The sequence below is a fragment of the Prochlorococcus marinus str. NATL2A genome (genome assembly GCF_000012465.1).
GTDB lineage: Bacteria > Cyanobacteriota > Cyanobacteriia > PCC-6307 > Cyanobiaceae > Prochlorococcus_B > Prochlorococcus_B marinus_B.
Window position 1 is genome coordinate 1 of sequence record NC_007335.2, and the last position, 57,671, is coordinate 57,671.

The following is a 57,671-nucleotide window of genomic DNA, read 5'->3' on the forward strand; positions in this document are numbered from 1 at the left end:
TAATAGATGGATACTATGTTTTTTGGATTACCCACAGAAACCACAGGTACTACTACTACTAATTCAATTTGATATAAGAAATAAAGAAGTTGAATAGAAGTAAAAAGTTTTGTTTTTTTTAACGGTATTGCTTTTTGGAAATAGCTATGAAATTCTTATATCAAAGGATTTTTATTTGAAATAACAGGATGAAATTAAGTTGTTCTCAGTCTGAATTAAATAATGCTCTTCAATTGGTTAGTAGAGCTGTTTCTAATCGACCGACTCACCCTGTATTGGCTAATGTTTTGCTCGCTGCTGATGAGGTCACTGGAAAACTTCGTCTGACTGGTTTTGATTTAAGTTTAGGAATACAAACTTCAATATCTGCTTCTATAGACAGCAGTGGTGCTATAACTTTGCCTGCTAAGTTGTTTGGTGAAATTGTTTCGAAATTATCTAACGACTCACCTTTAGTTCTGACGTCAGATGAAACTAGTCAACAAGTCGAGTTAACTAGTAAAAGTGGAACGTATCAAGTAAGAGGTATGCTGTCTGATGATTTTCCTGAGTTACCTTTAGTAGAAAATGGTACTTCATTTAAATTGAATCCATTATTATTATCTAATGCAATTAAATCAACTTTATTTGCAAGTAGTACAGATGATGCTAAGCAATTACTTACTGGTGTTAATCTTACCTTTGACGGATATGGTATTGAATCTGCAGCTACCGATGGACATAGATTAGCTGTCCTTAATTTAAATAATATTTTATCCGATTCAAAAGAGATAGATAGTTCTATTAAATTCGAAAAATTTTCTATTACATTACCTTCCAAATCTTTAAGAGAAGTAGAAAAATTTTTAAGCACTTGTGATATTAGTCATCCAATTAATTTTTTTATTGATAAAGGACAAGTAGTTTTTATATCTGTTGAAGATATTATAACTATAAGAGCTTTAGAAGGTTCTTATCCAAATTATTCGCAATTATTACCTGATACTTTTGAAAACGAATTAGAATTTGATCGGAAAGAATTTATATCTTCATTAGAAAGAATTGCTGTTTTAGCAGATCAGCATAATAATGTTATAAAGGTAACGACTGACGGCTCTGCTAATTTAATCAAAATAAGTACAGATGCCCAAGATATTGGAACAGGTTATGAGTCACTACCTGTTTCTTATAAAGGGGATTCTTTTCAAATAGCATTTAATGTTAGATATTTATTAGATGGGCTCAAAGTCATAGATTCAAACCTGATTAAATTAAGTTGTAATTCTCCTACTACACCTGCAATTTTCTCACCTATTAATAGTGACGTTAATTTCACTTATCTAGTAATGCCTATACAAATACGAAATTAATTTTGACTGTCCCTAAAAAATTATTACTTAGTGATTTATTAAAACATAATGTTCGTTGTGAAAATGGAATTGATCACGGTCCAGTTATTACTCCATGGATGCATCCACCTGTCCATAGAATATTAGGATTTATATCTCGTCCCTCTAACTTGAGACTTGAAAGAGAGGTATGGAGGTTAGATCAACTAAAAGGAATAAATCAACAAGAAGTTTACGTAAAAGGTGTTTGTTCAGTTTCTGATGAACAAACTTTAGATCGTTTCCCTACCTTAATGAATGCAAATGTTTTTAATAAAAGTGGTCAAAAAATAGGTTTAATAGCTGATTTTCTTTTTGAGCCAAAAAAAGGAAATATACAATATTATTTAGTTAGTAGATCTAATCCATTAATTCCAGGAACTAGTAGGTGGCTTTTATCCATTGATCAAATTATTGATAAACAGCCAGGTTCTATCTCTTGCGATATTGAAACATTTGAAGATCTACCAATACAGAAAGCTAGTTTAAAAGAAGAATTTCTTAGTAAGAGTAGAAAATGGAAAGCTCAATTTCAAGATTTAACTTACAATGCTTCCGATAAGCTTGAGGGGTGGATCGATGATCAAATTAGTGAAAGTGATAATGATTCTTATGAAATGCTGAATGACGATCCTTCATATGATGACTGGATAGACAATTTAGATATAGATAGTTCTGAGGAATTTAATAGAATGAATAAATCTAAGAAAAATACAAATTCTACTAATGAAAGAGATCTTGATCCTTGGATTTAATAAATGACAGTATCTTTTGAAAATAAAGATTTTAACCAGTTCATTAATTCATCAAAATTTCTTGTTGAATATGATGTTACGTCCGCTCTTGAGCAAGAAGGGTTAAAACAATCTGATTATGCAGAAATTTGTAGAAGACTTAATCGGGCTCCAAACAGAAATGAATTAGGAATGTTTGGTGTTATGTGGTCTGAACATTGTTGCTATCGAAACTCTCGTCCTTTACTTAAAAACTTTCCTACAACAGGTAGTCGAATCCTTGTAGGTCCTGGAGAAAATGCAGGCGTAGTTGATATTGGTTTTGGTCAAAGATTAGTGTTTAAAATTGAAAGTCATAACCATCCATCAGCTGTCGAGCCTTTTCAAGGAGCAGCAACTGGTGTAGGTGGAATTCTTAGAGATATTTTTACTATGGGAGCTAGGCCAATAGCCTTATTGAATGCTTTAAGGTTTGGTCCATTAGATGATGAAAAAAATATTAGTTTATTAGAAGGTGTAGTTGCAGGTATTTCTCACTATGGAAATTGTGTAGGAGTTCCTACTATTGGAGGAGAAGTGGGATTTGATAGTAGTTATTCAGGTAACCCTTTAGTTAATGCAATGGCGTTGGGTTTGATGGAAACAGAAGAAATAGTTTGTTCAGGTGCTAGTGGAATAGGTTTTCCAGTTCTTTACGTAGGAAATACAACTGGTAGAGATGGTATGGGAGGAGCAAGCTTTGCTAGTTCTGAACTTTCTAAAACGTCAATAGATGATCGACCAGCCGTTCAAGTTGGTGATCCTTTTCTTGAAAAAGGATTAATAGAAGCTTGTTTAGAGGCTTTTAAAACAGGATATGTAATTGCTGCACAGGATATGGGAGCGGCGGGGTTGACTTGTAGTTGTTCTGAAATGGCGTCAAAAGGTGAGGTAGGAATTGAATTGAATCTTGACCTTGTTCCAGCTAGGGAAAAGGGCATGACTGCATATGAGTTTTTGTTATCTGAATCGCAAGAACGAATGCTTTTTGTTGTGAAACCTGGTTCAGAAGAAGAATTGAGAGAATTATTTATAAGATGGGGATTATATGTTGAAGTTGTTGGAAAAGTTTTAAAAGAAAAAGTTGTTAGAGTGATTCATAAAGGTGAAGTTGTAGCAAATCTGCCCGCATCTGCGCTTGCTGATGATACGCCTATTGAAGAACATTTATTAATAAATTCAACACCTGAATATTTGCAAGAACATTGGAAATGGACTGAAGATTTATTACCTAAAACTTTAGATGATGGAATTATTAATATAAAAAATAATTTATTTATTAGTTGGAATAATGTTCTATTAGAGTTATTAAGTATACCTTCAATAGCTTCAAAAAATTGGATTTATAAACAATATGATTTTCAAGTACAATCTAATACAGTTGTTTCTCCTGGAGAAGCTGATGCTGCTGTTATTAGGATTCGATCTCAAAATGACTTTTCAACTAAGCCAAAGAAAGATAGAGGAATAGCTTCAGTCGTAGATTGTAATGATAGATGGGTTTATTTAGATCCTCAAAGAGGAAGTATGTCTGCTGTTGCAGAAGCCGCTAGGAATTTAAGTGCTGTGGGAGCTGAACCTATAGCAATTACAAATAATTTAAATTTTTCTTCTCCAGACAAAGCAGTTGGTTTTTGGCAATTATCAATGTCATGTGAAGGTATAACTAAAGCTTGTTTAGCATTGAATACTCCAGTTACAGGAGGAAATGTGTCATTATATAATGATACTAAATTGCCAAATAATACCGTTATACCTATACATCCAACGCCAGTAATTGGTATGGTTGGATTAATAGAGGATATTAATAAAATTTGTAAAAAATCTTGGGTTAAAGCTGAAGATCAAATATGGATGATTGGATTACCTTTGGAAAATAATATAAATCAAGATGAAAGAATTTCACTATCTGCTTCTTCTTTTTTAGAGTATATTCATGGATTGAAAACAGGTAGACCTCCAGAAATAGACTTAAATTTAGAAAAACAAGTTCATGCATTTTTAAGAGAAGTAATAAAACAAGGTATTGTTAACTCTGCTCATGATTTAGGTGATGGTGGTCTGACAGTTGCCATAGCTGACTGTTGTATCTCTTCTGGCTATGGAGCAAATATTATTCTCCCTCCTAGCCAATCAAGGTTAGATAGACTCTTATTTGCTGAAGGAGGTGCAAGAGTTTTAGTGAGCTGTTCAACTGATCAAAGCGTAGAATTAAAGAAATATTATAAAAATATTTCCTTACAAGGATCTATTCTTTTTTCAATATCTCATTTAGGTAATGTAAATAATCAAAAAAAACTATTAGTGTCTCAATCTAATAATACAATTATAGATGTTAATATTCTAGACTTGAAAGATACATATAAAGATGCCATCCATAAAAAAATAACTAAATAAAATCATTTATGATTTATAATTTTAAAACTACATTTATTTTACTTAACCTAGGAATATAATTATGTGTGGAATAGTAGGTGTTGTTTCAACTGATCAATGTAATCAACAAATTTACGATAGTTTGCTATTGCTTCAGCATAGAGGTCAAGATTCCACTGGTATAGCAACAATGGATGGCAGTGTTTTTCATATTAATAAATCTAAAGGTCAAGTTCGAGAAGCTTATAGAACTAGAGACATGAGAGCTTTGATCGGAAGATCAGGATTAGGACATGTACGTTATGCAACTAAAGGTGCTGCTCATAGAGAAGAAGAAGCACAACCTTTCTATGTCAATGCTCCTTACGGAATTATTCTTGTTCATAATGGAAACTTAACAAATACAAGAGAGCTAGAAAAAGAACTTTTTAAAGTTGATAAAAGACATACAAATACATCAAGCGATACTGAAATGTTATTAAATGTTTTGGCAACAGAATTAAATAGTGAAGTAAAAGGAAAAGATGTAGATCCAGATGATCTTTTTAATGCTGTTAAAAGACTTCACTCTAGAGTAGAAGGATCCTATGCTTCAATCGCTTTAATAGCAGGTCATGGTCTTTTAGCGTTTAGAGATCCTTTTGGAATTCGCCCTTTGGTTATTGGTAAAAGGGTAAAAGAAAATAACAAACCTGAGTGGGTAATCGCTAGTGAATCGCTAGTTATTGAAAATAATGATTATGTAATTGTTAGAGATGTTGAACCAGGTGAGGCGATATTTATAACTTCAAATGGTGAGTTTTTTTCTAAACAATGCTCAGATAATCCTCAATTATTCCCCTGTTCATTTGAATATGTTTATTTAGCAAGACCTGACTCAATAATGAATGGTATTTCTGTTTATGAGTCAAGGTTAAGAATGGGGGATTTATTAGCAGAAACTATAAAAAAACAAATATCTCTTGGTGATATAGATGTCGTAATGCCAATTCCTGATTCTTCTAGACCTGCTGCAATGCAGGTAGCAAGACAGTTAGGTATTGAATATAGGGAGGGTTTTTTCAAAAATCGTTATGTTGGTAGAACATTTATAATGCCTGGTCAATCTCTAAGAAAACGTTCAGTGCGTCAGAAATTAAACGCAATGAGTACTGAATTTAAAAATAAAAATGTATTGATAGTTGATGATTCAGTGGTTAGAGGAACGACATCTCAGCAAATAGTTCAAATGGCAAGAAGTGCAGGGGCTAATAAAGTTACTTTTACATCTGCTGCTCCACCAATAAGATATCCACATGTTTATGGAATTAATATGCCAAGTAGAAATGAATTGATTGCGTATAATAGAGATATAAATCAAATAGAAAATAATTTATTTATTGATAAAATGATTTATCAAGAGGTAAATGATCTTACTCAGGCTATTACGCAAAATTCTAAAATTAAGGAATTAGATTTATCATGCTTTACAGGGAAATATATTACAGGAACAGTCACTGATGAATATTTAACTTGGGTTGAAGAAACATCTTTGTCTTAATTTTTATCTGGTACTTTCATTGAAAAAGTAGATTTTAAAAACTCATCATTTTTTAAGTCTATATTTAATTTGTTCTCTTTTCTATATGAACTATTATCAATTTGATCGGTTTTTAATCTTTGATATCTATCCTTATCAGTTTTAACATAAACATGTTTATTATTTATAAAACAATCAATTACTCTTTCTTTAATTGTTTTATTATCTTTAAAATGTATTCCCATTGTTCCTAATGCTCCTTTTTTGGATATAGTTATTTCTTTTGTAGAATGTTTTACAAAAAAACCTTTGTTAGTAATTAAAATTAAATCTTTATTTTTCTTTTCTTGAAAACTTAAAGCTTCAACTATATTTTCATTAGGGAATAATTTTATTATATTTGTTCCTTGAGCTAATTTCCCCATAAAAGGGAAATCATTTTCTGTTATTTTAATTTTAATAATTCTGCCAATATCACTCACTATATACAAATAGCTATTCTCTTTACAAAGAATGCAAGATTTAAGCTTTACACTGTCTTTTAATTTTAAAATCGTTGTTGATCTATTAGAAATATCGCTAATCTCATTAATTGAAATTCTTTTAAACTTTCCATCAGTACTTATTAATCCTATACTTATATCTCTTATTTCTGTTAGTGGAATAAGATTAATTATTTTATCATTTTCTAATCCTGCTGGTAAAAATTGTTTTAAAGGGCCAGGTTTTTGTCCTGCAAATTCCCACTTAAGAAGACCTATCTTACCTTCTTGACTGACGGCTAATATCTTTGGTTCATTTTTAATTGGCCATATTAGCTTTGCAGGTAGAATATCTTTTCTTTCTTGATTAATTTCTTTCAGTTTTAATTTTTTTATTGTTAGTGAAGGAATTATCTTTATTTCATTATTTGATTGAATAATTATTTCAGAATCTTTTGATAATTCTTTTAATGCATTTATTCTCTGAAGTTCTTTATTTGGTCTTTGATTTGCCATTTTTTCAGCAATAAGAGCATCTCCACCTTCTATTAATTTTGTTCTTCTTTTACTACCAAATCTTTTTTTAAGATCTTTTAGTTCTTTAACCATAACTTTCATTAAATTTTCTTTGTCGTTAATTATTAATTCGAGTTCTGCTCTTTTAGTTTTTAAATCCTTTAGCTCATTCTTTAGAGAATCTTTTTCAAGACCTGTGATTTTCTTTAAAGGCATACCCAGAATCCCATCTGCTTGCCTTTCATTAATCTTTAAGCTAATAATTAAATTACTTTTAGCTTCAGGTGTATCTTTAGATTTTTCAATTAAATCAATTACTTTTTTAACATTATTTGTTGCTTGGATTAGAGCGTCAACTATCTCTTCTCTATTTTTAATATTTTTTAGTAAATAATTACTTCTTAGTAAAATAGTATTTTCTCTAAACTCTAAAAAATTATTTAATAATTTTTTTAACGTAAGTTGTACTGGTTGGCCATTAACTAATGCAAGTAAAATGGCACCAAAATTGCTTTGTAGAGAAGTTTTTTGATATAAAAAATCTAGAATTTTTTTTGGATCAGAATCTCTTTTAACTTCAACAAGAATTCGCATTCCATCTCGATCGCTTTCATCTCTAATATCAGCTATCCCCGAAATTTTTCCATTATTTACAAGGTCAGCTAATTTTTCAATCCAGCTAGCTTTGTTTAATTGATATGGTAGTTCTGAAATAATAATCCCACTTCTTTTGTGTTTACCTTTTCCAGGATTAATTTCTTCAATGCGAGCTATACCTCTCATGGTTATGCTTCCTCTCCCTTTTGTGTAAGTTTCTTTTATTCCGTTACTAACTAATATCTCTCCTCCCGTTGGAAAGTCTGGTCCAGGTATTATTTCTAATAATTTTTCTTCGTTTAGTGAAGGTTTTTTTATTATTGCAATTAAAGCCTCTACCACTTCGTTCAAATTGTGTGGAGGAATACTTGTAGCCATTCCAACGGCAATTCCTGTACTTCCATTTAAGATGAGGAAAGGTAATTGAGCTGGTAAAACATCTGGTTCTTGTTGTGATCCATCAAAATTTGGTGAAAAATCAACAGTTTCTTGATCTATTTCACTTAAAATTGCATCGTTAGATATTGGGGCTAGCCTAGTTTCTGTATATCTCATTGCAGCAGGAGGATCATCATCAATAGATCCAAAGTTTCCGTGACCATCAAGAATTGGGTATCTTGAATTAAACACTTGAACTTGTCTTACAAGTGCGTCGTAGACAGCTTGATCTCCATGTGGATGATATTTGCCAAGAACATCTCCTACAACACGAGCACATTTTCTGTAAGGCCTTTCGGGCGTAAGTCCTAATTCATGCATTGCAAAAAGAATTCTTCTTTGCACTGGCTTCAATCCATCTCTCGCGTCTGGCAATGCTCTCCCAACGATTACGCTCATTGCGTACTCGAGATAAGAACGCTGCATTTCCTGATGCAACGATATGGGTTTCAGGCGTTCCTTGGCCATCTTGGATTATGAAAGAGGCCTAAATTTCTTTGTTTAGGTTACTAACTAATTTGTTAAAAACCAGTTTTTTGTTAAACATTAAGTCATTCAGTTTTTTCTCTAGCTTCTCTAACTACTTTTTTCATTTCTTTCGTTTTAAAAAAAAGTTTTGCCGAGTGTTGTAATTTTCTTCCCCACAATTGTTCAGATTGATACTCAATATCAGCATATTTTGGATTATCTATTAAAGCATTTTTTGCTATGTTTAATGTTTCAATAGAGATACCTTTCATTGAATAGTTTGAAATTGCTAATGCAAGTCTAGGCTCAGCATTATTACTTAATTTTGCTGCTAATTTAAATTTTGAAACAGCTTCTTCTTTTTTGTTAATTTCATAAAGAATAAGACCTTTATTATTAATTACTTGCCAAAAATTAGGGTTTAATTTAGTGACTTTATTATAAGTAAGTAAGGCTTTTTTGTATTCTTTTAGCATAATATATGCATTTCCAAGCTGGAAGTAGCCTGTTTCATTTTTATTATCTAATAATAATCCTTGATTAAGCATTAAAATTGCATTTTCAAGATTTTTTGAATTCATATATATAGAACCTTTGGCAAAATATATTGAGGCATTTTTCGGATTTATTGCTAAAACTTTATCCAATGATAATAATGCATTATTACTATCTTTTAATTTAAATTGCGCGTCTGCAAGGGTTGTCCAAAGAGTTTCCTCTGTAGGATTTAGTTTTAATGCAAGCTTTAAAATTTTAATTGCTTCTTTATATTGACCAAATTGAATTAGCTGTATAGCTGTCTTTCCGATTTGCCTTGAAGTAGATTCAAATTCTTGTTGATTTGGTTCATTAATTCTTGGAAAAAATGCAATCGATGAATTAGGTACAAAAAAAGTTTTAATTAGACTTAGACCAAGGAAATATTTAAAAATTTTTGAAGTTTGCTTCATTATTTTTATGTTTTCTTTGATATTGAATCTATATTCCTACGCCACATCCATGGCTTAATTCGTTTTAGTGCTGAATTTTTTAAACTTTCTTTCCATTTTGCATCATCCCATGACAATAGATCTTGTTTAGTTGTATGTAATATCCATTCAGATGGCTGAAGATCTGGTTCAGTTGTGCTTGGAATATGTTTTTGGTTCCATGGACATACATCTTGGCAAATATCACAACCAGCAATCCAATTTCCCATTTTATTAATAATATTTTCTGGTAATTCTTGATCTCTATTTTCTAGGGTGTGATATGCCAAACACTTGTATGAGTTTACAATAAATGGTTCTTCTATTGCTTTAGTTGGGCATGCTTCAATACATTTTTCACATTCACCACATATTGGTTTGGAAGGTTTATCTGCTTCTAAAACTTCAGTAGATAAAAGATGACCTAAAAACATCCATGAACCAATTTCAGAGTTAATTACGTTACTGTGTTTTCCAATCCATCCAATACCAGCTTCTTCTGCCCATGCCTTATCCAAAAACGCACTTGTATCAACACATATTTTCCATTTAGCATTTGGCCTTTCTGTCTCTAAAAATTTAGCAACTTTTTTTAATTTTTCTTCAATAATTTTGTGATAATCCTTTCCCCATCCATATCTGGCAATTGATATGTCTTTAGATTCTCTTTCAGTATCTACATAATAATTCAGTCCAACAGCAAGAATACTTTTTACCCCTTGGAGCATGTTTTCTATATCTTTTCTTCTTGGGCTCTTCATCCATTCCATTGTTGCTTGATGGCCTGCTTGCAACCATCTTTCTAATGAAGCGGTCCGAAGTTTAATTCTTGAAGATCCTGGAACTTTTGCAATTCCTACTGCATCAAAGCCTTCCTCAAAGGCTTTTTCTTTGATTTTTTTTGTTAGATCAATAGAATTTCTCAAGATTGGAGCAAGCTTTTCATGAATAATGTAGTGCCTTTAATTAAAAGGTTTTTCAGTCAATTCCGACCTTATTAGGGGATCGAAATGCTTTCTTTTGATGTTTTATTTTTATTAATAGCTTAAATTATTCAATTTATGCACTTAATTTGGTTAGATTGAGTATATATATATTTTTCGGACTCTCTTTATTTGGTGCAGTCCTCTCCCAAAGAAGATCTTACTCTTAGCTCAAGGCTTCAGCAGGATCTTAAAAATGACCTAATAGCTGGTCTATTGGTGGTTATTCCCTTGGCTACCACTATTTGGTTGTCTACAATTGTCAGCCGCTTTGTTCTGGCAATATTAACTTCAATACCAAAACAATTAAATCCCTTCATTACTCTTAATCCTTTACTGCAAGACCTTATTAATCTCGCTTTGGGTTTAACTGTTCCACTACTAGGAATTTTGTTGATAGGTCTCATGGCTAGAAATTTTGTAGGAAGATGGTTGCTTGAGTTTGGCGAAGGAACTCTATCTCGAATACCACTTGCGGGATCAGTTTATAAAACTCTTAAACAACTTCTAGAAACTTTTTTGAGAGACAATTCAACTAGATTTCGCAGAGTTGTATTAGTTGAATATCCGAGAGAAGGTTTGTTCAGCGTTGGTTTTGTGACTGGTATCGTTGGCCCATCTCTACAAACGGAACCAAATCAACCTTTGTTGAGTGTTTTTATACCTACTGCACCAAATCCTACAACTGGTTGGTATACATTGGTTCCAGAAGACTCTGTTAAAGATTTAGATATATCTGTTGAAGACGCTTTTAGAACCATTATTTCTGCTGGAATTGTAAATCCTGATGATAGAAGTAACTCTTCAAATACATCTTTTTCTAGTTTATTTTCTCAGTTAAGAGCATCATCTTCGTAAAGCTTTTAGTCATAGTTATGCAATTAAAATCAATTTCCAGAGAGTTAGCTCTTTTACTTTTAGGACAAATTAAAAAAAAAGATATTAATAAATTAAATATTGAAAGTTTACTTAGTAAAGCAATTGAATCTTTAACTCAACATTGGCGAGAACAATTAGATTCATGTGCATCGCAATTAGAAAAAGCCAATCAGGAATTATTGGATAGTGAATTTCAAGTAGATGCGGGATTGTTAATAAAATCTCAAAATCATTTGAAAACTTGTTTGATTGACTCAGAAAATATACTTAATTGCTTGTCTGAAAGTATCGAATTACCAAGATTACTAGCGTTAGTTGATCAAAAAGAAATACGTGAGTTAGCTCTTAGGCGTGTTGATTTAGTTATTGAAAAGCAAGATGAGATTGATCATAAGCTTGATAGCGTTATGGAAGGTTGGCGTTTAAAAAGGTTACCTAGAATTGATAGCGATATTTTGAGATTGGCATGGGTTGATTTAATAGATTTTAATACTCCTATGGCTGTTACTTGTAATGAAGCTGTAAATTTGGCTAATCGTTATAGCGATGAACAAGGACGAAGAATGATTAATGGAGTTTTAAGGAAACTTCAAAATTCTGCTTTGATACTAAACTTGAAATGAAAGACGATTTTTCTCAGGACGAAAAGAATTTTTCTAAGATGAATCAAACCGAGAATTCCTCATTTGTTAACGATGACTCTTTAGATTGGGCAAAACAAGCTTATTTGCAACTCAAACAAAAGCAAAAAGAGGAAAAAGAGTTATGTCAAAAAGAAATTGAAGAAAAAGAGATATTGAAAACTAAAACAAATACAAACGAGGATTCTAAATCAAATATTACAGTCGAAAATAGTCTGCAAGTTAGTCAAGAGACAGAAGTAGAAGATCAGCCTGAATTAGGAGATTTTGATGATACTTTTACATGGTCAGCGGAAGTTTTAGCTGCCCAAGGTAAAAAAATTGACCAATTTTCATTAGATGATATTGATTGGCTCAGCAGACTCAAGCAAGGGTTAGAAAAAACTCGTAAAGGCTTTGTTACTGATTTATTAGAAAAATTAGGAGACGATCCACTTACTCCTGAAGTTCTTGATGATTTAGAGACTCTTTTACTTAGAGCAGATGCGGGAGTTTCTGCTACTGATCAAATTTTAGAATCTCTAAGAACCAAGTTAAATGAGGAAGTTGTTGAAGCTTCAGAGGGCTTGCGTTTTTTAAAAGAACAATTAGTCAATGTTTTAGAAAAACCAATAAAAGATAGTGGTGCTGATTTGCTTTCTCCACAAAAAGGTTGTTTAAATATTTGGATGCTAGTAGGTGTTAATGGAGTTGGAAAAACGACGACTCTGGGTAAATTGGCAAGTGTTGCAAAAAGAAGTGGTTTTTCAGCAATGATTGCCGCTGCAGACACTTTTAGAGCTGCAGCTGTTCAACAAGTAAAGGTATGGGGAGACAGAACAGGGGTTGAAGTTATCGCAAATGAATCTAAGAATGCCGATCCAGCATCGATAGTATTTGATGCTATTGGTGCAAGCAAATCAAAAAATATAGACTTACTATTGGTAGATACTGCAGGAAGATTACAAACGAAAAATAATTTAATGGAGGAATTGAAAAAAATTAGAAAAATTATCGATAAACTTGCTCCTAAGGCAAACGTTGAATCTTTATTAGTTCTTGATTCTAGTCAAGGTCAAAATGGCCTAAGGCAGGCTCTAGCATTTGCTGATTCAGCAGAATTAACAGGTGTAATACTTACAAAACTTGATGGATCTTCTAAAGGAGGTGTTGCTATGGCTGTTGCATCAGAAGCAAAACTTCCTGTCAGATTTATCGGAGCTGGTGAGAAAATTAGAGACTTGCGACCATTTAATAGCTTTGAATTTATTGAGGCACTTTTAACTGTTAGATGATTTTTAGATATTTTTTGTATATGTTGTTAAGTTTTAATTTCTTTATTGTTGGAGAATGATGAAAGAAAATTCTCCAATTTCAGAACAACAAAATCAACATCCTACTAATATCTTCTCAAGTGCTGCTTCCAAGTCTCTTAGCGATTTGGTTCATAGCCTTTCTCAAGAGCAAGTTGTTAATCAAGATTTATTACTTTCATTGAGCTTTGCTTTGCGAAGTTTTACTAATTTACAGCGTTTTCTTGAGCTTATTCCACTGCTTGTCACTCAATTAGTTGGCGTTAAAGGATCATTGTTAATTCCATTTCAAGATAATGGAAGCCTTTGGCGGGAACAGTTACAAATGGTCCCTATTGATGAAGATCAGGAACTCTTTAGAAAATTATTTCTTTTAGAGAAAGGGAAGAAAACGGGGTTTGGCATGGAGGGAAAAAATATTGAAATGTTAGATTGTTTAGTTCAAAGACATCTTGATTCTTCTAATGTAATTGCTACATCGATAGTTTCTCGAGGAAGGCAGCGAGGTCGATTATATGCGTTTGATAAAAAAGAGATTGTTTTTGGTAGTAATGTCCATCGAAAACATATTCAAATAGTTGCTGATCTTGCTGGAGTAGCGATAGAAAACGATGCAATTTTTCAGGTGATTCGTAATCATGAAAAAGTTGATAGACAAATAAGTATTGGTGCTGAAATCCAATCACAATTATTACCTGATCAATGTCCAGTAATTGAAGGAGTTGAATTGGCTGCTTGCTGTAGGCCCGCTTTTCAAGTAGGTGGCGATTATTACGATTTTATGCCCACTCGCTCAGATTTAAATGAAACAGCAAAAGCCAGTGGGCGTTGGGCTTTGGTGATTGGTGATGTTATGGGTAAAGGTGTTCCGGCTGGATTGTTGATGACTATGTTAAGAGGAATGCTTAGAGCGGAAGTTTTAACAGGACTACCCCCTGATTCCATTTTGCATGACCTGAATCAATTAGCTCTTGAAGATCTGACTCAATCACATAGGTTTGTAACTTTGTTTTATTCTGACTATGACGCTAAATCAAGAAAATTACGTTTTGCTAATGCAGCACATAATCCTCCTTTGCTTTGGAGCTCCAAGACAAAATCAATTAATAGATTAGATACCCCTGGTTTGTTAATAGGTCTTCAACCTGAAGCTGAATATGGATGTGGTGAGATATTTCTGCAGCCTGGTGATGTCCTTCTTTACTACACTGATGGAGTTACTGAGGCACCCGGGATATCAGGTGAACGTTTTGATGAAAATCGTTTAATAACTTTTTTAGATAAATTTGCTAAGGAAGGCTTGGGAGCCAAACAAATATTAAATAAACTTTTTGAAAGATTAGATGGTTTTGTAGGTGTTAGTGATCATCATCTTGAAGATGATGCGTCAATGGTGGTTTTAAAAGTCAAAGAATCAACGGTTCCTGAATTAACTTAGTAATCGCCTGACAATTGCTAAGACTCTTGCTTTATTTGTATTAGTCATATGGAAAAAGCATTGAGCAAAACTTGGAGTGAGAGATTTGATAAAGGACTTAATCCTTTTATAGAAAAATTTAATGCTTCTATCGAGTTTGATATTTGTTTATTAGAGGAAGATTTGGATGGATCAATTGCCCATGCACGTATGCTTGGAATTCAAGGGATTATTACCAAGGAAGAGGCGCTCAGATTAGAGAATGGTCTTCAACAGATTCGAAAAGAGGCTTCTGATGGTTTATTTCACCCTGTCATTTCAGATGAAGATGTGCATTTTGCAGTAGAAAAAAAATTAATAGATTTGATAGGCCCAGTAGGGAAAAAACTACATACTGGTCGTAGTCGTAATGATCAAGTTGGAACAGATCTGAGATTATGGCTAAGAAAGCGTATTGATGAAATTGATATGGATTTGGTACGTCTTCAGAAATCTCTTTTTTTATTAGCAGAGGAAAATTTGTATACGCTTATTCCTGGTTATACGCATTTACAAAGAGCCCAACCTTTGTCTCTGGCGCATCACTTGTTGGCATATATTGAGATGGCACAAAGAGATAGAAATAGATTAAAAGACGTAAGAAAACGAGTGAATATTTCTCCACTAGGAGCAGCTGCTTTAGCTGGCACATCGATTTCTATAAGTAGAAAGATTACTTCTTCAGAATTACACTTTCAAGGTATTTATTCTAATAGTTTAGATGCTGTAAGTGATAGAGACTTTGTTGTAGAATTTTTAGGAGCCTCGTCGTTAATTATGGCTCATTTAAGTAGATTATCTGAAGAAGTAATTTTGTGGGCATCTGAAGAATTTGCATTTATTCAATTAACCGACCGATGTGCTACTGGAAGTAGTCTTATGCCTCAAAAAAAGAATCCTGATGTACCAGAGCTTGTTCGAGGCAAGTCAGGAAGAGTATTTGGACATTTACAAGCTATGCTGACTATGATTAAAGGATTACCTTTAGCTTACAACAAAGATTTTCAAGAAGACAAAGAAGCTATCTTTGATAGCGTTAAAACAGTTAAGAATTCTTTGATTGCCATATCAATTTTGTTTGAAGAAGGTTTAATTTTTAGAAAAGAAAGACTTAATCAAGCTGTTTCCTCAGACTTTTCAAATGCCACTGATGTAGCTGATTATTTAGTGGCTAAGGACATACCTTTCCGAGAGGCTTATCAATTAGTTGGGCGAATTGTAAAAACTTCTTTGGAGGAGGGGATTTTATTAAAAGATATTCCTTTAGAAAGATGGAAAACATTTCATAAATTTTTTGAAAAAGATATTTATGAAAAGCTTTTGCCTTCGAGTGTGGTCGAGTCTCGTTTGAGTGCTGGTGGAACTGGATTTGAGAGAGTTCAAGAACAGCTTCTTTCTTGGCGAGAAAAATTATTTAATTAAAAAAAATTTTTTAGATCAATTTTAGGGCTTTCGGTATTAAAGTGTATGGTGATAACTCATTTTAGAGTTATTAATTTTGGCTATTTATAGCCTATTAGTTACATTTTATTTTAAGTCAATTTTCAAGTGAGTATTTTTGTCGGCAACTTGCCCTTCCGCGCTGAGCAGGAAGATGTCATGGAATTGTTTTCTCCCTTTGGGGAGGTGTCAAATTGTTCTTTACCTTTAGAACGAGATACAGGACGCAAAAGAGGTTTTGCTTTTGTTGAGATGGCTGATGAAGCAGTTGAAGCTTCAGCAATTGAATCTCTTCAAGGTGCTGAGCTCATGGGTCGTCCTTTAAGAATCAACAAAGCTGAACCTAGAGGGAGTGCTCCCAGAAGAGGCGGCGGCGGCTATGGCGGCGGCGGTCAAGGCGGCTACGGCGGTGGCGGTCAAGGCGGTTACGGTGGCGGCCAAGGCGGTTACGGCGGCGGCCAAGGCGGTTACGGCGGCGGCTATGGCGGCGGCGGTCAAGGCGGCTACGGCGGTGGCGGTCAAGGCGGCTATGGCGGTGGCGGTCAAGGCGGCTATGGCGGTGGCGGTCAAGGCGGCTACGGCGGTGGCGGTCAAGGCGGCTATGGCGGTGGCGGTCAAGGCGGCTACGGCGGTGGCGGTCAAGGCGGCTACGGTGGTGGCGGTCAAGGCGGCTACGGCGGTCAAGCTGATCAATCAGCTCAAGATAGACCTTCTGGAGCCAAAGGTTGGGAAGATCGTAGTCATGGCAATGCTTCTCAAGATGTAAATGACTTTGATCAAGGTCGTAGTAGAAGAAGAAGAGGTGCTTCGCCTGAAGGGGGAGCCGACTCTACTGCAGATTATGGCGGCGCAGAATCTTAAAGATTTCGCTTATTGTTTTTATTGCCCAGCATCTTCAAGTTGTTGGGCAATTTTTTTTAAAATAGAAATATCAGCTTTCTGAGTTTGACATTTTTCACTTAATTCTTGTCTCAATATTTTTGCATTAGGAATATTTTCTATCAGATTTAAAATATGTCTTGAAATTTGCCAAAGACGTCCACCATTTTCTAAATGCTTTTGAGCAAAAGGAATAAGCTTTTTAATTATTTTTGATCTTGATAAATATTTTTCTTTTTGTCCAAAAATTAATGAATCAATTTTTGTCCAAAGAAATGGATGAGAATATGCAGCTCTTCCTACCATTGCTCCATCAAATACTTTGAGAGCTTCAATAGAATCGTTAATTGTATTTATTCCACCGTTCAGCTCAATAATTAACTCAGGCCTATTATTTTTTAAGTTTTGAACTCTTTCATATTGAAGAGGTGGAATTGAACGATTTTCTTTTGGATTTAATCCATTAAGCCAAGCTTTTCTTGCATGAACGATGAATCTGTCTGCTCCTGCAAGTGAACAAGTATCAACAAATTTGAGAAGATAATCATCACTGTCGAGATTATCAATACCAAGTCTGTGTTTGACAGTTATTGGGATATTGCATGTTTTTTTCATTTTCTCTATGCAACTGGCTACTATATTTGGTTTTCCCATTAGACAAGCTCCAAAGTTGCCAGATTTTACTTTTGGACTAGGGCAGCCAATATTTAAATTAATTTCGTCATATCCCCAATCTTCAGCCATTTGAGCTGCTTCAGCTAAAAGTTTCGGGTTGTCTCCTCCTAGTTGTATGGAAATAGGATGCTCAATCTCATCAAAATCTAATAATTTATTCCTGTTTTTGCTGTAATGGAGCGCTTGGGCCACAATCATTTCAGTGTATAGAAGCGATTTTTTGGTGATCTGGCGCATAAGGACACGAAAATGCCTATCTGTGCAATCCATCATTGGAGCAATACTTAATCTGTAGTTAGCTATTTCATTTGTTTTTAAAGAATTGGAAATCATTTTTTATGAATTAATTTTTTCGCCTTTTAGGGAGGAAATTTTATTAAGATTCACTGAGTTGAGAAATTTCTTTGAAGCGTAGATTTTTTATGTTTGGACTCTTGAATACTCTTTTTGGTTTTACTATCAAACCAAAAAGCGCTTTTGCCTCCTCTAAATCTATGGAAAACTATAAAACTCTAACTGATACAGACTGGGAAAATCGTTTACCCAAAGATGCTTTTTACGTCTTACGAAAGGAAGGAACAGAGAGACCGTTTTCAAGTCCATTAAATGATGAAAAAAGGAAAGGAGTTTTTCGTTGTGCAGGATGCGGTCTTGCTTTATTTTCTTCAACAACAAAGTTTGACAGTGGAACAGGCTGGCCAAGTTTTTTTGATCATTTACCGGATGCAATAGAGACAAAAACAGACTTCAAATTAATTGTCCCTAGAACTGAATATCATTGTCGACGATGTGGTGGGCATCAAGGACATGTTTTTAATGATGGTCCAAGACCCACTGGTAAACGATATTGTAATAATGGCGTCGCTCTTGCATTCGAAGTTGATTCGTAAATGATTATCTTTTCTATTCAAATAGGTGTGGGCTTCCGTAGCTTGTACAAAAAACCCTTTGCAATCAACATGGTCTAAAAGCTGATTGAATTATATGAATTCAGACGTTTCCTCTTCCGAACATGAATTATCACAAGATGGTTCATCACAAAATAATCCCAGTGAAAATTCTGTAAGTTCTCCCAATAGTAATGAATCAGTTAATCAAGTTGAGCTTTCTGATAATCCCGAAGTAGAGCCTCAAGTGAAGAATGATTCAGTAGATACAGCAAACGAACAATCTTCAACTAGTTGTGAGTCAAATATTAAAGGTTCAGATACTGAAGCAAGATTACAGCAATTAGAAAAAGAGCATGAAACTTTAAACAGCCAATATATGAGAATAGCTGCTGACTTTGATAATTTCCGAAAGCGACAGACGCGTGATCAAGATGATCTAAAAATTCAACTTACTTGCACAACCCTTAGTGAAATACTTCCTATTGTTGATAATTTTGAAAGAGCAAGGCAGCAGTTGAATCCTGAGGGTGAAGAAGCTCAAGCATTACACCGAAGTTACCAAGGGCTTTACAAACAATTAGTTGAAGTTCTTAAGAATCTTGGCGTTGCTCCAATGCGAGTGGTTGATCAGGCTTTTGATCCGTCTTTGCATGAGGCAGTTATGAGAGAGCCCAGCGATGAAAAGGCTGAGGATATTGTGATTGAAGAATTACAACGGGGTTATCACCTTAACGGTCGTGTTTTAAGACATGCCTTGGTTAAAGTTTCTATGGGTCCAGGCCCGAAAGTCATTAATGAAGAGATTCCTGATCAGAGTGCTTCTAATCAAGAACTAAGTGAATCTGTAGATGGTTCAACTAAAGATGAGAATTAACTACATGATGATCGAAATGGAATTGAATTTGTTTAAATGTACTAATGGCTGATTTTTACGATCTATTGGGTGTCAGCAGAGATGCTGATGCTGACACTTTAAAAAGAGCTTATAGACAGCAAGCTCGGAAATATCACCCTGACGTCAACAAGGAAGCGGGTGCAGAGGATAAGTTCAAAGAAATAGGCAAAGCATATGAAGTTTTAAGCGACTCTCAAAAGCGAGCTCGTTACGACCAATTTGGAGAAGCTGGAATAGGTGGAGCTGCTGGCATGCCGGATATGGGAGACATGGGCGGCTTTGCAGATTTGTTTGATACCTTTTTTAATGGCTTTGGTGGTGCTAGTTCAGCTGGAGGTTCTCGCCCTCAAAGACGAGGACCACAACAAGGAGACGATTTACGTTACGACCTAACGATTGATTTTGATAAAGCTATTTTTGGACAAGAAAAAGAGATTACGGTCCCTCATTTAGAAACTTGTGATGTTTGCAGAGGCACTGGGGCTAAGAAAGGCACTGGTCCTGTTACTTGTTCTACATGTAGTGGTGCAGGTCAAGTAAGAAGAGCGACTCGTACACCTTTTGGAAGTTTTACTCAAGTAGCTGAATGTCCAACCTGTGGTGGTACTGGACAAGTGATTAAAGATCCTTGTAATGCTTGTGGAGGGAAAGGGGTTAAACAAGTAAGAAAAAAATTAAAAATTAATATTCCTGCTGGAGTTGATAGCGGAACACGATTAAGAGTCTCAGGAGAGGGTAATGCTGGATTAAAGGGTGGTCCATCGGGAGATCTATATGTTTTTTTAAAAGTTAAAAATCATCCTAATTTAAAGAGAGATGGATTGATAATTTTATCTGAAGTTAATATTAGTTACCTGCAGGCAATTTTAGGAGATACTATTGAAATAGAAACTGTAGATGGCCCTACTAAGTTGCAAATTCCAGCAGGAACCCAACCTAACTCTATTTTGAATTTAGAAAATAAAGGAGTGCCGAAACTAGGCAATCCAGTTGCTAGAGGTAATCATCAAGTCTCAGTAAAGATTAAATTACCTACAAAATTATCAGATTCTGAAAGAAATTTATTAGAAGAATTAGCTGGACATTACTCTGCACGTGGACCTCAACATCATTATCATAAAAGTGGCTTATTCAGTAAGTTATTTGGCAAATAATAGTGGAAAAAAATATCTTCATTGATCATTATTTAAATTTGAGTGGCCTTGCTTGCCCAGTAAATTTTGTTAAATGTTGTCTGGTTTTAGAAAACTTATCGTCAAATCAAGTTTTAAAAGTTGACCTTGACATAGGCGAAGCTGAAACTAGTGTTATTGATGGTTTACAAGAGAAGGGTTATAAAGTAAAAATATTGAATAAAGATTCTAAAATAGTGACTTTGATAGTATCGAGTGAATAAAAATAAATCTAATAAATTAAAAGGTATTGTTGTTGCACTTAAGGCAAATTTTTTAATCGTAGAGATTGACCATAAAAATTTTAAAGATCATTCATTTGATCAATTTTACGGGAAAATTAGACTTTTATGTATACGAAGAAGTAAATTAAATTATCAAGGTTTATTTATAGATGTAGGTGATATAGTTTGTGTCGAGTCTATAGATTATAAAAACAAACGAGCTGTAGTTTCTGATGTAGAGCCTAGACAAAGTTTCTTAAAGCGTCCAGCAGTGGCAAATGTTACATTAGTTTCTATTTGCATCTCAGCTGACGAGCCTTTATTTGATATGGAGCAAACAAGCCGTTTTTTATTAACAGCTGAATGTGCAAATATAGAGCCATTGATAATTTTAACCAAAATAGATTTAATTACAAAGAATGATTTGATTTTATATATAAATAAATTTAAATCTTGGGGGTATGATTGTATACCAGTATCTATACATAATTCTCAGGGTATTGATTCATTAATAGAACGATTGCGAAAAACAAAATTAACTGTTCTTGCTGGTCCTTCTGGAGTAGGAAAGACAAGTTTAATTAATCATTTAATCCCAACTGTTTCACTACCTACTTCATCTGTTTCAAAAAAATTAAAGAGAGGTACACATACGACTAGGCATGTGGAACTTTTTGCTATTGGAAATGGATCACTTCTTGCTGATACGCCGGGGTTTAATCGTCCGGAAATAGTATGTGAGCCATCTGATTTTGCTTTTTTGTTCCCAGAGTTTCGAACTCAGTTAAGCAATTCACAATGCAAGTTCCGAAATTGTTTGCATAGAGATGAACCTGGTTGTGTAATTGATAAGGATCTTGAAAGATATCCTTTTTATCGTCAGAACCTTGAAGAAATGATTAATTCTCCTCTCCCATACCAGGCAGGTTAAGTTTGAACCCGCCGGTCAAATCTTCCATTCGTTCTTTCATAGTCGAAGTTGAAACTTCGTGAGCAGATTTCATAGCATCTAGTATGGCTTCTTCGATTATTGCTTTTCCTTCAGAAAGAAGAGAAGGGTCAATTTCTACTCTTAAAGGCTTTTGATTCCCTGACATCCATATCTTTGCCCTATTGTCATCATTTGTTCCTTCTATCTCCATAACCTCAAGCTCTTCTTGAAGTTTTTGGGCATTTTGCTGAATTTGTTGTGCTTTTTTGAAAGCTTCAGTGAGTTGTCCAAAATTTGGTAGTCCGAATCCAGCCATGAGAATTTCCTATTGTTATTGAGTTTAGGGTTTAAATTTAAAAGCCACATTGTTTAACTTCTGTTTCTAACAAGATTCCATAAGAATCAAAAACTCTTTTTTTGACATATTTAATCAATTCTCTGACGTCATTAGAGGAAGCTTGGTTTGCGTTAATTATAAAATTTGAATGTATTTTAGATATTTCAGCTCCACCAAAACGAAATCCTTTTAAACCAAGTTCTTCAATTAATTTTGCAGCTTTCAAAGGTTCTGGATTACGAAAAACACTGCCGCAGGTTTGAGCTTGATAAGGTTGAGTTTTTAATCGATGATTTAAGTTTTCATTTGTAACCTGTCGAATTTCTTTTGCATGACCTGATGCCAGCTTGAGTCGAGCAGATACGACAATTAATTTTTCATTTTGAAGCAGACTTTGTCGGTATCCAAAGTTTAGATCTTTTCCTTTGATCCTTTGGTATTCACCTGTCAAAGATAGCGTTGTAATACTTTCGAGATAGCTAGATATGCAATGTTCTTGTGCTCCTGCATTCATAACTACTGCCCCACCAATTGTTCCTGGTATTCCTACAGCCCATTCGAAGCCATGAAGTCCACTTGCAGCAGCTTTTCTGGCCAAAGTAGGAAGCATTTCACCGCTAAGGACTTCGATAATTCCATTATTTTTATCAATTTCAATTCCTTTGAAATTACGCATACATAGACTTAAACCTTTAATTCCTTTGTCATTGATTAAAAGGTTTGATCCAGCACCAATAACACTGCAAGGAATTTTTTTCTTATTTGTCCAATTAATTACATATTTAAGTTCTTCAATATTTTTTGGTTGAGCAATCCATTCTGCAGGACCACCTATTCCCCAAGTAGTGAAATTTGATAAGGAAATATTTTTCTCTAATTTAATGGAATTCATTTATTAAGCGGCTATATCATTGCTGATTAATTTATTATTGATTAACTCTAAAAATAGATTTTCACTTATTAGATTAATATCTCCTGCGCCCATAATTAAAATCAAGTCGTTTTCAATTGTCTGTTCTTTTATTAGTTTTATCAAATTTTGATTGTTATCTGGAGTATATATTTCTAGGTTCGGATTGATTTTTTTTAACTCATGTCCAATACTCTTATTATTTATTCCTTCGATTTTATCTTCTCCAGCAGAGTAAATTGGAGTTATAAATACTAAATCAGATTTACTTAGACTTTTTGCAAATTCCTTTTGAAACTTTTTAGTTCTACTATATCGATGCGGCTGAAAGATCGTAACTATTCTTCTTGGTAATATTTTTGAGAGTTTATGTTTTGTCTCAATAATAGTAGATGCAATCGATATTGCAGCATCAATTTCGCTCGGATGATGAGCATAATCCTCAACTATTAATCTGTTTCTCCATAATCCTTTAAATTCAAATCTTCTTGAAGGTAGCTTCAATTTTTCAATTCCTTTTTTTATATCTTTGAAAAGAATGCCAGCAACTCTACATGCAGCTATAGCAGCTGCTGCATTGCTTAAATTGTGTATTCCAGGAACAGGTATTTTTATAACATCAATAAACTTTTCTTTTTCATAATACTCCGCAATAATTTCACATCCATTAGATTCTTTCGGGATCAGTGCAAAATCTATATTAATAATTTTTTGAATCGAAAACCATTTAGAACCATGTATATTATCTCTAAGATTATCACAGTCAAAATTGGTAATCAGGCATTCACACTTTTGAGCAAACTGTTTCATTGTTTCTATTAAATCTTCTAGATCTAGATAATGATCAACATGTTCAAGTTCTAAATTCGTGATTAATCCGATATTTGGATTAAACTTTACTAATGATCCATCTGATTCATCTGCTTCTGCGATTAAAAATTCACTATTACCACAACTGTAGTTGCTTTTGTAGAGAGGCACAATGCCGCCAATGATAGCCGTCGGACTCTTATTTGCATATGAAAATAATGTTGTAATGTAAGTACTTGTAGTTGTTTTACCATGAGATCCTGAGACGATTATTGATTTTTTTTGTTCAATTAAAAAGGCTAATATTTCAGAACGATGCTTGATTTTTAAATTATATTTTTTTGCTTTACATAATTCAAAATTATCTTGATGTATTGCTGAACTTTTAACAACTAATATGTTTTTCCCATGGACTTTAAGAATTTCATCAATATTCGATTCTACTTGGGTTGGAAAGATGTGGACTTTGTTTTCTTCTAATTTTTTTAAAGTTAGGTTTTTTTTCTGGTCAGAGCCAGATATTGAATATCCTTTTTGAGCGAGAATCATTGCTAGAGCAGACATACCAATACCTCCGATTCCTATAAAATGAATATGAGGTGGTAAGTCCTTTGTCTTCTTCAATTTCGCTTCAGTGTCGTTAGAAAGATAACTCTTCATTGATATAAAGGCACATTTTTTAAAGAATTAGAGAGTTTTTGTACTTTTTATTTCCTTAACGCTTCAATTATTTTTCAAAATGCACAGAAAATGATCATCGTTCTGTATGATCAGCGGCCAGTAGCTTGTGCGGTTTTACCGTTTTTGAAATGACTTTGCGTGTAGCGATTAATGGATTCGGAAGAATTGGACGCAATTTTATGCGTTGTTGGCTGAGTAGGGGTGCAAATACAAATATTGAAGTGGTCGGCATTAACGTCACTTCTGATCCAAAAACTTGTGCACATTTGCTCAAATATGACTCTATTCTAGGTGCTATTAAAGACGCCGAAATTTCACATACGGACGATACATTTCAAATTAATGGCAAAACTATAAAATGTTATTCAGATAGAAACCCTTTAAATCTTCCTTGGAAAGAGTGGGGAATTGATTTAGTAATTGAGTCAACAGGTGTATTCAATACAGATGTTGGTGCTAGTAAGCATCTACAAGTTGGGGCCAAGAAGGTAATTCTTACTGCACCTGGGAAGGGTGATGGTGTAGGTACTTATGTAGTTGGTGTTAACGCTGATTCATACTCTCATGAAGATTTTGATATCCTTAGCAATGCAAGTTGCACCACCAATTGTTTAGCGCCAATCGTAAAAGTTTTAGATCAAAAGTTGGGGATTAATAAAGGCTTAATGACCACGATTCATAGTTATACGGGAGATCAAAGAATTCTTGACAATGCTCATCGTGATTTACGTCGCGCAAGAGCAGCAGCAATGAATTTGGTCCCTACTTCAACTGGTGCGGCAAAGGCTGTTGCTCTTGTTTATCCACAAATGAAAGGGAAACTAACTGGTATTGCGATGCGAGTCCCTACACCTAATGTTTCTGCGGTTGATTTGGTTTTTGAATCAGGACGTAAAACTAGTGCTGAAGAGGTCAATTCATTACTTAAAACCGCTTCACAGGGAGAAATGAAAGGAATCATTAAATATGGTGATTTGCCTCTGGTTTCTACTGACTATGCGGGAACGAATGAATCAACCATTGTTGATGAAGCATTAACAATGTGCATCGATGACAATATGGTCAAAGTCTTAGCTTGGTATGACAATGAGTGGGGTTACAGTCAAAGGGTAGTTGACTTGGCTGAAATTGTTGCCCAAAAATGGAAGTAAAACTAAGTTCCAGCGTTAAAAATGTCGAAATAGACTTGATTGGCCAATTTTAGTTTTTTCTAAATTATCCCAGAAAATATTGGGTTTACCTTCTTTAATAAACCCAATAATTTTGGCAGATTTTAATTTATTTGATAATGATTTTGCCCATTCTTTAGGAAGACTTAGTATCAATTCATAGTCCTCACCCCCATTCAGGAGCCATTCATCCCAAATATCATCTTTTGGCCAGTCAGTATCTTTGAGAATAGAAGTTTTTGATAAAACTGCTTGACAATTACTGGCTTGGCAAATACCTCTAATTGATTCAATTAGTCCATCGCTGCTATCAGTTCCTGCGGCTCTCCAACTAATTGATTCAGGCTTACATGCTATTAAGGCTTTGAGTGCTTCTAAAGCAGGATATGGGCGTTTATGTGCGTTGATAGCCCTATTAATCAGCTCAGGACTTAATTGGGCTTCACTTGGTAGTTTCTGGGATGTTAAAAGGGCCAAGCCAAGCCTGCTTAATCCATGAAATCCAGTGCTAACAATGTAATCTCCAGGTAAAGCATTTCCTCTATGTAGTCTGGGGAGATTCATTTCTCCAATTGCTGTAATTGAAATCATTTTTGTTTCTCCGCTCGAGCAATCTCCACCGATTATTTCTCCTCCAAATTCTTGCATCGCTTCCAACATTCCTTCATATAGATTTTCAACCCATTTCCAATGTGTGTTTGGCGGCAAAACAAGTCCAACAGTAAAGGAAGTTATATTTTCTGAGCCGCTGCAAATAAGATCAGAAATATTTGTGGTAATACATTTCCAGCCAATATCTTTAGCATTAGATATTTCATCAGAAAAATGAATTTTTTCTACAAGTAAATCAGTATTAATTAATAAACTTTTATTTTTTGTATTTATTTCTGCGACATCATCATCTATTTGCCCACAGCTCATATATTTTTTTAAACGATTTAGTAATTCTATTTCACCTAAATCTTTAATAGTAGTTGTCACTTTATTTCGAATTTAAGCTTTAAGTTTTAGATTTTCTGAACCATTTAATACTGTAATCGATATGATTTTATCATCTACTCCAAGTTTATTTAATATTTCTGCACCTTCTATTACGTAGCCAAAAGCTGCATTTCTTCCATCAATAAGATTACGTCCAGCTGGATTTAATTCGGCTTCGTATAAGAAGAAGAAAAACTGCGACGAACCATCATTTAAATCAGTGTCAGAGTGCGCCCAGCCGAGTGTTCCTAAAGTTGCAAATGGAAGTACTGGAGTCTCAGTGTAAAGACCAACGTCTTCAAAAGTTTCGCCATAAAGTGTATCTTCCAAGCTAGATGTTCTTATTTCTAATGGAACTCTTCTCAACTCATTATTATCAGGATCTATATATCCAATCGTTTCTCCTTTAGGATCCCCAGTCTGAAGAATAAAAAACTCTTCAGCCCTATTGATTGGTAAACCATCGTAAAACCCTTTCATTGAAAGATCTATAAAGGCACCAGCTGTAAGTGGAGCATTGTAACCATCAATAATTGCATTCATACTTCCTTTTGATGTTTTAATTTCTACATTTGCTCTACCTAAAAGTCTTGGTAAATTATTATATTCACTGGGTATTTGATATGGGAAATCTTTTGTAATAAGAAGAGATTCAATTTCATCAATTGTTTTTAAGCTTTGACGCCTTACGTCAAGAAATGAGACTTTATTTTTTTCGTTCGCTATTTGCCCTAACTCATCAAGCTCTTCTTTTAAATTAGAAATTAGTTTAGATGCATTTTCTTTGTTTTCCGCCGGCATTGAGTCAAGAATTTGATTTTTTTTGTTACTTACTAAAAATTGACTTCTTGAAGTGGCTTTGCTGATAGCCGACCATCGACTTCCTCGAAGATCCTGACTGGTGTCTTCTAGTTTGTTTTGTAATTCACGTAATTCTTTTTGCTCAATCGGTAAAGAATTTCTTAATATTGCGTATGGATCTTTCAATCGATTACCATTAGGAAGACTTGCAAAAGCAGGGTTAACCCATGGAGAGCCTAAAGAAAATAGGATTGTTATCAGGGCAAGAATGCAAATCTTTTTCGCCATGTTAATTCTATGTTTTGCATGACTTTGGCACAGACTTATGATCGATTGGTATCTTTTGTGTGAATGATTTCAAGTAACGACTTTCGCACTGGCACTACGATCGAGTTAGACGGTGCAGTTTGGCGTGTTATAGAATTTCTACATGTCAAGCCTGGAAAGGGTTCTGCGTTTGTTAGGACCAAATTAAAGGCTGTTGTGAGCGGTAATGTTGTCGAAAAAACTTTTAGAGCTGGAGAAATGGTTCCACAAGCTCTTTTGGAGAAATCAAAGTTGCAACACACATATATGGACGGAGATGATTTTGTATTTATGGATATGACTTCTTATGAAGAAACGCGTCTAACAGCTAAACAAATTGGTGAAAGCAGGAAATATCTAAAGGAAGGGATGGAGGTTAATGTAGTGTCTTGGAATGAAAAACCTCTTGAAGTTGAATTGCCCAACTCAGTTGTTTTAGAAATAAAAGAAACTGATCCTGGCGTCAAAGGTGACACTGCTTCTGGAGGAACAAAGCCTGCAATCTTGGAAACAGGAGCCCAAGTTATGGTCCCATTATTTATTTCAATTGGTGAGAAAATTCGAGTAGATACTCGAAATGACAGTTATCTAGGCCGAGAGACACAATGACTATGAATCTTGATCACGAAGAGCTTCATCGCTTGTTGGCCACTTTAGCTGAGAGTGACATTCAAGAGTTTCGACTTGAGGGAGAAGACTTTTGCCTGGAAGTTAAACGTAATCTTGAGACTTCATCAGATTCAATAGCTTCTAATAAGAAAATCACTTCAGACGATATTGAATCACCACCACCTCAATCTAAAATTGACACTCTTCCAGTACCTAGCACTCCGCCTCCTTCAGTGCCAGGTTCACGCTCTGACTTGGTTGAAGTAACTGCTCCTATGGTTGGGACCTTTTATCGTGCACCAGGCCCAGAAGAGCCTCCTTTCGTGGAGATTGGATCGAGAATCAATGTGGGGCAGGCTGTATGTATTCTTGAAGCAATGAAATTAATGAACGAATTAGAATCAGAGGTAAGTGGTGAAGTAATTGAAATTCTTGTAGAGAACGGAACACCAGTCGAGTTTGGTCAAGTTTTAATGAGATTAAAACCTGTGTAAAAGTTTTTACTTATTGAGACAGAAGCCAAGCGTTATTCAATGCTGCAACCATACTTTTTTCTCTTGCCTTGAACATTCCTGCAATATCAAGAGCTGTCCCATGATCAGGTGATGTTCTTGCAAAAGGCAACCCAAGAGTTGTGTTAACGGCTTCATCAAAAGCAATTAGCTTGACAGGGATCAGACCTTGATCGTGATACAAAGCGAGTATTCCATCAGGTGCATTGTTTTTAATTGAGGCCCCATTCCATGCATTTACTGATGAAATCCAACAGGTATCTGGAGGGATGGGCCCAATAATTTTTATGTCTGGATTATCTAATTTCCATTCATCTAAAATAGGAATAATTAAGTTTTGTTCTTCCATACCAATTTTTCCTTCTTCCCCAGCATGTGGATTTAAGCCGGCTATTTGTATTGATGGCTTCTCTTTGAACTTACGACAGAAATTCAACAAGGTATCTAATTTATGTCTAATCAATTCTTTGGTTAAAGTATCATTTATTTTATTAAGTGGTATATGTGTTGTAGCTAATAAAGTATTAAATCTCCATCCATTATTTGGTGAAATTGCTGTAAAAAGCATAGATGTTTTTTTGTTAGTTAATTTACCCAATAACTCAGTTTGACCTGCAAATTTATGCCCAGCTTTATGCCAAGCAATTTTAGAAATAGGTGCTGTTACTAGAGCATTAGCTTTTCCTTTTAAAAGTATATTAGTTGCATTCACAAGCCATTTAAAGCTTGCAGACCCAGTATATTCGTCAACTATTCCTGGAATAACTTTATTTTCTAAAGGGATATCAATAATATGAAGTTTGTTTGGATCGGGAATATTATCTATTCCATATTTAATTAATTTTGAATAGGTTTCATGAATATTATTTTTGCATCCTACAAGTAAAGGCTTTATATTTTTATTTAGGCTTTTAGATCCAAGAGCTTTTAATGTTATTTCAGTCCCTATTCCTGCCGGATCTCCTAATGAAATAATAAGTGTAGTTCTATTTTCTTTTGTAAGTTGAGATTTTTGCATGTTTTGATGTTTTCTTGGGGTTTTGATTTTTTAGCCAAGTTATTTGTAATAGTTGGCTTGGAATAGATTGGAATAAGTTTTTATAATCTTGGATTTACTTCATTAGAATTTCATTATCTATTAAACTAAATTAAAGTGACTATTTAAAATACATGGGCTAATGATAAGTTGAAAAATAGAGACTATTAATTTATTTTTAGTTGTAAGAAACAATTTTTTAACCCAGATTTAAAATCTGGATAAATTAGAGAATAGCCAAGTTTTTTACATAATAACTTGTTATCAACTTTTCTATTCTCCTGCCAAAAAGATATTGCCATTGGACTCATTGTTTTTTGTGCGATTTCAAAAGGCACTCTTGATGGTAGAGACTTTTTGGCTATTTTCGCTGCAAAATTAATTACGTCAAGATTATTGGCTGGCAAGTTATCAGCTACATTCACTATGGATGGAGTTTTCCCTTGAAAATAGAGATTAATTAAGAATAAGACAGATCCAGCAATATCATCGACATGAATTCTTGAAAAAACTTGACCTGGTTTATCGATCATTTTTGTTGTTCCATTTAACAGGCTTTCAAAAACAGATCTTCCAGGTCCATAAATTCCTGGCAATCTAAGGATTTGAATGGGAAGCTTTGTGTCTAACCATTGTTTTTCACAAGACAATCTACGAATACTTCTATCTTGCTGAGGGTTGGGAGGCGTATTTTCATTGACCCAGTTCCCTTTTGAATCTCCGTATACACCAGTAGTAGATAAATAACCCACCCATTTTATCTTTTTTGAATTTAGTAATTGAGTTTTAAGTTTAAGAAGTACAGGATCTTCTCCACTTAATAAAGGAGGTATGCAACTTAAGATATGTGTTGCTCCCTCCAAAATTTCATTAGACAATTCTTGATCAGTATTAAATATAAAATCAGCTCCTTTGCTACCCTCTCTTCTCCTGCTGCATAAAACTTTTACTCCTAAATGCCTTCCTACACTCGCAATTCTTTGTCCACTAAAGCCACCTCCAAATATGATTAATTTTGATTTAGGCGGTAGAGGCCTAGATCGCTTGACAATCTCTTGAATCATTAGTACAAATGTATTATGTTGATTATTTAGCAATGGTTGCTTCCTATTTCAAGCCTAGTCTGAATTCCATTAATGGAGCTAGGAAATTAAGGAAAGATAAAAAAATATCTTTACAAGAGAAAAATCAAAACCTTATAAAACCTTTACTTGCATCAATTTGCTTTCTTTTTTGCATTATTCTTGTCCCTGAAAAATCCTCCAATTTGGCTTCTATTTGTGAAAAATATAATTCTTCTGTTGCTTGTCAAGTTTGGTAGTAATTAAGCTGCTTGCCAATGATAATCGACATTGAATTTGGATTTTGATTTTTTAAAACTCTCAATAGGTTTTGGCTGGGCCCATTTTAGAAGCCTTAGAGCCAAAAGTATGTCTCCTTCAGTCCATGCTTTTATTGCCATAGAGCGTCTTGGGTCGTAAAAACGTTGCTTTCTGTACCATTCAAAAGCATCATTATCTGTTTTGCTTCCATTACATGAGAGGCAGGCAGGCACACAATTTTCAGTGATGCTCAATCCACCTCTGCTTCTAGGTAAAACATGGTCAATAGATTCTGATGTTTTACCACAATAAATACAACTATTACCGGTAAATTCATGTAATGATTTTCTCCATCTTCGATTACGCAGCTTTGGACAGAGATCTTCTAAGAAAACCGCATCCCTATTGTGCATAAGTAGAAATTAGCTATTTGGATTCTGCCTTGATAGACCGATAAGTCAATGTATCGGAAATAGCAATTTTAAATTTTATAAGATTTATTTTTTAATTGATTTAGAATTAGATCTAAAAATTTTATATTTATATAAATAAAACTAATAATAATTAATAACTATAACGATCGACATATTTCCCCTTAGGAGTCTTCTCTGCACTATGGCTTGAAGAAGTTACTTCACTTGTTAAGTCTTTATCATTATTACCCCCTATAGAACTCGATTCACCCGTATACAGATCGCCTAAATAATTAATGCAATCTTCATATTTTGTAGGATTTTGAACTACTTCTTCAACAATTAAGGAAGCAGCTTGTTTTGGTGAAGTTTTGAATAAACCTTGTTTTTTATTTTTTATAAATTGATAGGCTGCTTCCCAGCTTGGCTCATGCGTGTTGCCCCCATTCCTCATAAAGCAATATATATCTGCTCCATTTGTGACTGCTGCATTAATTCTTAATCCTAAAGTGCTGCCGCAGACTAAACAAATTATTGAAATTGGTAAGAGGTTTCGCTTTATCCCAAATGACATGATTTTAAGAGGATTATCAAATTTAAATTATCTATTTTTCTTGCTTCTGTCTAGCGTTAGTTAGTATTAGTTTTTTTGTTTATTTTGCTTCATCTTTGCAATATAAAATATTGAACTCAATTTTTTACTTTTGATCTTGATTTTTTTACATGACCTTAATATCTATTTTTTGATATAGTGACTTAACAATATTTTTTGTGTTTACAAAAATAATAATGAATACAGTTCAAGTGAAAAAACAGGCATTTTTAAAAGAGGCTTGCTTTTTCTTTAAGAATGCATCTGTGTATGCGGAGGAAGGAGATTTGCAATCATGTGCTGGCTTGATTTTGAAAGCACTTGATAAGGAGAGAAGAGCTGGTGGGGTGGGACCTCAAGTGCTTCATCTAATTAAAACAATATAGTTATTTTGTTGAGCGCTTAAATATTATTCGTTATTTAGTACTGAAATTGTTTTTGCAATTCCTTGGCCAGTGGGGACGTTTAGTTTGCCCATTTTATCAAGAGTGCTTTCTAAAGCTGATATGACACTAATAATGTCTCTATTATTGACAAATCCTAAATGTCCTATTCTAAAGATTTTTCCTTTTAAATGATCTTGACCTCCAGCAAGGAGTATGTCGAAGTCATTTTTTATTGCCTTTCTTATACTTTCAGCGTCAATATTTTCAGGCTTAACAGCTGTTATTGCTGGACTTCCAAAATTTTCTTTTGTAAATAAATTCAAACCCATCGCTTTTATTCCTTCTTGCGTTGCTTTTTGATGACGAGCATGGCGGGCAAATATATTATTTAACCCTTCTTTTTGCATCATTGTTAGTGAAGCTTCTAAAGCAAAGTATAAATTTATTGCAGGTGTAAAAGGATTGCTATTTTGATTAACTGTCTTTAAATATTGTTTTAGATCTAAGTAAAACTTAGGTAAATTTGATTGATTATTTGCTTCCCATGCTCTTTTGCTCATAGCAACAAAACTCAGGCCAGGTGGAATCATATAACCTTTTTGAGAGCCTGAAGCTATTACATCGATTCCCCATTCATCCATTGGGATGTTACATGCACCAAGACTTGTTACACAATCCGCAATTGTAATGGCTTTACTATGATTTTTTACTTCGTTATTAATCGATTTAAGATCATTAATCACTCCTGTTGAAGTTTCTGAATGAGTTAAAATAACTGCTTTAATTTTTTCATTGGTGTCTTCTTCAAGAATCCTCTTAAATTGATTTGGATCAAGAGGGGTTCCCCAATCAGCTTTTACAACTTTTACATCTAATCCGTATGCCCTTGCTACTTTTACCCATCTTTCACCAAATTTTCCATTATCGCCGCAAATGACTTGATCACCTTTGCTTAATGTATTAATTATTCCTGCCTCCATTGCAGCTGTCCCACTTCCTGTAATTGTTAGGACGTCTGCAGTTGTTTGGTGAAGCCATTTGAGTTGTTCAGTTGTTTTTTGAACAATTTTTTGAAAATCTCCACTTCTATGACCAATGGGGTGTTTACTCATAGAACTCAAAACATTTTCTGGGACCGGTGTTGGTCCAGGAATCATTAAATTGAGTTTGTCCTGCATTTACTTATTCAAATCTAGATTAGTATTATTTTAAAAAATTATTTAGGTAATATCCTTTATCGTCAGCTCTTCCAATGATTTGAATCAATTTACTCTTCCCGTTTGGGTGGTTGCTGCTGCAAAGTCAGCAACAAATATTCTTATTGGCAATAAATTTAGGGATAAAGAGAGAATTGATTTACCAAATAACGAAAAATCGATTTCGGTACCTATTTCTTCTTCTGCTTTACTTGATAACGGTAAAAGATCTTTAGCAGTCAGTCATTGTCAGTCTGGATTGCCTCTTGACATAACAAGAGGAGTAGAAATCTGGGCTTATATTCAATTAAGTAAAGGAGGTTTTCAATCTAAAGGGAAAGTTCGTAATGGTTTTCCTGATTGGCTTGATTTTCATGCCGGTTATGGAGTAGGTAAATTTCAATCATCTGGTCAGCCATGTATCTCTCAGTTTGCGCGTGACTTGCTATGTATTAACCTTTACCCTCTTTTACCCAAAGGTAGTTCAATTAAAGTTGAGATTATTTTACCTGAAGGGAAAGATCGTGCATCAAAGACAAGTAATGAAGCCTTTGGAGTTGTAGATGGATTGTCACTCATTGGGACCCAGGCTGAGGTTCAAATTAGTGCTTCTCCAGATCAGTTGAAAAACACTAAAGAGCTTTTGCACCACAAATGCTCTGAAGCAAAATTTGATGGATGTTTGACTTTTGTGATTGGTGAAAATGGAATGGATTTAGCGATGAAATATGGCCTTCCAGCTAATCAAATTATTAAAACCGGGAATTGGTTAGGTCCTCTTCTGGTTGCTGCTGCAGAAAATGGAGTCAAGAAACTTTTATTATTTGGATATCATGGAAAACTCATAAAACTTTCTGGCGGCGTTTTTCATACACATCATCATCTTGCCGATGGAAGGATTGAAATACTCACTTCAATTGCATTCAGAGAGGGAATCTCATTTGATTTGATTGAGTTAATAAGTAAATCAACATCGGTGGAAAATGCTTTATTAACGCTTGAAGTAAGTAACCCAGAGGCTGTGTCTTTGATATGGAGCAGGATGGCTAAAGAAATTGAAATTAAAAGCAGAAGCTATGTGAATAGATATTTGTCTTCATCAATGGAAATAGGATCTGTTTTATTTGATCGTAAAAGACAAATGCGTTGGGCTGGTCTTGAGGGTTTAAAACAGATTAATTCTTTGGGGTTAATTCTTAAGCGATAGGCATATTTCTATTCTCTTAATTAGTCTATTTGATAAGAATGTTTTATAAGGATTCATCAGGTTGATATGGCTTCAATGATTTCAGCTGAAAAACGTAATCCAGCAATCGTAATTCTCGATTTTGGTTCTCAATATTCAGAATTAATTGCTCGAAGGATTAGAGAGACAGAGGTTTACTCATTAGTTATGAGTTACACAACATCTGCTGACCAATTACGTTCACTTAAGCCTAAGGGAATTATTTTAAGCGGAGGTCCTGGATCTGTTTATGAAGAAGGTGCTCCATATTGTGACCCAGAGATTTTTAATTTAGGAATTCCTGTTCTTGGTGTTTGTTATGGAATGCAATTAATGGTTCATGAGCTAGGAGGATCTGTAAAACCTGCTGCTGGGAAAGCCGAATATGGAAAGGCTCCTTTAGAAGTTGATGATCCAACAGCGTTATTAACGAATGTTATTAGTGGTTCAACGATGTGGATGAGTCATGGTGATTCAGTTCAGAAATTACCCAAAGGATTTGTCAGATTAGCTCATACTTCGAATACTTTAGAGGCTGCTATTGCTTTGCATGATAAGAGCTTTTATGGAGTGCAATTTCATCCCGAAGTTGTTCATTCCACTCATGGAATGGTTGTAATAAGAAATTTTGTCTATGATATTTGCTCTTGTGAGCCGGATTGGACAACAAATTTATTTATAGATGAAGCTGTTTCTCAAGTACAACAACATGTAGGCGATAAAAAAGTTTTATTGGCTCTATCTGGTGGTGTTGATTCATCAACTCTTGCATTTTTGTTAAACAAAGCAATAGGACCTCAATTGACGTGCATGTTTATTGATCAAGGTTTTATGAGAAAAGGTGAGCCAGAATTTTTAATGTCTTTTTTTGATGAAAAGTTCAAGATTAATGTTGAATACATCAATGCCAGAGAAAGATTTATTTCACAATTAAAAGGAGTAACTGATCCTGAGCAAAAGCGTAAAATTATAGGTAGAGAATTCATTCGGGTTTTTGAAGAAGAGAGTCTTCGATTAGGCCCTTTTGATTACTTGGCTCAAGGTACGCTTTATCCAGATGTAATTGAAAGTTCTGGAACAAATATTGATCCAAAAACTGGCGAACGAATAGCGGTTAAAATTAAAAGTCATCATAATGTAGGAGGGTTGCCAAAAGATTTGCAATTTAAATTGGTAGAGCCTTTGAGACGTTTATTCAAAGATGAAGTCAGAAAAGTTGGTAAATCACTGGGATTGCCAGATGAGATTGTTCGAAGACATCCATTTCCAGGTCCAGGATTGGCTATAAGAATTTTAGGAGAGGTTACTCATGAGAAACTAAATTGTTTAAGAGACGCAGATTTAATTGTCAGAGAGGAAATTAATAATGCTGGCTTGTATAACAAAATTTGGCAGGCTTTCGCAGTTTTATTGCCTGTGTATTCAGTCGGAGTAATGGGAGATCAAAGAACTTATGCTTGGCCAATTGTTGTTCGTTGTGTTTCTAGTGAGGATGGGATGACTGCTGATTGGTCGCGTTTGCCGTATGCAGTTTTAGAGAAAATTTCTAACCGGATAGTTAACGAAGTAGAGGGAGTCAATAGAGTTGTTTTAGATATAACAAGTAAACCCCCTGGAACTATTGAGTGGGAATAGTTCAGGGTAGTAAAACGTAGTCCACCACTCAAAAAGGTGGTTTTGTGTGGGTTTTGTTTGTCACCTTGTCACCTTCTCTGTAAAGACATCGTAGATAGTTCATTTTCTCTACACCTGAACCGTAGAGAACTTGTAGAGAAAACGTTGGAGAAAAAGTATTTATTTTGAAATAACTATTTTGCGAGATATGTTACTAAATTGACTACTTTTATAAGACGACTTCTTACTCCTTTTTCAGGACTTCATCTTGTCCTCCTTTGAAATGTCAGGTTGATATAAAACAAAAGTTTATTTCTGCTCTATTCAACTATGACATATTTACGTAGAGAAATCGTAGAAAGGTATTGTTCTCTGAAAGATTAAATATTTTTATTCTGTGGAAATTGTCAATTCTCCGTTTTAGAAACCCAGAACTGATACATACTTAAGAAGGTCGTGGGATGTTTTTCTTCAAACTTTGCCCAGTTTTGTAAGTTTGTTTGCTTCCTATCTTCTGGGAAATAGTCTTCATATTTAGATTTAATTGGTTTTGGAAGTAAGAATCCAAGAAAATTTAATTTATTTGATGTGAGAGTTTCTTGTAGTTGGTTAATGGTGAATCTATGTTCTTGCGTGTGAACGCAAAGATCTCGGAATTCCGATAACGAATAGAAGTCAGAAATTGTTTTTAATGAGTTTAAATAGTTTAATTTACTCCCAATAACCTCTTGTCTAAAATTACGAATATTTTCTTCGTTCGATTGAATTTTTTTATTGATAAAATAATTCCTTGCCTTAACAATATCTTTTCTTCCTAGTTCACTATATAAACCCAATTTAAGAAAACCATTATTTTTTAAAACCTTAAATAACATTCTCAAACCTTCTGAGGGATTATCCATATGGTGTAAAACTCCTGAACATAAAATAATATCAAATTCTTCCTCTAGTAAATTAACTTTTAAGATATCCATTTGAATTAGTTCAACATTATTAATTCCAAGTTCATTCATCTTTCTTTTAGCATAAGAAATACTAGATAAACTTATATCAATAGCAGTTATTTTAGAATTCTCATACTTCTGTGCTTCTAATATTTGCTTACCTGTTCCACATCCAGCAATCAGAACTTTTAATTGCCCATCTTGTAAAGTTTGATTTATATAATTAGGTTTGATGTCATTATTGATTTGACTGGTAAAAGATATTTTTAGACTTTTTGAATAATTTGCATATCTCCATCTAGGAAATGGATTTTCTTCATACTGAACTTTTACTTTTTGAGATATATTATCGTTTATAGTTCCTAACTTTTTGATATCATTAGATAATTCAATTTCTTGGATAGGTTCTTTTATTTGTAATTCTATCAGTTCTTTAAAACTTTTATTAGAAGAATTAATAAATTTTAAAGATGGAATCTGATCAAGAAGTTTATATAGTGGAAAATAACAAGATAAAATCGAAATATTTATTTCACTTAATTGACCATCTCTACATCTTTCTATGATTGTATTAAGACACATATTTTCTTCTTCAGTAGATGAATAAACATAGTCGTTCAAGAAGCATTGCTCTCCTAATGCAGTAATGAATTGTAATTCTAAGTAATTAATAGTCTCTATATTACGAGAGATATAATCGCACATATTTCTTCTTACTTTGGTTAGCAGTTTCTCCAGTTCAAGATTACAGAAGATTATCTTTTTAAATGCATTAATAATAACTTTATCATTGAGAAGTAATTTTATTTTTGAAAAATCTGAATCTAATTTTTGTAGAATACTGATTATTTCACCACTATATAAAAAATTAAATACATTTGCTAATTCTTTATGAGGCACATCATTTCTTTCTAGTAGAATATTTAATATATTTTTTAAGTTTGATTTGCTTAAATGAGATAGATCTGAATCTCTTAAAAGTCTTGTGATTAAGATGTAATTCTTAGAATTTGTTGGATTGGTCTGAATTGCTTTTAAATAAGAATCAAATGCTTTATGAATTCTTTGCTCCTTAAAGGGTTTGGAAGCAGTATTTGTATTAATAGTGATATTTTCTTTGATTACTTCCAAAGTAAATGGAACTGGGAATGTAATGACTTCATAGACTTTCTTCTTTCTTTCTTCTTTTGGATTAGGTCTATCCATCTTCTCTTGTTTTTGCTCTCTTTTAGTTCTTACAAGTTTACTATTAATTCTTTCTTAAACTAGTTACTACTTACAGAGCGAGAATAAAAAGTAGGTCTATATATTATTTTTGTACCTAAAGAGCAGGTGACAAGGTGACAAAATGTAAGGTGGTGACAAGAAATCGTAGAGAAATACTCTACTAATTCTCTACATTTTATCGTTCCACACCAAAAAAACTAAAAAGTAATGGCATTTTCACTTCCACACCACTTCCACACCGTATAATAAGGGGTGAAATCCGAGTCCACCACTCAATTTTTTCCACAGGTGCTATTGAGTGGGAATAAATAATATTTAATATCTAATAATGTCATCATTAGAGTTACAATTAGGTAGAGAATATAAGAGAAGAGAATTACATAATTTTTCTAGTGGGCAAAGGTAAGGAGGAATTTCTACTCCTCAGAAATATCCTTATATTTTAATAATTACTTCTAAGCGTGGACAAGAGCATGGATATGTTGATCGTTGGGTAGAAAATAATAATTTTTTCCTATACACAGGTGAAGGGCAAAGAGGTGATATGGAGTTTAAAGGAGGCAATAAAGCAATCAAATATCATAGACAAAATGATAAAAAAATATTTTTATTTCAGGAAACGAAAAAACCTTTATTGCATTAAAAGCAGAACTTAATTTTATTGATTATAAGTATATTCAAGCTCCTGATACGGAAGGGAAGAATAGAAGAGCAATTCAATTTAGACTTCAATCCGTAAACGCAGAACCAGAAAGGGAAGTGGAACCCATTTCAATTACGAAACTACATCTGAAACCTGATAAAACTGAAAGACAAGGTTTAGTAATTAGTAGAGTAGGGCAAGGATATTACAGGCAAGAACTTATTAAAAAATTTAATGGTAGATGTGCTGTCACATCGATAGATAGAGAGCAGATTTTGATTGCAAGTCATATAGTTCCATGGCGACTATCAACTGATGAGGAAAGATTAGATGTAGAGAATGGGATTTTACTCTCTCCTCTTTATGACGCACTTTTTGATAAGCATCTAATTAGTTTTAATGATGATGGCGAAATTTTAATTGCTAATAGCATTAAAGATGACAACTTAAAAACTAATATTCGTCCAAATGCGAAGATTATAGTTACTGAAGGAATGAAGAAATATCTGTATCGTCATCGACTTTTGTTGAGATAAAAGAGGTTACACGTATGTTATACGTGAGAAAACTTTCCTTGAGACACTAGTTCACTACTCGATTATTTTTTGCTGGATTATAGAGTGGAAGTAATAGTAACGTCTACTTTCCAGTGATAATTTGATTTATACGGTTTTACGTAGGTTTTACGTGAGAGGTATGATGAGGATATAACTAGGGTTTTGAAGTGTCAGTTTTACGTGGGTTTTACGTGGAACACTTTTACAGTCTCCATGGAGAAATCGTAGAAAGTTGATTTTCTCTACACTTATAGAAAATTAAAAGCAAGAATTTCTTTTTTTGATTTTTCTATAAACTCACAATCTTAAATGTTTTGCAAGTAGTGAGTTTGTATTTTAGAAACACTGAACTGATACATGCCTGCGAAGTTCGTGGGATGTTGTTCTTCAAACTTTGCTCAGTTTTGTATGTTGGTTTGTGTTTTACCTTTTTAGTTAAACTCCTATTAATTTCACAGCAACTTGCTTTTCAAAATAAGAAACTGCCAACACTTCATAAGTTAAATTATTTTTAGAGCAAAATTCATTGAGTGCTTTATATTCATCCTGTTCCCAATTTTCACTGATAATAAACTCATCAAATATTAAAATTGTATCTTTATCTATTACAGGTTTTGAGCAATTCAAGGCACAGAGAGTAGAAGAATAAAGGTCAGCATCAAAATTGATAATTGATGCCATAGGTCTAGGTTTGGAATAAAAAGTTGGAAGGGTATCTTCAAATTTACCTGCTATAAATTCTCCACCCTCAATATTAGGAATGATCCCTTCTGCTGAATATGTCCCTTGTGCCTCGTGATGCCAATCTTCTGGTAGCCCTTCAAAAGTATCAAACCCATAACCTTTTTTGAAAGTATTAATTAGATATCTAAATGAAGCACCCCGCCAAACACCAAATTCATAGAAAGGTCTATCTTTTTTGCTTTTTTTGGTCATACTGTCAAATAATGCCCATCTATAAAAAAACAATTCAGGTAACTTCGGCAAATTAGCAACCCATTTAATAGATCGGGTTATAGCATGATCTTTATGAGTGGATTTCGTGAGATTATCAAATAATGATTGGTCACCTTGATGTAATTTGAGCGCACTTAGATGGAGTTGTGCTTCTACATGATTTTCATCTATTTTTAAGACTTGATTTACCCTTTCCTCTGCTTCCTTAATAGTATTCGCTAATCCATATAAATTCCAAGCAGCACCTGTAAGATTAGGTTTAATTTTAATTGCTTTTCGTTGACAAATTTCTGCTTCTTCTAATTTACCAAGATCATTCAATATGATTCCCAGATTGGAATGTGCTTCTGCGTAATTAGGTTGCATTTCAATTGCTTTGCGAGTAGAAATTTCTGCTTCTTTTAATTTACCAAGTTGCGCTAATATTACTCCATAATTAGAAAAAACTCTGTGATCATTAAATCCTTCATTTATTAACTGTTGATAATATTTTTTTGCTTCTGCAATCTTTCCTTGTTTATGTAACATTCTTGCCTTATGAAATTTTTTTTCTTTAGATGGTTTAGACGGAGTTTGAGTAGTAATAGTGATATTTTCTTGATTTTCTCCTAAAGCAAATGAAATTGGAAATGTCTTTACTTCATAGACTTTCTTTTTTTTTTCTCCTTCTTGACTAGAACCATCCATCTTCTCTTATCTTTCTCTCTTTTGGTTTTGCTGATCTTACTCCTAATCTCGTCCCTTTCTAATTCTTTCTAAAATCATTTATTACTTTTAGAGGAAGGTTAATAAATATTTTCAATGAACTTTCTACGATTATTCAGAAAATCAACTCATAGAATAGAACTAACTCTGTTTATCTCTGAACTTTTTCAGTTTGTCACGGGTTTGTCACGATCCAATAATCCTTGAGAATCCAGTTATATTCTTATTTGTTTTGCTAGGAACTATTGAGTGGGAGTAACTAGAACCTCTACTTTTCAGTTTTATTCATGTTTATTCTTGTAATTCTGATTTTAACGACGTCGTAGAAATCTTTCTCTAAACTTATAAATTTAATTTCTGATTAATTTTCAAACTAGAAACTTACTTTCTGCTCTGACCATGCGCTCGATTATTGCTTGCTTGGTTGAACTTTGTATTCCAATCAAGAATTAATTATGGCGAGGCTTCGAAAAAGACGTGATCATTTAAATAAGAGATAGTTTGGATCAAATGTCATTTGAAGTTACTTACAATGGCGACATTCAATACATTAAAGTTTTCTACTCAACTGAAAAAACGAGAGCTGGAAAATACTATGGCGAGTTTTATAAAAAAATGGATGCATTAGCGAGTGACTTAAAACGCCTTAAACAAGAACTTGATGAAGATTGTGAAAAGGCAGCCAAGATTGCTAAAGATGCTGCCAACAAGGCACTTTCTGAAAGATTTGGCTCACTTCGCTACATTATTGATGAGCATCTATGGGATCAAGACATTGTTATCAGCAAGATTCTTGACGATAGAAAAGAAGAGATGTTGGCTTTAGCACAGAAGACTTTTAATAATGAAGTTCTTCTTGAAGAGGATGGTGCAGAGGAATACAAAATCCACTTGGATGAAGGGGGAATTGAAGTTGATGGTAAAAGTGTTGAGACATCGATAATGGAGTTTTTTGATTCTGACGACTACCACGAATCGAATGAGGCAAAACTAGAAAAATTGGAAAAACTGGATTGGTTTATCATCTGGTCGAGAACCGAGGCGGGAGAGTTTAGGACAGAGGGTGGACAACATGAGGGAAATTATTCATCAAAGGAATTAAATATGGAAGATTGTTTGCTTACCTACAGAGATTTACCCCTTGTTAATCCCTCTAATGGCACGGACATCTTCAGTAATGAACTTGAAATTCATTTTGTAGATGAAACCAGGGCATCCCTTGAGATAAGTGAATCTTAAGAAGTATTCTCATGAATTTGATTATCAACTAATTTCCAACTATTGCAATTCAGTTCTCTTTGAGTTCTGTAGCATTCACTAAATAGATTTGTCTTGTGTTTTTAATTTGGTTGGATTTCCTTAAATATTGCTATGGCAGATTTGCCTCAAAACACTTGGATAATTCAAAAGATCCAAAAAGCAACTTTGTACTACTAGTACTTATCAAGGTGCTTTTTGCTCATGAATGCTCGTGTGAGGCATTTTTTGTACAGAGGCACTATTTTTGCGTTTAGTGTCGTCACTTGATCAGAGGAAAAATCAGTAAGATTTGCCTAACTTATATACATTCCTATTTAAGCTTGCGGGTGGCTATGAATGAATTACGTTTAAGAATCTATAAGCAGCTAAAAAATGACTCACCAGAAGGGAGAACTTCTGTATTCAATAAAATCTGTGGAGTTACTATTTTTATTTCGATTTTTTTCGCAGTTATGGTTACTGAAAACTCAATCGATTATCAATTTGGAGATCAAATAGATCTTTTAGATTGGATTATTGGTGGTTGGTTTTGCGTTGAATATCTGTGTCGTTTATGGGTCGCACCACTTGAAAAAAAATATGGACAAGGTTGGAAAGGCGTTTTTCGTTATGTAATCTCACCAATGTCAATTATTGATGTAATTGCAATCGTCCCTTCTTTTTTTGGTGTTCGTGCTGAATTAAAAATTCTCAGGATTATTCGCCTTTTAAGAATCTTGAAAATTGGAAGAAGTGAAAAATTTAAGCAAAGTATTTTTCACTTCAATTATGCACTTCGGTCAAAGAGTCAAGAACTACAAATTTCGACTTTTTATACAGTTTTACTTTTGTTGATTAGCAGTACTTTTATGTATCTTGCTGAATCGTCCATTCAACCAGGATTGTTAGGTTCAATTCCAAGATGTCTTTGGTGGTCGATTACAACTGTCAGTGCTGTTGGTTATGGAGATTCAATACCTGTCACAGCATTGGGAAAAATAATTGCATCGATTACTTCTCTTATGGGTATTGCTGCAATTGCAATACCTACTGGAATCCTTGCGTCTGGATTCAGCGAATCAATTGGTGCACAAGCTAAAAATCAAAATGTTTCGAATGGAATTCAGGGTCCTAGTAATACTGGTTAAAAATGATATTCAAATTAAATAAAAGTATATTTTTCAGTCAATAAAGAAGAAATAGATCTCTTGGTTTCATTAAGTGCAACTGACGCAAATACAGAAAAGAAAGGGAGAGATCTCCATAATTCTTGATCGCATGATTTACAGAGCCATTGGGCCGAATACTGGAAAAATTTAAGACATAATAAAAGGGGCGAGACTTAGTTCACCCCATATTTGTTATCGAGTGATCATTTGAATAATCATTTACTATGTTGACTTATAACTACTAACCACCATTGCAGAAGCGAACTGCATCTGATGAACTCTTGCCAGTAGCTTGAATCTCCTCAACACATTCATTGAACACCTTTGATTCTTGTTTAAGTGAGCAAAAACTTAGAGCGATTGCAGTAAGAGCGAGAGCAGAAACTACACTAGAGCCTAGCTGAATAATGCCATAAGCAAACATAGCTTTGCCTTTTCTACTGCACTTTTTTTTGTCTGTTTTATTCTCTTCGGTCATTTGTAAATTAGTTAATTCCTTAAATTAATTGATTTGTTGGTGAATTTATTTCAATAATTGTCGTGAATACCGTTCTCATTACTTGTTTTGGATTTTGCTTTTTCTAAATCAAAATAAGCACAAAAAACCGCCCCATTCTGAACAAGACGGTTTTTTTAAGATCAGGCACAAGTGTTTCCTTGTTTCCACTGCGCAGGATCTCAACTCTTCACAGTTATATATTTACTAAGCTAATGAAAAACTCAAATATTAGAAGGCTGGTCTATCTTGTGGCACATGTCACAATTTGCAAAAGTAGTCATTAAAAAACACCCTGCTTACAATAAGTCGGGTGCTTTATTTAACAGAACGATTGTGTGAGGAGTTGTCCTGTTAATTTCTTTCTACTCTAATGAGGACTTTTTGTCACTACTAAAAAACAAAATGATTTAGATCATGAGATTTAATTGTTTTGTGACTTGCAAGATTAATTTATTCTTCTGCGTTCTCAAACTGTTTTGCTAATCTAAAACCTTTTCTGAGAATTAAATAGATTCCATATAAACCAGCAATTAACGGAAGAACTATGAGAGGGTTTGGGCTATAACTAGAGTAATCTTTTACACCATCGACGTATTCGATCCCTGAGCATTTCAAGTAAAGAAAACTTGTGAATACAATTCCCCAGCCAATAATTGAGAGAATCCCTCCTTTTTTGTCACCTTCATAAAATCTATCTAAACCCCATCCCCAACCAATAGCAAGGATCACTCCTCTTGTGACAGCATTTTTCTCTTGCTTACGTAGCATTGTTTTTGTTTGAGTATGTTCGCAATGAACATAACTGAATAATTGTTATTTTGCACAAACTGATTTAAGAAGATACTTGTTATTATAAGAATTTGGGTATCGTTTGCTAGAAAATTAGTTTGAAATTATGCGAATTAGAATCCCTGTCAAATAAAAAATAGAGAATTAGATTGGAAGTGATCAAAATAAATTCTATCTGTACCTTTTGAAGTTAGATCAATTTGAGGATTCCTAAGTTGAGCAATCTTGTTCGGGGGGGTGGTCTATTTCAAAAAAAAAAGATAACTTAGTTCAATGGCCTATTACTTTTGACAGTTGCACATCAGACTGATTCGCATTTAAGCAGACGGCTGCAGAAGGATAGTATTACTATCTCAGGAAAGGTTATTTACATTAATCCTTTTCTCTATTGGAGACGCTTTGACAACAATACTGACAGATGGTTGAGAGAGCCTGGTCAATTAACAGAGGAGCAGATTAATCTCAATAGAGCTCGTTTTTATCCTGAGGTCGAGTGGACTTTTCTTAGAGACGAAGAGCGGGTTATTAAAGACGCGGCAGTTGAAATGTTTTTAAAAACGCTTGAATTAATAAGTACTTTTCACCCTCATCTTACTGCAGGGCAATTATTAGAAGTAGAGAGAAAAATGGCAGTAACTAAAAAAAAGTCTTTTGAACGTTGGGTAGAAAAATCTTTTAGGAAAAAAATTAATCAAGCTTCAAAAGAGCGCAATAGATTTGCTAGAGAACGTTTGATAAGAGGTTGGAAAGAATGGTTAACTCTTGAAACTACTCATCAAGCTTTTTTGCCATTCGCAGCAATAATTGTGATGTCAATCTTTGCTGGTTGGTCCATAGGTATTTCTAATAATAGTTGTACACCTTACTTTCCAACGACAGAAACAGGTATTCTTAAGTAGCACTAATAAAGCCATTATGGCTAAAGATCAATTAAGGGATTTCCATTTATTTGCAATGGAGTCTGCTTTGCCATTTGGTATGGGCATTATTAAAAATGTGAAAACTGGTGGATTTCAAAAAATAATGGATGTAATTAAATTAAAAGATCCATTTTCAGAATTCCAGGCTGATGGCGAAACCTCGGCTAAGAAAGTGAGGGATAAGATTGACCAATTGATTCCTGGCTTAGGTTATCCGGTTGTTTCAGTTGATGTAACTGTTGAAGAGAATTATCCTGATTATGAAAGTAATGATAATGATTCTTTGGTTTCAACTTTAAACAGAATTGATAGTGATCTAGATCAATTGAGACGTATGATTAGTAATGACTCATTAAATATACATGATTAGTCAATATTCTTGATTTTTAGAGATGAAGAAGAAAGAAAAATTACATCTAAGTTCTAAAAAGCATGTAGGTGCTTTTAATCAGCCTCTAATTTTCTTTTTGTTTATTTGTTTAATCTTTTCAGTGACAGTTGGGCGTCTTTTTTGGATACAAATAATTAGGGGATCATATTATAAAAAACTTTCAGAGGAAAATAGAGTCAAGCTAATTGCTAATCCACCAATACGAGGAAGATTATTAGATCGTAATGGTGTGGTTCTTGCCGATAATAAACTCTTTTACTCATTAGCTATTCAACCTAGACTTCTAACTAAAAGTGAATGGATTGATCTAAGAAACTCTTTATCTGATTTGTTAAATGTTTCTACTGATCAATTAGAAATTGCATTTAATAGAAGTAATTATGACACTCCTTATAAAAAAGTACTATTAACTGATTTATCGGTGGAGCAGGTTATTAGGTTTAAAGAACAAGAGAATAATTTGTATGGTGCTCAAATTGATATTGGTTTAATTAGAAACTATCCATATAAGTCTTTAGCTGCACATGCTTTGGGTTATACACAGTTGATAACTCAGGACGAGTTTTCTAAGCTTTCAGACAGAGGTTATAAACTATCTGATCGAATTGGACGGAAAGGTATAGAGGCCGCTTTTGAATCTCAATTGAGAGGTGCATGGGGTGGTGAAATGCTTGAGATTGATTCAATAGGTACGGTTCAACGCAGTCTAGGTTTAAAGTTACCAAAAGCTGGTAGGGATATCAAATTAACTCTTGATCTAGAGCTACAACTTACTGCAGAAAAAGTTTTATCTGACAAAATTGCTGGAGCAATAGTAGCTATTGATCCCTATACAGGAGCAATAAGAGCAATTGCTAGTCAACCTACTTTCGACCTTAATTTTTTTTCTCAGCCTTTTACGAATAAACAATATAACGATCTTTTTTTGTCATCAAATCTTCCTCTTCTGAGTAGAGCATTTAATGCATACGATCCAGGAAGTACGTGGAAGCCCATAACTGCTATAGCAGGGATGGAGAGTGGTAAATTTCCTGCTAATAAAAAATTAAATACGGTTCCTTGTATCACTTATGGGAGTCATTGTTTTCCAGAATATAATAAAAGAGGTTTTGGTTGGATTGGATATGAAGATGCATTTAGAGTCTCCAGTAATACTTTTTTTTATCAAGTTGGGGTTGGTTCTGGTTCGAAAGCTTTATATGATGCGGCAACTAAACTTGGCTTTGACAATTACACTGGCATAGAAACTTTTATAGATGAAAATAAAGGCTTAGTAGGGAACAAGAAATGGGCTGCTGAGGGTCGTGGGTGGGGAAATCCTGGAGAAACTCCTTGGATCGTAGAGGATATGGCTAGTGCATCTATTGGTCAATCTGTTGTTTTAGTTACTCCATTGCAATTAGCACGAGCATATGCAGTTTTTGCAAATGGTGGTTATTTGATTACTCCTCATTTAGTTGATGCCAATATAAACTGGAGATCAGAGAAATATTTAAGAAAAGTTGACATAGAAGACAAAACACTTGAAACAATTCGTCGTGGGCTTCGTAAAGTTGTAACTAGTGGTACTGGTATGGGAATAAATCTAGATCATTCTATTCTTCCTCCCGTCGCTGGTAAAACTGGAACAGCAGAAGATAGTAGTGGAGGTTCTGATCATGCATGGTTTGCTGGATTTGCACCTTATGATTCTGGGGAAATAGTTATTGTTGCTTTTGCTCAGAATACTCCTGGTGGTGGTTCAGTACATGCTCTCCCTATGGCAAGAGAAGTGCTACGTGCTTGGTATGAGCAAAAATCTAAAAATGAGTTAATTAGAAGTAAAGATTAGATATTGAATTAATTAGGATGATTTAGTTGTAGTAGTTGATTTAGAATGGCGTTGATTGATTTATCCTCAGCAACTTTTGATTTATTCGTAGCTAATTGACGACCTAAGACTAAAGCCCCAAGGTGGGTTAATTGAATACGCATCGAAAGTAATAACTCCATACATCCTCCTCCTGAAAAACTTGCAATTGCAATTGGGCGTTCGTTGAATAAACTTCGAAAATCTGTTCCTTGCACAGACAGCCAAGCTATTGCATTTGTAAGAATTGGAGGAATTGAGCCGTTATATTCTGGTGCACAAATGACCCAGTGTGAGTGGCTCTCCATTTCAGTATTGATTAACTTTAGATTTTCTGGTGCTTTATCTTTTGAATTATTACGTGGATTAAATATAGGCAAATCATTTTTTGAATCTGTCAAATCAAGTAATTCGCATGAGTAATTTAGTTCTTTGCCTGCGACTAGAAATCTTTTTGCTAATTTGAGATTTTCACCATTACTAGCAGCTATAACAAGAAGCTTTTTATTAGACATTGTGAATTAACAGGGAAGTGTAAATGGATGATGTCATTTTTGTAATGGATCTAGTAGTTCGCTCCGGTTTTTCGATGATGAACTGCTGTTACTCCATCTTTTTTAATGACTTTTCCATATTTAATCTCAGCATATATCAGCCAATGATCCCCACACTCCATTCGTTGACTAACTGTACCCTCCAGCCAGGCTAAAGCTTCGTTTAATAATGGCTGATTGCTTGGACTTAATTTAATCTCAAGATCGGTAAATCTATTATCTCCAGGTTTGAATGATTGGAGAAATTGTTTAAGGAGGCTTTGGTGATTATTTTGCTCTAAAATGTTAAGAGCAAAGTTATCTCCTGTATGAAGTAAGTTTTCTACAGCTCTTTCTTTAGCGACTGCAATAGTAATACCAGGAGGAGAAAAGCTTGCTTGACTAACCCAACTTGCAACCATCGCTCCGCTAATCAGATTATCTTCATCTCCTTTTTGAGCAGTCAATATACATAGTGATCCGACGACCCTTCCTAGTGCATTAATTGTTGGATCACTTTTACTTGTATTTAAACCTACATTAGCCTTTCTTTGTTGACGTAATTTTGCATTAATTAATTGCTTACCAAATTGGATACCTGTTTCTTCAAGTTTTTTAATCATTAAAGGGTCAGGACTAAATTTAATTTTGATAGGTTCGAATCCAAATTTAAAGCCTCCATCTTTTAATTTTTTTTCAAGTAAATCAAGAGCTTCTCCACTCCATCCATAACTTCCAAATACTCCAGCCGGCTTTCCTCTATCTCCCTCAGCCAAAAGCGACCCAAGTGCTGAAACAATTGGGGTGGGTGCATGCCCTCCTAATGTTGGCGATCCAATTAAATATCCATCTGCTTTACGAATTTCAGTGACTAAGCTATCTGATGCGGTGAATTCACAATTAATAATCTTAACTTTGACCCCTGTTTTACTAATTCCTCTAGCAATGGCATCAGCAATAGCAGCAGTATTTCCATATGCACTTGCAAATAATAGTGCAACTCTTAAATTGCTGTATTTTTGGCTTTCTCCCCAGCTTTGGTAGTTGTTTAATAAACTCCTCCAACTACCGCTGATTGCAGGTCCATGTCCGGGTACTATCGTATCAATCTCAAAGTCTTCAAATTTTTCGATAATACTATTGACTTGGGTAGACATTGGCGCCATTAGACAATCGAAGTAATGTCTTCTCTCTTCTTCCGTGCTACTACTGTTTAATTCAGCCCATTTTTCTTCATAAACATGAGCACCGAATAATTTATCACTCATCAATAAACCAGTTTGCTTTTCAAAAACAATTAGTCCACCAGGCCAGCGAGCTGTTGGCGCGGGAATGAACGTAACCTCAAAATTACTGTTAAGTGTATGAGTTTCTAATTGTTTGATGATTTGTATATTTGGAAGAACTTCAACTTTCTCCAATGCTTCTTTAGGATTTGTATTTTGCGAGGGTTTTCGTAAATTCCAAATCTCTTTGAATAATTTTGCTCCTGGATTAGAACAAATAACCGTTAAATTTTTATATTTCACATTCATTCTTTTCACAAAAGCTACTTTATTGGGATTGATATGACCCATGACTAGCTTTATTGCAGACGAATCACTACTAATTAATGTCTCGAATTCGTCTAAAAATTCTTTTTCAAATGTTAAACCAGGAGGATGAATTAAAATATAGTCATGTGATTCAGAATATTCATCTTGAGAAGAATTAAATAAAAAAGAATTAGTGCAACTACCTTTCTCAAGAGAATATTCAACTTCAAATCTTGTTCTTTTTGGGTTTAAGCTTCTTAAGCAAATGAAGTTATCCTCAATGGGAATCTGAATAGTTTTTTTTATTAAAGTGTTTAAATTTGTCGAAGAATTTTGCTCTATTGTCATTGTTAATAATTACTACCAAGTCTTCTGTGATGAACTGCTGTTTTACTTTGAGTATTAGATAAATTACCTTTTTCAACTGATGAATAAATGATCCAATGATCTGTTGTCTCCATTCTTTGAATAACTTTACATGAAAGGAACGCTAACGCATCAGATAGCACTGGTCCCCCAGCTGCAAGATCATTCATTAATTCAACTCCTTCAAATCGATTAGCACCTGGTGGAAAACGTTTTAAAAAGTGTCTGAAGAGGTGCAAATAGTTATTTTCTTGAAGGATATTCAGAACAAAACGATCATTGACTTGTAATAGTGATTCAATTGCTCTGTCTTTAGCTACCGCTACGGTTATCCCAGGGGGGTCAAAACTTGCTTGACTTACCCAACTTGCAACCATCGCACCGTCTCGACTATCAGCACCTTCATTGTCTTTTGCTGTAACAACGTAAAGTCCACCGCTTAGGCAACCTAGCGCTTTATTTAAGTCTCCATCAAGGCTCTTAGTAGCAGCTATATTTTTCTTTCTAGTAAGAATTTGACCTAAATCTGTACCAGCCTCTTCAAATTGTTGGTAAACACTTTTGTTTGGTTCGTCACGAACTCGAAGTGGTTTAAATGCTTCTTTTTGTCCAAGCTTTCTTAATTGGTTAGTTATAAAGTCAATAGGCTCTTCATTTCCGCCATATGAGTCATAAGTGGCTACCCATTGCTTTTGTTTTAAGGATGCTAGAAGTGTTCCAATATTGCTTTGTAATTCTGAATCAGTTTTGATAGGCCATGTAGGCACAACGACTGCACTCGCTTCACTAATTAGAGCACTTAACTCTTGAGTATCTGAAGCAATAAGATCAACTAATTGGACTTGGGCATTTGCCTTGCCTATTCCATGAGCAATCGCTTGGCTTAACCGGTCACAATAACCATATTGACTGAGATAGCAAACCACAGCATAGTTTTCGCCCGTGCTTCTTTGCGTACTCCATTCTCTGTAATGATTCAGCCATAACTGCGTATTAAAATTCAGGATTGGTCCATGCCCAACACCAATAGTCTGGATAGTTGGTAATGAATCAATTTTTTTTAATGCCTGAACTACGCTTCGGGCATTTGGACCCATGAGGCAGTCATAATAAAATCGAAAATCTTCATTTAATAGACTTGGATTTTCGTCATATAATTTTTCTGAACAGTAATGTAAACCAAATGCGTCACAGGTATATAAAACTTGTGTACCGTGATCAAAAGAAAAAATCGTATCTGGCCAGTGTAGATTTGGTGCACTAATAAATTCAATTCTATGCTCAATTCCGCTGATTGAAGTACTTTCTAAATTGATTTCTTCACCGCTTTTGACTGCTCTTGACTTAAAAGGTTGATGAATTTGGTCTTTTAAGAATTTTATAGCTACTTTAGATGCGACGATTTCAATATTTGGGTTTAATTCAATTAAATATTTTATCAGTCCTGAATGATCTGGCTCTGTGTGACTGACTATTAAATAATCAATTTCTGTTGGATTGATTTCTTGTCTTAGTTTTTCAAACCAAATATCTTTAAACTTTAAATGACTTGTATCTATAAGTGCAGTTTTTTTGCCTCTTATTAAAAAGCTATTATAAGTTGTCCCATTTCGAAGGCCAAATTCAATATCAAACCTGCTTCGATCCCAATCCAATGATCTTAAAGTGTGAGTATCTATAGCAATTTGTTCATATTGCAGTGAAAGCTTAGGAATATCACTTTTCTGATTTTCTAAAGCTGTCGATTTAGTAAAAATCATGTTCCTAAAGCCATTAATTGAAGAAAACTGGAAAGTCTTAACAAATTAGATCGCTAAGTGCAAATACCTAGATCAGTTCAAACATATTAGGATACTAAGGATTGCAAGTGTGATACTGCTTCCCGTAAATAGTATTTGTTTGCAATAGACACTGTTCTTGATTGCCTTTTCTGAGTATTTTTCTCTTTCAAAGTCTCACGGGTTTCCATTTTGTTATTGTTTAGGGGTGAGTTGAGCAAATTTGACGTTTTTTGTGATTGTTTTCAAAAACCTTTTTAGAGATAATTTTTAGGTATGGAAAAAAGTTCTTCCTCTTTAATTGATCCGCCATCTCTTTCAGGAGATGAAATAAGAGATGCATTTATAAACTTTTTTGTACAACATAATCATAAGAAACTAGCAAGTTCTTCTTTAATTCCAGATGATCCAACAGTTTTATTGACTATTGCAGGGATGTTACCTTTTAAGCCTATCTTTTTAGGATTAAAAGAGTCTTCTACTCCGAGAGCAACATCCAGTCAAAAATGTATAAGAACAAATGATATTGAAAATGTAGGAAGAACTGCGAGGCATCATACTTTTTTTGAGATGCTCGGTAATTTCTCTTTTGGTGATTATTTTAAAAAGGAGGCAATTCAATGGGCATGGGAATTATCTACTGAGGTTTTTCGACTAAATCCACAGAATATAGTCATTAGCGTTTTTAAAGAAGACTTAGAAGCAGAGCAAATATGGAAAGAAGTTGTAGGGGTTGATGCAAATAGAATCATCAGAATGGGTGCTGCTGATAATTTTTGGTCATCCGGAGCTACAGGACCTTGTGGTCCATGTTCGGAACTTTATTTTGATTTTAAACCCGAATTAGGAAGTGATGAAATAGATCTTGAGGACGATAGTCGATTTATAGAATTTTATAATTTGGTTTTTATGCAATACAACCGCGACTTAAAGGGCAATCTTGAACCATTGGCGAATTGTCATATTGATACAGGAATGGGCTTGGAAAGAATGGCTCAAATTTTGCAAAAAAAATCTAATAATTATGAAACGGATCTTATTTTTCCTCTCATTAATGCAGCGGCTTTATTAGCTCAAATTAAGTATGAAACTACAAATAAAAAAAATAAAACATCATTAAAAATTATTGGAGATCATTGCAGGGCCGTGACCCATTTGATTTGTGACGGTGTAAGTGCTAGTAATTTAGGGCGAGGCTATATTCTTCGTCGTCTCATACGGCGTATGATTCGACATGGTCGACTGGTAGGCATTATTCAGCCGTTTTTACCTCAACTGGCTGAAATTGCTATTGAGTTGATGAAAAATGCTTATCCTCAATTACTTGAGAAAAAGAAAATTATTCTTAATGAGTTAAAAATAGAAGAATCTCGTTTCCTTGAAACGCTTGAACGGGGAGAGAAACTTTTGGCAGAGATAACATCTCATGAATGTGATCTTATCTCTGGTGCGCAGGCATTTGAGCTTTATGATACTTATGGTTTCCCTTTGGAATTAACAGAAGAGATCGCGAATGAAAAAGGTATTTCTGTTGATATTAATGGTTTTGAGAACGAGATGGCTAAGCAACGTAAACGTGCAAAAGAGGCTTCTGTTAGTATTGATTTAACTGAAGAAGGTTCAATTGAAAGAGAAATTTCTTTATTTGATGACACAAGATTTGAGGGCTATGAAAAATTAGAAACTACTTCAACTGTAATAGGCATTTTTAAAAATAATGAATCAGTAAAACAAGCTGTTCAAGGTGATTTAGTCAAGATTATAGTTAATAGAACGCCTTTTTATGCTGAGTCGGGTGGCCAAATTGGAGATAAAGGCTTAATAACGTCTCAAGATCTTGAGGTGTCTGTAGAAAATGTTAGAAAAAAGAAGAATATTTTTATTCATTCTGGAATTGTTAACACTGGGGTTCTAGAGATTAACTCATCTGTTCAGATGAATGTTACTCCATCTTTTCGTCAACGAACTACATCAAATCACACCGCTACACATCTATTGCAATCAGCTTTAAAATTATCGATTGACTCAAGTGTAAGTCAAAGAGGCTCGTTAGTTTCAAATCATCGATTGAGATTTGATTTTAATGCTCCAAAACCTTTGACAATAAAAGAACTTGAAGATATGGAAGCACGAATAAATCAATGGATTAACGAGGACCATCTAATTCAAATTAAAACAATGCCAATTAAGGAGGCTATGGCTGCTGGTGCGTTGGCAATGTTTGGTGAGAAATATGGTGATGTAGTACGCGTTGTTGATGTTCCAGGCATTTCTATGGAGTTATGTGGAGGAACCCATGTAACTCGTACGTCACAACTAGGTACATTTAAGATTATTAATGAGACAGGTATTGCTTCAGGTATTAGACGAATAGAGGCTATAGCTGGTCCATCAGTTTTAGATTATTTTAATGAACGTGATTTGGTAGTTAAGGAGTTAAGTAAATCATTCAAAGTTCAATCATATGAAATTGTTGAGAGAGTCTCATCCCTTCAACTGGAATTGAAAGATAAAACAAAAGAACTTATCAAAGTCAAAAATGAACTCGCTTTGGCGAAGGCATTGGGTTTAGCGACTTATGCAAAATCTGTTGGTAAGAGTAAATTATTAATTAGACGTTTAGATGGAGTTGACGGATCTGGATTGCAATCTGCGGCTTCAAGTTTGATAGATCATTTAGGCAAGTACTCTGCTGTTATTTTTGGAGGCATTCCAAATCAGGAGATCGATAATAAATTAGTTTTTGTTGCTGCATTTTCTCCTGATTTGGTATCAGATGGTTTACATGCAGGCAAATTTATAAGTGGGGTTGCAAAAATGTGTGGTGGTGGTGGTGGTGGTCGTCCAAATCTCGCCCAAGCTGGTGGTAGTCAACCTCAATCGTTGGATCTAGCTTTAGAAAAAGCTAATGAGAATTTGACTCAACAATTATCTTAATTTAGCTCTGTAGGTAGGTACTTTGACGGAGGCTTGCTTCTACATGCTCTATTAGTTTTTGTGCATCATGGATTTTTAGATGCCCACCTTGAATAGCTAATTCGCTTGATTTTCGTAATCGTTCTAATAATATTTCTGGATCATGTTCTAAATATTCAAGAACATTTGATTTTGTATTCCCACGAATGACATGCTCAACTTTATAGTTCCCATTTTCTGTAAATCTTATATGGACTGCATTAGTACTCCCAAATAAATTATGTAGATTTCCCATTACTTCTTGATAGGCGCCACCCAAGAAAAGACCAATTAGATATTTTTCGTTTTGATTAAATTCATGAAGAGGGAGCAAATTTTTAATTTTTCCATTATCAATAAATTGATCAAGCTTTCCATCTGAATCACACGTTAAATCTGCAAAGTGACCAAGTTTTTTCGGTTCTTTGCTAAGCCGATGGATTGGCATAATTGGAAAGACTTGATCAATGGCCCATGTGTCTGGAGCTGATCTAAATACGGAAAGATTTGCGTAATACGTTACGGCTAAGCTTTCACTTAATTTCTTTAGTTCTTTAGGTAAAAGTATGTTTTTTGGTAACTGATTAACTATTGTTTTTGCACAGGCCCATGTCAACTGCTCAGCTTTTGCTCGTTCAACTAAATCTATATAACCGAGTCGAAAAGCCGCAAGTGCATCTGCTTTGAATTTAAGAGAATCATTCCATGCTTCTTGTAGTTTGGCTAAATCTTTTTCTTGCTTAAGTTCTAGAGAATTTATATGGACTAATGTTTCACGTAAATTTCTGACAGAGAGACATTCTTTTTCGTTTTCTTTCGGAATGTCAGAAGGTAACGAATTTTTACCTAGAATATTGAAGATTAAAATCGAAAAGTGACTAGCAATAGCTCTTCCACTCTCTGTAATTAAAGTGGGTAGTGGTATCTTTTTTGATTCACAACATTCTTTAATTGTTGCTACTACATCATTTGCATAATTTTGAAGTGAATAGTTAGTAGATGCTATTGAGGCGGTTTGACTTCCATCGTAATCAATTCCTAAGCCACCTCCAACATCTAAGTATCCCATAGGTGCCCCAAGATTAATTAATTCGGCATAAATTTGTCCTGCTTCTTGTAAGGCATCTTTTAAAACACCTATATCGTTAATTTGACTCCCTAGATGAAAATGTAAAAGCTTTAATTCATTGAGAAGATTTGCTTCTTTTAACCTTTTGATTGCTTTTAAAATTTCTGGAATTGAAAGTCCAAATTTTGACTTGTCACCAATCGAGCTACTCCACCTTCCACTGCTTTGACTCGATAGCTTGGCTCGTATTCCTATGAGTGGAGACGCTCCCAGTAAATTACTAGATTTGATTATAAGCTCAACATCATTTGCTTGTTCTATAACTACTATAGGTTGACGTCCAAGCTGACGTGCTAAAATAGCTGTTTCAATGTAACGTTGATCTTTATAGCCATTACATATGAGTAAGGCTTTAGGATCTTCTAGGATTGATAAAGCAATTAGTAACTCTGGTTTGCTTCCAGCTTCTAAGCCAAAATTCCATTTGGAACCACAGGTGATTAATTCTTCAACTACGTGACGCTGTTGATTACATTTGATTGGAAACACACCTTGGTATTTTCCTTGATATTGATAGTCATTAATCGCTTTTTCAAAAGCTTTATGTAAGTTTTTTAAGCAGTCTTCGAGAATATCGTCAAATCTTATTAACAGAGGAAATTTTAGTTTTCGACTTTCGAGTTCATCTAAAAGTTCCATTAAATCATGAGATTTGTTGTTGGAACCGTTAGGACAAATACTAATATTCCCTTTTTCATTGATAGTGAAATAACCCTTTCCCCATC

51 protein-coding genes (1 of these 51 running past the window's edge) are annotated in these 57,671 nt (G+C 34.2%); 29 read left to right on the forward strand and 22 right to left on the reverse strand.

Going from position 1 to position 57,671, the window contains the following annotated elements:
- Positions 1-188 precede the first annotated feature (188 nt).
- The 4 genes from dnaN (at position 189) to purF (ending at position 6,056) form a co-directional block, all read left to right on the forward strand.
- Positions 189-1,349: a DNA polymerase III subunit beta gene (gene dnaN / locus PMN2A_RS00015; RefSeq protein ID WP_011293961.1), complete on the forward strand. Its 1,161-nt coding sequence runs from the start codon at positions 189-191 to the stop codon at positions 1,347-1,349.
- A 2-nt stretch (positions 1,350-1,351) separates the two neighbouring features.
- Entirely contained in the window at positions 1,352-2,122 is a 771-nt protein-coding gene (locus PMN2A_RS00020) for a PRC-barrel domain-containing protein (RefSeq protein ID WP_011293962.1), read from the forward strand.
- Positions 2,123-2,125: 3 nt separating this feature from the next.
- Entirely contained in the window at positions 2,126-4,537 is a 2,412-nt protein-coding gene (purL, locus tag PMN2A_RS00025) for a phosphoribosylformylglycinamidine synthase subunit PurL (protein ID WP_011293963.1), read from the forward strand.
- Positions 4,538-4,598: 61 nt separating this feature from the next.
- A complete protein-coding gene (gene purF / locus PMN2A_RS00030; RefSeq protein WP_011293964.1) occupies positions 4,599-6,056 on the forward strand; it encodes an amidophosphoribosyltransferase in 1,458 nt (485 codons plus the stop codon).
- On the opposite strand, the gene PMN2A_RS00035 is transcribed toward purF, so the two are convergent.
- The 3 genes from PMN2A_RS00035 to queG form a co-directional block, all read right to left on the reverse strand.
- Positions 6,053-8,536, reverse strand: a complete 2,484-nt coding sequence (locus tag PMN2A_RS00035) for a DNA gyrase/topoisomerase IV subunit A (RefSeq protein WP_011293965.1) — start codon at positions 8,534-8,536, stop codon at positions 6,053-6,055. The genes purF and PMN2A_RS00035 overlap by 4 nt on opposite strands.
- Positions 8,537-8,619: 83 nt before the next feature.
- Positions 8,620-9,486: a tetratricopeptide repeat protein gene (locus PMN2A_RS00040; protein ID WP_011293966.1), complete on the reverse strand. Its 867-nt coding sequence runs from the start codon at positions 9,484-9,486 to the stop codon at positions 8,620-8,622.
- A 5-nt stretch (positions 9,487-9,491) separates the two neighbouring features.
- The gene (gene queG / locus PMN2A_RS00045; RefSeq protein WP_011293967.1) at positions 9,492-10,430 is read right to left on the reverse strand and encodes a tRNA epoxyqueuosine(34) reductase QueG; all 939 of its coding nucleotides are present in this window, start codon (positions 10,428-10,430) and stop codon (positions 9,492-9,494) included.
- 189 nt (positions 10,431-10,619) lie between these two features.
- On the opposite strand from queG, the gene PMN2A_RS00050 reads away from it, so the two are divergent.
- From PMN2A_RS00050 to PMN2A_RS00075, 6 genes are all read left to right on the forward strand, one after another.
- Positions 10,620-11,345 carry a DUF502 domain-containing protein gene (locus PMN2A_RS00050; protein ID WP_041710885.1) on the forward strand — a complete coding sequence of 242 codons (726 nt, stop codon included), beginning with the start codon at positions 10,620-10,622 and terminating at the stop codon, positions 11,343-11,345.
- Positions 11,346-11,362: 17 nt separating this feature from the next.
- Complete coding sequence (nusB, locus tag PMN2A_RS00055; RefSeq protein WP_011293969.1) at positions 11,363-11,989, forward strand: transcription antitermination factor NusB; 627 nt, start codon at positions 11,363-11,365, stop codon at positions 11,987-11,989.
- Positions 11,986-13,281, forward strand: coding sequence for a signal recognition particle-docking protein FtsY (ftsY, locus tag PMN2A_RS00060; protein ID WP_011293970.1), 1,296 nt, complete (start codon positions 11,986-11,988; stop codon positions 13,279-13,281). The genes nusB and ftsY overlap by 4 nt, the downstream gene beginning before the upstream one ends.
- A 58-nt stretch (positions 13,282-13,339) precedes the next feature.
- Positions 13,340-14,737 carry a PP2C family protein-serine/threonine phosphatase gene (locus PMN2A_RS00065; protein WP_011293971.1) on the forward strand — a complete coding sequence of 466 codons (1,398 nt, stop codon included), beginning with the start codon at positions 13,340-13,342 and terminating at the stop codon, positions 14,735-14,737.
- A gap of 48 nt (positions 14,738-14,785) precedes the next feature.
- Complete coding sequence (gene argH, locus PMN2A_RS00070; protein ID WP_011293972.1) at positions 14,786-16,177, forward strand: argininosuccinate lyase; 1,392 nt, start codon at positions 14,786-14,788, stop codon at positions 16,175-16,177.
- A 126-nt stretch (positions 16,178-16,303) separates the two neighbouring features.
- Positions 16,304-17,056, forward strand: coding sequence for an RNA recognition motif domain-containing protein (locus PMN2A_RS00075; RefSeq protein WP_011293973.1), 753 nt, complete (start codon positions 16,304-16,306; stop codon positions 17,054-17,056).
- A gap of 18 nt (positions 17,057-17,074) precedes the next feature.
- On the opposite strand, the gene dusA is transcribed toward PMN2A_RS00075, so the two are convergent.
- Positions 17,075-18,082, reverse strand: coding sequence for a tRNA dihydrouridine(20/20a) synthase DusA (gene dusA, locus PMN2A_RS00080; protein ID WP_011293974.1), 1,008 nt, complete (start codon positions 18,080-18,082; stop codon positions 17,075-17,077).
- 89 nt (positions 18,083-18,171) lie between these two features.
- On the opposite strand from dusA, the gene msrB reads away from it, so the two are divergent.
- The 5 genes from msrB to rsgA all read left to right on the forward strand — a co-directional run bounded on the left by msrB (position 18,172) and on the right by rsgA (position 21,861).
- Positions 18,172-18,639, forward strand: a complete 468-nt coding sequence (msrB, locus tag PMN2A_RS00085; RefSeq protein ID WP_011293975.1) for a peptide-methionine (R)-S-oxide reductase MsrB — start codon at positions 18,172-18,174, stop codon at positions 18,637-18,639.
- 94 nt (positions 18,640-18,733) lie between these two features.
- Positions 18,734-19,513 (forward strand): nucleotide exchange factor GrpE, encoded by a 780-nt coding sequence (grpE, locus tag PMN2A_RS00090; RefSeq protein ID WP_011293976.1) that lies wholly within the window; start codon positions 18,734-18,736, stop codon positions 19,511-19,513.
- Positions 19,514-19,557: 44 nt separating this feature from the next.
- Entirely contained in the window at positions 19,558-20,688 is a 1,131-nt protein-coding gene (dnaJ, locus tag PMN2A_RS00095) for a molecular chaperone DnaJ (protein ID WP_011293977.1), read from the forward strand.
- A gap of 2 nt (positions 20,689-20,690) precedes the next feature.
- Positions 20,691-20,930 carry a sulfurtransferase TusA family protein gene (locus PMN2A_RS00100; RefSeq protein ID WP_011293978.1) on the forward strand — a complete coding sequence of 80 codons (240 nt, stop codon included), beginning with the start codon at positions 20,691-20,693 and terminating at the stop codon, positions 20,928-20,930.
- Entirely contained in the window at positions 20,923-21,861 is a 939-nt protein-coding gene (gene rsgA / locus PMN2A_RS00105) for a ribosome small subunit-dependent GTPase A (RefSeq protein WP_011293979.1), read from the forward strand. Before PMN2A_RS00100 ends, rsgA begins: the two co-directional genes overlap by 8 nt.
- On the opposite strand, the gene PMN2A_RS00110 is transcribed toward rsgA, so the two are convergent.
- Genes PMN2A_RS00110 through murC form a run of 3 tightly spaced genes read right to left on the reverse strand, consistent with a single transcriptional unit; the run spans position 21,830 to position 24,578 of the window.
- A complete protein-coding gene (locus tag PMN2A_RS00110; RefSeq protein ID WP_011293980.1) occupies positions 21,830-22,177 on the reverse strand; it encodes a YbaB/EbfC family nucleoid-associated protein in 348 nt (115 codons plus the stop codon). The two genes, rsgA and PMN2A_RS00110, sit on opposite strands and share 32 nt — an antisense overlap.
- Positions 22,178-22,214: 37 nt before the next feature.
- Positions 22,215-23,090 (reverse strand): UDP-N-acetylmuramate dehydrogenase, encoded by an 876-nt coding sequence (gene murB, locus PMN2A_RS00115; RefSeq protein WP_011293981.1) that lies wholly within the window; start codon positions 23,088-23,090, stop codon positions 22,215-22,217.
- 3 nt (positions 23,091-23,093) lie between these two features.
- Entirely contained in the window at positions 23,094-24,578 is a 1,485-nt protein-coding gene (murC, locus tag PMN2A_RS00120) for a UDP-N-acetylmuramate--L-alanine ligase (RefSeq protein WP_011293982.1), read from the reverse strand.
- Positions 24,579-24,727: 149 nt separating this feature from the next.
- Here murC and gap point away from each other — a divergent pair, with 149 nt between their 5' ends.
- Positions 24,728-25,750, forward strand: a complete 1,023-nt coding sequence (gap, locus tag PMN2A_RS00125; protein WP_011293983.1) for a type I glyceraldehyde-3-phosphate dehydrogenase — start codon at positions 24,728-24,730, stop codon at positions 25,748-25,750.
- Positions 25,751-25,765: 15 nt separating this feature from the next.
- On the opposite strand, the gene thiL is transcribed toward gap, so the two are convergent.
- Positions 25,766-26,749, reverse strand: coding sequence for a thiamine-phosphate kinase (gene thiL, locus PMN2A_RS00130; protein ID WP_011293984.1), 984 nt, complete (start codon positions 26,747-26,749; stop codon positions 25,766-25,768).
- 12 nt (positions 26,750-26,761) lie between these two features.
- Positions 26,762-27,838, reverse strand: coding sequence for a peptidylprolyl isomerase (locus PMN2A_RS00135; RefSeq protein WP_011293985.1), 1,077 nt, complete (start codon positions 27,836-27,838; stop codon positions 26,762-26,764).
- 63 nt (positions 27,839-27,901) lie between these two features.
- Between PMN2A_RS00135 and efp the strand changes: the two genes are divergently transcribed.
- Positions 27,902-28,465 carry an elongation factor P gene (gene efp, locus PMN2A_RS00140; protein WP_011293986.1) on the forward strand — a complete coding sequence of 188 codons (564 nt, stop codon included), beginning with the start codon at positions 27,902-27,904 and terminating at the stop codon, positions 28,463-28,465.
- Positions 28,462-28,959 carry an acetyl-CoA carboxylase biotin carboxyl carrier protein gene (accB, locus tag PMN2A_RS00145; RefSeq protein ID WP_011293987.1) on the forward strand — a complete coding sequence of 166 codons (498 nt, stop codon included), beginning with the start codon at positions 28,462-28,464 and terminating at the stop codon, positions 28,957-28,959. The genes efp and accB overlap by 4 nt, the downstream gene beginning before the upstream one ends.
- Before the next feature lie 10 nt (positions 28,960-28,969).
- On the opposite strand, the gene pdxA is transcribed toward accB, so the two are convergent.
- Both pdxA and PMN2A_RS00155 read right to left on the reverse strand, forming a co-directional pair.
- Positions 28,970-29,995: a 4-hydroxythreonine-4-phosphate dehydrogenase PdxA gene (gene pdxA, locus PMN2A_RS00150; RefSeq protein ID WP_011293988.1), complete on the reverse strand. Its 1,026-nt coding sequence runs from the start codon at positions 29,993-29,995 to the stop codon at positions 28,970-28,972.
- Between the two features lie 185 nt (positions 29,996-30,180).
- On the reverse strand, positions 30,181-31,077 hold the full coding sequence (locus tag PMN2A_RS00155; protein WP_011293989.1) for an SDR family oxidoreductase: 897 nt from the start codon (positions 31,075-31,077) through the stop codon (positions 30,181-30,183).
- Positions 31,078-31,085: 8 nt separating this feature from the next.
- On the opposite strand from PMN2A_RS00155, the gene PMN2A_RS00160 reads away from it, so the two are divergent.
- Positions 31,086-31,334: a hypothetical protein gene (locus PMN2A_RS00160; RefSeq protein WP_011293990.1), complete on the forward strand. Its 249-nt coding sequence runs from the start codon at positions 31,086-31,088 to the stop codon at positions 31,332-31,334.
- A 3-nt stretch (positions 31,335-31,337) separates the two neighbouring features.
- Here the strand turns inward: PMN2A_RS00160 and PMN2A_RS00165 are convergent, their stop codons facing one another.
- Together PMN2A_RS00165 and PMN2A_RS00170 are read right to left on the reverse strand one after the other, a co-directional pair.
- Complete coding sequence (locus PMN2A_RS00165; RefSeq protein ID WP_011293991.1) at positions 31,338-31,748, reverse strand: HNH endonuclease; 411 nt, start codon at positions 31,746-31,748, stop codon at positions 31,338-31,340.
- A 151-nt stretch (positions 31,749-31,899) separates the two neighbouring features.
- On the reverse strand, positions 31,900-32,322 hold the full coding sequence (locus PMN2A_RS00170; RefSeq protein WP_011293992.1) for a DUF6554 family protein: 423 nt from the start codon (positions 32,320-32,322) through the stop codon (positions 31,900-31,902).
- Positions 32,323-32,537: 215 nt separating this feature from the next.
- On the opposite strand from PMN2A_RS00170, the gene PMN2A_RS00175 reads away from it, so the two are divergent.
- On the forward strand, positions 32,538-32,726 hold the full coding sequence (locus PMN2A_RS00175) for a hypothetical protein (RefSeq protein WP_225866307.1): 189 nt from the start codon (positions 32,538-32,540) through the stop codon (positions 32,724-32,726).
- A 23-nt stretch (positions 32,727-32,749) separates the two neighbouring features.
- Here the strand turns inward: PMN2A_RS00175 and PMN2A_RS00180 are convergent, their stop codons facing one another.
- Positions 32,750-33,904 (reverse strand): pyridoxal-phosphate-dependent aminotransferase family protein, encoded by a 1,155-nt coding sequence (locus PMN2A_RS00180; protein ID WP_011293994.1) that lies wholly within the window; start codon positions 33,902-33,904, stop codon positions 32,750-32,752.
- Between the two features lie 79 nt (positions 33,905-33,983).
- Between PMN2A_RS00180 and cbiD the strand changes: the two genes are divergently transcribed.
- Both cbiD and guaA read left to right on the forward strand, forming a co-directional pair.
- The gene (gene cbiD, locus PMN2A_RS00185) at positions 33,984-35,129 is read left to right on the forward strand and encodes a cobalt-precorrin-5B (C(1))-methyltransferase CbiD (protein WP_011293995.1); all 1,146 of its coding nucleotides are present in this window, start codon (positions 33,984-33,986) and stop codon (positions 35,127-35,129) included.
- Between the two features lie 66 nt (positions 35,130-35,195).
- Positions 35,196-36,782: a glutamine-hydrolyzing GMP synthase gene (guaA, locus tag PMN2A_RS00190; protein WP_011293996.1), complete on the forward strand. Its 1,587-nt coding sequence runs from the start codon at positions 35,196-35,198 to the stop codon at positions 36,780-36,782.
- Between the two features lie 386 nt (positions 36,783-37,168).
- Here guaA and PMN2A_RS00195 read toward each other — a convergent pair whose 3' ends face one another.
- Positions 37,169-38,911: a class I SAM-dependent methyltransferase gene (locus PMN2A_RS00195; protein ID WP_011293997.1), complete on the reverse strand. Its 1,743-nt coding sequence runs from the start codon at positions 38,909-38,911 to the stop codon at positions 37,169-37,171.
- Between the two features lie 780 nt (positions 38,912-39,691).
- On the opposite strand from PMN2A_RS00195, the gene PMN2A_RS00200 reads away from it, so the two are divergent.
- A complete protein-coding gene (locus PMN2A_RS00200) occupies positions 39,692-40,111 on the forward strand; it encodes an HNH endonuclease (RefSeq protein ID WP_049752671.1) in 420 nt (139 codons plus the stop codon).
- A gap of 456 nt (positions 40,112-40,567) precedes the next feature.
- On the opposite strand, the gene PMN2A_RS09955 is transcribed toward PMN2A_RS00200, so the two are convergent.
- Positions 40,568-41,776 carry a protein arginine N-methyltransferase gene (locus PMN2A_RS09955; RefSeq protein WP_011293998.1) on the reverse strand — a complete coding sequence of 403 codons (1,209 nt, stop codon included), beginning with the start codon at positions 41,774-41,776 and terminating at the stop codon, positions 40,568-40,570.
- Between the two features lie 528 nt (positions 41,777-42,304).
- On the opposite strand from PMN2A_RS09955, the gene PMN2A_RS00210 reads away from it, so the two are divergent.
- Both PMN2A_RS00210 and PMN2A_RS00215 read left to right on the forward strand, forming a co-directional pair.
- Entirely contained in the window at positions 42,305-43,033 is a 729-nt protein-coding gene (locus tag PMN2A_RS00210; RefSeq protein ID WP_011293999.1) for a hypothetical protein, read from the forward strand.
- 353 nt (positions 43,034-43,386) lie between these two features.
- Positions 43,387-44,181 (forward strand): potassium channel family protein, encoded by a 795-nt coding sequence (locus tag PMN2A_RS00215; protein ID WP_011294000.1) that lies wholly within the window; start codon positions 43,387-43,389, stop codon positions 44,179-44,181.
- Between the two features lie 262 nt (positions 44,182-44,443).
- On the opposite strand, the gene PMN2A_RS00220 is transcribed toward PMN2A_RS00215, so the two are convergent.
- On the reverse strand, positions 44,444-44,680 hold the full coding sequence (locus PMN2A_RS00220) for a hypothetical protein (protein WP_011294001.1): 237 nt from the start codon (positions 44,678-44,680) through the stop codon (positions 44,444-44,446).
- Positions 44,681-45,151: 471 nt separating this feature from the next.
- Positions 45,152-45,469: a hypothetical protein gene (locus PMN2A_RS00225; protein WP_011294002.1), complete on the reverse strand. Its 318-nt coding sequence runs from the start codon at positions 45,467-45,469 to the stop codon at positions 45,152-45,154.
- A 308-nt stretch (positions 45,470-45,777) separates the two neighbouring features.
- Here PMN2A_RS00225 and PMN2A_RS00230 point away from each other — a divergent pair, with 308 nt between their 5' ends.
- Genes PMN2A_RS00230 through mrdA form a run of 3 tightly spaced genes read left to right on the forward strand, consistent with a single transcriptional unit; the run spans position 45,778 to position 48,632 of the window.
- Positions 45,778-46,389, forward strand: a complete 612-nt coding sequence (locus PMN2A_RS00230) for a hypothetical protein (protein ID WP_011294003.1) — start codon at positions 45,778-45,780, stop codon at positions 46,387-46,389.
- A gap of 16 nt (positions 46,390-46,405) precedes the next feature.
- Complete coding sequence (locus PMN2A_RS00235; protein ID WP_011294004.1) at positions 46,406-46,780, forward strand: hypothetical protein; 375 nt, start codon at positions 46,406-46,408, stop codon at positions 46,778-46,780.
- A 22-nt stretch (positions 46,781-46,802) separates the two neighbouring features.
- Positions 46,803-48,632 carry a penicillin-binding protein 2 gene (mrdA, locus tag PMN2A_RS00240; RefSeq protein ID WP_011294005.1) on the forward strand — a complete coding sequence of 610 codons (1,830 nt, stop codon included), beginning with the start codon at positions 46,803-46,805 and terminating at the stop codon, positions 48,630-48,632.
- 8 nt (positions 48,633-48,640) lie between these two features.
- Here the strand turns inward: mrdA and PMN2A_RS00245 are convergent, their stop codons facing one another.
- From PMN2A_RS00245 to PMN2A_RS00255, 3 genes are read right to left on the reverse strand one after another with little or no spacing between them, the layout of a single operon-like run.
- Positions 48,641-49,165: an NADPH-dependent FMN reductase gene (locus tag PMN2A_RS00245; RefSeq protein WP_011294006.1), complete on the reverse strand. Its 525-nt coding sequence runs from the start codon at positions 49,163-49,165 to the stop codon at positions 48,641-48,643.
- 50 nt (positions 49,166-49,215) lie between these two features.
- The gene (locus PMN2A_RS00250) at positions 49,216-51,066 is read right to left on the reverse strand and encodes a diflavin flavoprotein (protein WP_011294007.1); all 1,851 of its coding nucleotides are present in this window, start codon (positions 51,064-51,066) and stop codon (positions 49,216-49,218) included.
- Between the two features lie 2 nt (positions 51,067-51,068).
- Positions 51,069-52,844: a diflavin flavoprotein gene (locus tag PMN2A_RS00255; protein WP_011294008.1), complete on the reverse strand. Its 1,776-nt coding sequence runs from the start codon at positions 52,842-52,844 to the stop codon at positions 51,069-51,071.
- 294 nt (positions 52,845-53,138) lie between these two features.
- On the opposite strand from PMN2A_RS00255, the gene alaS reads away from it, so the two are divergent.
- The gene (alaS, locus tag PMN2A_RS00260; RefSeq protein ID WP_011294009.1) at positions 53,139-55,799 is read left to right on the forward strand and encodes an alanine--tRNA ligase; all 2,661 of its coding nucleotides are present in this window, start codon (positions 53,139-53,141) and stop codon (positions 55,797-55,799) included.
- 1 nt (position 55,800) lies between these two features.
- Here alaS and speA read toward each other — a convergent pair whose 3' ends face one another.
- Positions 55,801-57,671, reverse strand: partial view of a biosynthetic arginine decarboxylase gene (gene speA / locus PMN2A_RS00265; protein ID WP_011294010.1) — the 3' portion only. The gene runs 73 nt beyond the window's last position; the window shows 1,871 of its 1,944 coding nt (coding positions 74-1,944); the start codon falls outside the window, past its right edge — the gene reads right to left on this strand; its stop codon occupies positions 55,801-55,803.

Excerpts from the sequence above, each read along its gene's own strand:
- dnaN (WP_011293961.1), top strand. The coding sequence starts at position 189 with ATGAAATTAAGTTGTTCTCAGTCTGAATTAAATAATGCTCTTCAATTG.
- purL (WP_011293963.1), top strand. The coding sequence starts at position 2,126 with ATGACAGTATCTTTTGAAAATAAAGATTTTAACCAGTTCATTAATTCA.
- purF (WP_011293964.1), top strand. The coding sequence starts at position 4,599 with ATGTGTGGAATAGTAGGTGTTGTTTCAACTGATCAATGTAATCAACAA.
- PMN2A_RS00035 (WP_011293965.1), bottom strand. The coding sequence starts at position 8,536 with ATGGCCAAGGAACGCCTGAAACCCATATCGTTGCATCAGGAAATGCAG.
- PMN2A_RS00040 (WP_011293966.1), bottom strand. The coding sequence starts at position 9,486 with ATGAAGCAAACTTCAAAAATTTTTAAATATTTCCTTGGTCTAAGTCTA.
- nusB (WP_011293969.1), top strand. The coding sequence starts at position 11,363 with ATGCAATTAAAATCAATTTCCAGAGAGTTAGCTCTTTTACTTTTAGGA.
- ftsY (WP_011293970.1), top strand. The coding sequence starts at position 11,986 with ATGAAAGACGATTTTTCTCAGGACGAAAAGAATTTTTCTAAGATGAAT.
- PMN2A_RS00065 (WP_011293971.1), top strand. The coding sequence starts at position 13,340 with ATGAAAGAAAATTCTCCAATTTCAGAACAACAAAATCAACATCCTACT.
- argH (WP_011293972.1), top strand. The coding sequence starts at position 14,786 with ATGGAAAAAGCATTGAGCAAAACTTGGAGTGAGAGATTTGATAAAGGA.
- dusA (WP_011293974.1), bottom strand. The coding sequence starts at position 18,082 with ATGATTTCCAATTCTTTAAAAACAAATGAAATAGCTAACTACAGATTA.
- msrB (WP_011293975.1), top strand. The coding sequence starts at position 18,172 with ATGTTTGGACTCTTGAATACTCTTTTTGGTTTTACTATCAAACCAAAA.
- grpE (WP_011293976.1), top strand. The coding sequence starts at position 18,734 with ATGAATTCAGACGTTTCCTCTTCCGAACATGAATTATCACAAGATGGT.
- dnaJ (WP_011293977.1), top strand. The coding sequence starts at position 19,558 with ATGGCTGATTTTTACGATCTATTGGGTGTCAGCAGAGATGCTGATGCT.
- PMN2A_RS00110 (WP_011293980.1), bottom strand. The coding sequence starts at position 22,177 with ATGGCTGGATTCGGACTACCAAATTTTGGACAACTCACTGAAGCTTTC.
- murB (WP_011293981.1), bottom strand. The coding sequence starts at position 23,090 with ATGAATTCCATTAAATTAGAGAAAAATATTTCCTTATCAAATTTCACT.
- murC (WP_011293982.1), bottom strand. The coding sequence starts at position 24,578 with ATGAAGAGTTATCTTTCTAACGACACTGAAGCGAAATTGAAGAAGACA.
- gap (WP_011293983.1), top strand. The coding sequence starts at position 24,728 with ATGACTTTGCGTGTAGCGATTAATGGATTCGGAAGAATTGGACGCAAT.
- PMN2A_RS00135 (WP_011293985.1), bottom strand. The coding sequence starts at position 27,838 with ATGGCGAAAAAGATTTGCATTCTTGCCCTGATAACAATCCTATTTTCT.
- efp (WP_011293986.1), top strand. The coding sequence starts at position 27,902 with ATGATTTCAAGTAACGACTTTCGCACTGGCACTACGATCGAGTTAGAC.
- accB (WP_011293987.1), top strand. The coding sequence starts at position 28,462 with ATGACTATGAATCTTGATCACGAAGAGCTTCATCGCTTGTTGGCCACT.
- pdxA (WP_011293988.1), bottom strand. The coding sequence starts at position 29,995 with ATGCAAAAATCTCAACTTACAAAAGAAAATAGAACTACACTTATTATT.
- PMN2A_RS00155 (WP_011293989.1), bottom strand. The coding sequence starts at position 31,077 with ATGATTCAAGAGATTGTCAAGCGATCTAGGCCTCTACCGCCTAAATCA.
- PMN2A_RS00160 (WP_011293990.1), top strand. The coding sequence starts at position 31,086 with ATGTATTATGTTGATTATTTAGCAATGGTTGCTTCCTATTTCAAGCCT.
- PMN2A_RS00165 (WP_011293991.1), bottom strand. The coding sequence starts at position 31,748 with ATGCACAATAGGGATGCGGTTTTCTTAGAAGATCTCTGTCCAAAGCTG.
- PMN2A_RS00170 (WP_011293992.1), bottom strand. The coding sequence starts at position 32,322 with ATGTCATTTGGGATAAAGCGAAACCTCTTACCAATTTCAATAATTTGT.
- PMN2A_RS00175 (WP_225866307.1), top strand. The coding sequence starts at position 32,538 with ATGAATACAGTTCAAGTGAAAAAACAGGCATTTTTAAAAGAGGCTTGC.
- PMN2A_RS00180 (WP_011293994.1), bottom strand. The coding sequence starts at position 33,904 with ATGCAGGACAAACTCAATTTAATGATTCCTGGACCAACACCGGTCCCA.
- guaA (WP_011293996.1), top strand. The coding sequence starts at position 35,196 with ATGGCTTCAATGATTTCAGCTGAAAAACGTAATCCAGCAATCGTAATT.
- PMN2A_RS00195 (WP_011293997.1), bottom strand. The coding sequence starts at position 38,911 with ATGGATAGACCTAATCCAAAAGAAGAAAGAAAGAAGAAAGTCTATGAA.
- PMN2A_RS09955 (WP_011293998.1), bottom strand. The coding sequence starts at position 41,776 with ATGGATGGTTCTAGTCAAGAAGGAGAAAAAAAAAAGAAAGTCTATGAA.
- PMN2A_RS00210 (WP_011293999.1), top strand. The coding sequence starts at position 42,305 with ATGTCATTTGAAGTTACTTACAATGGCGACATTCAATACATTAAAGTT.
- PMN2A_RS00215 (WP_011294000.1), top strand. The coding sequence starts at position 43,387 with ATGAATGAATTACGTTTAAGAATCTATAAGCAGCTAAAAAATGACTCA.
- PMN2A_RS00220 (WP_011294001.1), bottom strand. The coding sequence starts at position 44,680 with ATGACCGAAGAGAATAAAACAGACAAAAAAAAGTGCAGTAGAAAAGGC.
- PMN2A_RS00225 (WP_011294002.1), bottom strand. The coding sequence starts at position 45,469 with ATGCTACGTAAGCAAGAGAAAAATGCTGTCACAAGAGGAGTGATCCTT.
- PMN2A_RS00235 (WP_011294004.1), top strand. The coding sequence starts at position 46,406 with ATGGCTAAAGATCAATTAAGGGATTTCCATTTATTTGCAATGGAGTCT.
- mrdA (WP_011294005.1), top strand. The coding sequence starts at position 46,803 with ATGAAGAAGAAAGAAAAATTACATCTAAGTTCTAAAAAGCATGTAGGT.
- PMN2A_RS00245 (WP_011294006.1), bottom strand. The coding sequence starts at position 49,165 with ATGTCTAATAAAAAGCTTCTTGTTATAGCTGCTAGTAATGGTGAAAAT.
- PMN2A_RS00250 (WP_011294007.1), bottom strand. The coding sequence starts at position 51,066 with ATGACAATAGAGCAAAATTCTTCGACAAATTTAAACACTTTAATAAAA.
- PMN2A_RS00255 (WP_011294008.1), bottom strand. The coding sequence starts at position 52,844 with ATGATTTTTACTAAATCGACAGCTTTAGAAAATCAGAAAAGTGATATT.
- alaS (WP_011294009.1), top strand. The coding sequence starts at position 53,139 with ATGGAAAAAAGTTCTTCCTCTTTAATTGATCCGCCATCTCTTTCAGGA.